This window comes from Falsiroseomonas sp. (assembly GCF_051859025.1).
Classification (GTDB): Bacteria; Pseudomonadota; Alphaproteobacteria; order Acetobacterales; family Acetobacteraceae; genus Falsiroseomonas.
Genome location: NZ_JBHYGL010000003.1, coordinates 113,473 through 167,039, shown reverse-complemented (window position 1 = coordinate 167,039; position 53,567 = coordinate 113,473). Strand labels below are relative to the sequence as shown.

Genomic DNA, 53,567 nt, shown 5'->3' with positions numbered 1-53,567 from the left:
CCGCCTTCGACGTACCGTCAAGCCGCGATCGCCGTGGGGCCCAGACGACGGTTACTAGACAACCGGCCCGGCGGCAACACGCTCATCGCGACCGAGGTGGCGTCGCGGGCTCCGGCGGACGGCTACACGCTCCTCCAGCAAACGAACAACCTTACGATCAACCCGCACCTTCACCCGCGCGCCCCGGTCCACCCGTTGCGGGACTTCATCCCGCTAAGCCTCGTCTCGCGCGCCCCTCACATCCTCATCGTCAACAACGACGTGCCCGCGCGGACGGTGAACGAGTTGGTAGGGCACCTCCAGTCGCGGCCGCGTGATCTGAACTTCGGCACCGGCGGTACCGGGACGACGAACCACATCGCCGCGGAACTCTTCATGAAAGCCACTGGTACGGCGATGGAACACATCCCCTACCGCGGCGCGTCGGAGTACATGAACGACCTCCTGGGTGGGCGGGTCCACCTGGTTTTCGCCGGCTCCGCGCAGGCGCTGCCATTGGTGCAGCAGGGCGCCGTGCGCGCCCTGGGGATCACGGGACGTAACCGTTTCCCGGACCTGCCGGACCTTCCAACCCTGCTCGAAGCCGGGCTGCCCGTCGAGATTTACTCTTGGACCGGCTACCTCGCACCCGCCGGCACGCCGGAGCCAATCGTCGCGAAGATCGCCGAGGAACTGCGGGCAGCGTCGCGGAACCCGCGTCTCCGGGCCATGCTCTCGACGCAAGAAGTCATCGGATCCAGCCGGGAGGAGTTCGCCGATTTCCTGCGCGCGAACATGGCGCAGATGGGCGAGCTGCTCCGAAGCATCGGTCCCGGCAGGCTGACCTGACGAAGCGCCGCGCCGCGGGGTGGCGTCCTCATCGCTGCTGGTCCATCCGGCGGAAGCGCTGGACGCGCTGCCCCGTGTCCACCTCGGTGATGTAGAGGCTGCCCTGGCTGTCCACGGCGATGTTATGCGGCACGTGGAACTGCCCGGCCTGCCGCCCCGCGCGGCCGAAGGTGGAGAGGATCTCCCCGTCGCTGCGCCGGATGACCCGCGCCACGGCGTTGGAGTTGTCCACCGAGTAGAGGAAGCGCTGCTCCGGGTCCGGGGAGGGAACGAGGTCGGCGACGGAGCCGTTCAGCCGCGTCCGCGGCGCGATCAGGTGCTCGGAGACGAAGGTGCCGTCGCGGCGGAACACCTGGTAGCGGTCGTTGGTGCGATCGCACACGTAGACCAGCCCGTCGCGCGTCAGCCGCACGCAGTGCACCGGGCTGGCGAACTGGCGGGACCGCGGCCGGTCCGGGTCGTAGGGGGAGGTCGGGCCGTAGGCGGGGTCGCCGCCGTCGAGCGGGCGCTCGCCGTAGGCGCCCCAGTGGCGCTTGTAAGCGCCGGTCACGCTGTCGAACACGATGATCCGCCGGTTGCCGTAGCCGTCGGCGACGAACAACTCGCGCGCCTGGGTGTCCACCTCCACGTCGGCCGGGCGGTTGAGGTTCGCGGTGTCGTCGTTGCCGCGCGACTGGCCGGCGCGGCCGATCTGCGTAACGAAGCGGCCGTCGAGGGTGAACTTGAGGATCTGGTGGTCGCGCGGGCCGTTGCCGGCGAGCCAGACGAAGTCCTCGGCGTCCACGTGGATGCCGTGCTCGGTGCCGGGCCACTCGTAGCCCTGGCCGGGCCCGCCCCAGTGGCGCAGCAGGTTGCCGGCGGCGTCGAACACCAGCACGGCGGGGGCGCGGACGCAGCAGGTAGTGGCGGGCGGGGTGCGTTCCGCCTGGAGCTGGCGCTCGGCGATGGAGGCGGGGCGGTGGACGATCCAGACGTGGTCGCGCTTGTCCACGGCCACGCCCGCGACCTGCCCGATGATCCAGTTGTTCGGCAGCGCCTTGGGCCAGAGGGGATCAACCTGAAAGTCGGGCGGGACGGTGACGGCCGGGCCGCAGGCGGCGCAGCCGGCGGCGGCGGGCGGCTGCGCCGCGACCGGCGCGCAGGCGAGGGCGGCACCGACGCCGAGCAGGGCGCGCCGCGTGAGATGGGTCCACATGCCTCGTTCCTCCCAATCCGCGAGAACCGGCCGCAGCGTGCGGAGTTCCTGCCTCCGCTGGCAAGCGCCTTCGGCGGTCAGGGCCTCATCCCGCGCACGTCGCGCGCGCGGGCGGAGGCGCCGTTCAGCAGGAAGGACAGGTCCGTGCCGGCGGAGACGAAGCGCGCGCCCATCCGCAGGTACTGCCTGATCAGCTCCGGCCGTCCCGCAAGGCCGCCGATGCCCACGTGCTTGCCCCGCGCGCGGCAGGCGGCGATGACGCGCTCGTAGGCGTCCCGCACGCGCGGGTGGTCGGCCTGTCCCGGAAGCCCCATGCTGTTCGTCAGGTCGCTGGTGCCGACGAAGAGCATGTCCAGCCCTTCCACCGCGGCGATCTCCTCGACGCGCTCCAGGGCGGCCAGGTTCTCGACCATCGCGACCACCATCGTCGCCGCGTTCAGCGCCGCGTAGGTCTCCGCGGTGGGAAAGCTGCGGTAGCGCAGGGCGTAGAGCTGCCCGCCCGGCGCGGAGCGGTTGCCCCAGGGCGGGAAGCGCGCGGCGGCGACGAGCTGGCGCACCTCCTCAGCCGTCTCCACCTCCGGCGCGATGATGCCGAGGGCGCCGCCGTCGAGGGCGCGTCCCACGTGCTCCGGCCGGATGCTGGGCACGCGCACCATGGGCGTGATGCCGATCGGCAGCGCGGCCTGGCAGATCGCGCCGACCTGCTCGTCGGTGAAGGTGCTGTGCTGCATCTCCACGTAGAAGGCGTCGAAGCCCGCCGCGGCCGCGAGCTGCGCGATCTCCATCGTGCGGACCAGCCGCACGCTCATGGACACCGTCACCTCGTCCCGCGCCAGCTTCTCCTTCAGGTGATTGCGGATCAGGTCTGCGGCCCGTGGTGCGGGTGATGGTTCCGACATGCTCTGCGCTCTCCCCGGGCGGGTTACGGCAGCGGATGACAGAGCAGCACTGGCGCTCGCCAAGATGGCGCGTCTCCACATCGTTGCCCCTCTCCCTCTCACCGAATTACGAAACCGACGCGGATTGCCGCGCCGTCCCGGCCAAGTCTCGCATGGCGTAAGGCAGGATGCCGCCGTGGCGGAGCCAGTCCGCCTCGCGTCCCGTCTCTATCCGCGCGATCAGGGGAAGCGGTTCGTTGCGGCCATCGGCCCGGTGCAGACGCGCCCCCACCACGCGCCTTGGCGCGAAACCCTCCAGCGCGTCGGGGATGTCGAAGGTCTCGCTCCCATCCAGGTTCAACGCGGCGGCCGTGATGCCCTCCGAAAGTTGCAGAGGCAGCACGCCCATGCCGACGAGGTTGGAGCGGTGGATGCGCTCGAAGCCCTCGGCGATCACGGCGCGCACGCCGAGCAGCCGCGTGCCCTTGGCCGCCCAGTCGCGGGAGGAGCCGTTGCCGTAGTTCTTCCCGGCCACCACGACGAGGGGCACGCCTTCCCCATGGTAGCGCGCGGCGGCGTCGGGGACGGTCATCCGGTCTCCACTCGGCTGGTGGGTGGTGACGCCGCCCTCCGTGCCGGATGCCATGAGGTTGCGGATGCGCGGGTTGGCGAAGGTGCCGCGGATCATGACCTCGTGGTTCGCGCGGCGGCCGATGTAGGTGCCGAACTGCTTGGGCGTTAGACCCTGTTTCGCCAAGTGGGCACCGGCCGGGGTGTTGGGCGGGATCAGGCCGCCGGGCGAGATGTGATCCGTCGTCACGTTGTCGCCCAGGATCAGCAGCGGGCGGGCGCCTTGGATCGCCCCGGCGGGGGCGGCGGCGTCGCCTTCCAGGAAGGGCGGTAGCCGGATGAAGAGGCTGGCCGGGTCCCAAGGCAGCAGCGGCCCCTCGGCGACCGGGAGCGCTGCCCATTCGGGTCCGCCGTCGGCCATTGCACCGTAGACGCGGCGGAACAGGTCGGCAACGAGGCTGGCCTCCATGGCGGCACGGATCTCCGCGTCCGCGGGCCAGAGGTCGCGCAGGAAGACGGGCTCCCCCCCGGGATCCAGGCCCAGCGGCTCGGTCGTCAGGTCGCGCAGCGTCGTGCCGGCGATCGCGTAGGCAATGACGAGGGGCGGCGAGGCAAGGTAGGTGCCGCGCACCTGCGGGTTCAGGCGCCCCTCGAAGTTGCGGTTGGTGGAGATGACGCCGAGGGTGACAAGGTCGCCCTCGGCGATCTCGCGGGAAACGGGTTCGGCCAACGGGCCGGCGCCGCTGCCGCAGGTCATGCAACCGTAGCCGATGACGTGGAAGCCGGTCTCCGCCAAGGGCGCGAGCAGCCCTGCGCGCTCCAGCATGGCGGTGACGACGCGCGAGCCGGGGGAGATGGACGCCTTCACCCAGGGCTTGGCGCGCAGGCCGCGCGCGACGGCGTTGCGCGCCAGCAGCCCGGCCGCGACCACTTGGAACGGGTTGGCGGTGTTGGTGCAGGACGCGATGGCGGCGATGACCACGTCGCCGTGGCGGAGCGGGCGCGCTACTTCCGCCACGGGGGCGGCGGGCGCCTTCCCCACGCGGTCGGCGAAGGCGAGCCGGAGGCTGGCGGGAACGCCGGAGAGGGGCACCCGATCCTCTGGCCGGCTGGGGCCGGCGAGGGAGGGTTCCACGGCATCGAGGTCGAACTCCACGACGCGCGGGTAGTCCGGCGGCCCATCGCCCGGTTCCCGCCAAAGGCCCTGGGCGCGGCAGTACGCCTCCACCAAAGAGACCTGCGCGGGGTCGCGGCCGGTCTCCGAGAGGTAGCGCACCGCCTCCGCGTCCACGGGGAAGAAGGCCATGGTGGCGCCGTACTCCGCGGCCATGTTGGCCAGCGTCGCTCGGTCCGGCAGGGACAGCGCGTCCAGCCCGGGGCCGAAGAATTCCACGACCGCGCCGACCACGCGCGCGCGGCGCAGCACCTGCGTCAAGGTCAGCACCACGTCCGTCACCAGCGCGCCCGGCCGCGGCTGCCCGGCCAGGCGGCAGCCCACCACCTCCGGCATGAGCAGGGAGACGGGCTGGCCGAGGAGAGCCGTCATCGCCTCGATGCCGCCCACCCCCCAGCCGAGCACGCCGAGGGCGTTGATCATCGGCGTGTGGCTGTCGGTGCCCACCAGGGTGTCCGGGAAGGCGAGACGCCGCCCGTCGCGTTCCGCCGTCATCACCCCGTGCGCGAGGTACTCGAGGTTGAGGTGGTGGACGATGCCGTTGCCCGGCGGCACCACGCGCAGATTGGCGACCTGCGACATGGCCCAACGCACCACGCCGTAGCGCTCCCGGTTTCGCTCCATCTCCCGCCGCAGGTTGGCGGAGAAGGCCTCGGGCGATCCCGTGAACTCCGCGGTGACGGAGTGGTCCAACACGAGGTCCACCGGGATGACGGGGTTGGCGCGGCGCGGGTCGAGCCCGCGCGCGGCGATCGCGTCCCGGATCATCGCGAGATCAATCAGCAGCGGGATGCCGGAGGAATCCGGCATCAGCACGCGGGCCGGGTGGAAGGCGACCTCCTGTGCCGCGTCGCCGCCCTTCGGCCAGCGGGCCAGCGCCTCGATCTGCTCGGCCATGACGGTCAAGCCGTCCTCGTGGCGCAGCAGGTTCTCCAGCAGCACGCGGAGCGAGAAGGGCAGGCGCGACAGGTCCGCGCCCAGCCGCGCCCCCAGCGCCGGCAGGCTGAAGAAGTCCCATTCGCCCTCGCCGACCGGGAGGCGGCGCAGCGTGCCGAAGCTGTCCCGCGACACGGCCGGCTACTCCGCGGCCGACTTGATCAGTGAGGCGGCGCCGATGAAGCGCGCCTCGAGTTCCCGGATGCGGGCGATGCCCATGAGCTGATTCAGCTCGTCGAAGGGGACCTGGAGGTCGGGGCGCTCGATCACCCGCCCCTCCGTGAGGGACTGGGTGAAGACGGCCATGGCGTTCTTCATGCCCTGGATAGCGGCGGAGGTCAGCAGACGCGGGTAGGAGGCGACTCTCACGCCCATGTCCTCCAACTGCCGGGCGGAGAGGAGCGGGGTGGTGGGGCGGCTGCGAATGCCGAAGCCCATGTTCACGGCGAGCGGGCGGATGACTTCCTTCGCGGCCGTCGCGATGTCCTCCGCGGAGAGGAGCGCGTCGGCGAAGAGCACGTCGGCGCCGGCCTCGGCGTAGAGGTTCAGGCGGCGGATTGCCTCGCCCAGGCCGTGGATGGCGGTGGAATCGGTGCGGGCGCGGATAACGAAGCCGGGGTCGCGGCGAGCCTCGGCGGCGGCGCGGATCTTCTCCACCCCCTCCTCCGCCGAGATGACGGACTTGCCGGCCATGTGGCCGCAGCGCTTCGGCCAGGCCTGGTCCTCGATCATGACGCCGGCGAGGCCGGCGCGCTCGAAGCCCTGCACGGTGAAGTACACGTTCACCGCGTTGCCGTAGCCGGTGTCGGCATCGGCGTTCAGCGCGAGGCCGCAGCAGGCGGCGATGGCAGCGGAGGAGCGGAGGTTCTCCTCGTAGCCCATGAGGCCGACGTCGGCCCAGCCAAGGTTCGTCTCGCTGAGGCCGGCACCGGAAATGCCAGCGGCCTCGAAGCCGAGGCTCTCGACCAAGCGGGCGGAGAAGCCGTCGTAGACGCCGGGCATGACGAGAATGCCGGGGCGGGCCATGAGGGCGCGCAGGCGGGCGCCGGGCGAGCGGGGGGCGGCGGGAGTGGTCATGGAAGGTTCCTCCAGCGTGTGGGAATGAGTGTTGACAGTTTCAGGGCGCGGTCAAGTGCAATTTCCGTAATTGAGGCCAAACTACCCTTAGTGACGTTCAATCAGGTGTTGACACTTTCGGATGTGGTCGGCAGCCTACGGACAAATCGGAGGAAACAATGCACGAGACGCCCCGCGTTCCCTGGGCCATCCCACGCCGGTCCCTGCTCCTCGGGACCATGGCGGCGCCGCTGCTCGGGCGTGCGGTCCGCGCGCAGGACTTCCCGGCCCGCTCGATCCGCCTCGTCGTCTCCTACCCGCCCGGCGGCTCGGGGGACGCGGTCGGGCGGCTGGCCGCCAACCTCTGGTCGCCGATGCTCGGGCAGGCCGTGGTCATCGACAACCGCGCCGGCGCGGGCGGCAACGTGGCGGGGGAGTTCACGGCGCGCGCCCCGGCAAACGGCTACACGCTGCTGGTTGCCGGGCAGGCGCTGCTTGCGATCAACCGCGCGCTCTACCGCAACCTGTCCTTCGATCCGGCAACGGACTTCACCTTCATCGGCATGATCGCGGCCTACCGCAACGTCCTCGTCGCCAGCCGCAGCGCGGCGCCGGCGGAGACGGTGGCGGCGCTGGTGGCGCTCGGCCGGCAGCGCCCGGGCGGGATCAGCTACGGCTCCAACGGCGTCGGCTCCTTGTCCCACCTGACGGCGCAGGTGATGGCAAGCGCGGCGGGGGCGGAGTTCCTGCACGTGCCCTACCGCGGCGCGTCGCCGCTGCTGACCGACCTCACCGCGGGGCGGATCGGCTTCTCCTTCACCGGGGCGCCGACGGCCGTGCCGCTGCTGTCCGACCCGCGGCTGCGGGCGCTGGCGGTCACGGGCACCACGCGCCTGCCGCAGCTCCCCGACGTGCCGACGATGGTGGAACTCGGCTTCCCGGAGCTGGACTCGCCCGTGTGGTTCGGCGTCGTCGCGCCCGCCGCGACGCCGGCGCCGGTGCTGACGCGGCTGCGCGAGACCTTCGCGGCCGCCGCGTCCTCTCCCACCTGGCGCGCGGCGCTTGACGCGCAGGGCGCGGAGGCGTTGGTGATCCCGCCGGATCAGGCCGACGCCTTCCTGGCGCGGGAGCGCGAGATCTGGGCGAAGGCCGTGCGCTCCAGCGGCGCGACGGCGGAGTGACAGCCATAGCGACCATCCCGAACCTCGGCCGGCGCGCGCTGCTCGCCGCCCTGACTGCCACCGTCGCGGAGCGCGCGCGGGCGCAGGGCACCTACCCGGTCCGGCCCATCCGGCTGATCGTCGCGGCGCCGCCGGGCGGTGGGGGCGACACGGTGGGGCGGCTCGTGGCGGGAGGGCTCTCGACGCGGCTGGGGCAGCCCGTCGTGGTGGAGAACCGGGCGGGCGCGGCGGGGAACATCGGGGCGGAGGCGCTGGTCCGTGCCGCGCCCGACGGCTACACGCTGCTGCTGCCCTTCACCGGGCACGTCATCAACCCCTCGCTGTTCCGGCGCCTGCCCTTCGACCCCGTGCGCGACTTTGCGCCGGTCGCGCTGGTGGCCAGCAACCAGACGGTGTTGGTGGTGCGGACGAACTCTCCCTACCGCTCCCTGCAGGACCTGATCGCGGCGGCGAAGGCGGCGCCGGGGAGGCTGAACGGCGGTTTCCTGCCCGCCTCCACCCAGCACCTGGCGACGGAGATGCTCTTCCATCAGGCCGGAATCGAGGCGGTGGGCGTGCCCTACCGCGGCAACGCCCAGGCCATGAACGACCTGCTCGGCGGCTCGCTGGACTTCATGTTCTACACCATGACGGCCGTGCCGCAGATCGAGGCCGGGCAGTTGCGGGCACTGGTGGTGACGGAGCCGCGCCGGTCCCGCCTTCTGCCCGACGTGCCGACCACGGCGGAGGCAGGGCTGCCGGACCTCGTCGCGCCCGGCTGGTACGGGCTGCTGGCCCCGGCCGGCACGCCGGCACCCGTGATCGCGAGGCTGAGCGAGGCGGTGCGCACCGTGCTGGCAGAAGAGGAGGTACGGACCCGGCTGGCCGCCATCGGCTGCGAGCCGCTGGCCTCCACGCCGGAGGAGTTCGTGGAGTTCATCCGGCGGGAGATCCCGCGCTGGGCCTCCGTGGTGCGCGCGGCCCGGATCGAGCCGCAATGAGGGCTAACTTGGACGCGATGAGCCGACCCCCGCTCGACCTACGAGAGTTCTATCCGCAGCTGGCCGAGATCAAGGACGATGCGCTGCGCCAAGGCGTGCGTGACGTGTTCGACGACCTCTGGGCCGCGTCGCGCTGGGAGAGCCTCGCGGACCTGCCGGTGTCCGGCGAGATCCCCTATCCCAACCTGCCGCACACCCAGTGCATCGTGACCATGGCGCTGTCGGTGGCGGACGCGCTGACGGCCCATCATGGCACGAAGATCGACCGGGACCTGCTGATTGCCGCCGCCATCCTGCAGGACGCGAGCAAGTTGGTGGAGTACGAGCCGGGGTCCGACGGCAAGGCGGTGCGGACCGAGATCGGCAAGAGCTACCCGCACGGCTTCTGGTGCGCGCACCTCGCGGCGCGGCGCGGGGTGCCGCACGCGGTGTCTCACATCACCATGACGCACGGCTCTGCCGCGCCGAAGTTCCCGGACTCCATCGAGGGAAAGATTCTTTACTTCGTGGACCAATTGGACGTGATCGCGGTGTTCGGGGATCGCTGGAAGAAGCACCTGATGATCTCGAAGTAAGGCGCGGAGCGTGGACGCGATCCCGCCGCCCTCGCCCGAGGCGCCCAATCTGGCCGAGCGGGCGCTCGAGATGATCCTGTACCTCATCCGCCAAGGCGAACTGGCGCCGGGCGCGGAGCTGAACGAACTGGACTTGGCGCGGCGCTTCGGCATGAGCCGGGGGCCGGTTCGGGAAGCGGTGCGGCGGTTGCAGGGCCGCAAACTGGTGACGCGCGAACCCTACCTTCGGGCGCGGATCGCGGCGCTAGGGCTGGAGGAACTGCGCGAGATCTTCGAATTGCGCGAGTGCCTGGAGGGCATGGCCTGCCGGCTGGCGACCGAGCGCCTGCCCGACGCGGTGCTGCGGGCGAACCGTGAGTCGATGGAAAGTCCCGCGACGCCGGCCTTCGACTTCCACGTCGCGGTCGCGCAGGGGTGCGGCAACGCGCGGATCGCGGAACTCCTCTCGGTGGACCTCTACGACCTTGTGCGCCTGTACCGCTGGCGCTCCGGCGCCGTGCCGGGGCGGCGGGAGGAGGCGCGGCAGGAGCATTGGCAAATAGCCCGCGCCATGGAAGGGCGGGACGCGCTGCTGGCCGAGTCCCTCATGCGCGCGCACATCCGGAGCGCCTGGCGGATCCTGGAAGCGGACGTGTCCACCTCCTGTCGCTAGGTGCATGCGTTTGTCGTCCGGTACGGCACTCCTCCGCAACACACTGCGTCCGGTCGGGGGTGCGTGTCAGGGCAGGTGCGTGGTGATACGCGCGGCGGCGGCCTTCAACTCATTGATGATGGTGGCCGGCTCCCCGTCGGGGAGATCGGCGATGGCAAGGGTCCAGGTAAGACTCGCCCTGACTTCCCCCTCCTCCCGCGGCAGGATCGGTACCGCGACGGCCGCCAGAAGCGGGTGGTAGCGTCCGATCGTCACGACGTGCCCGTCGCGCCGCATCCCCAACAATTCCCGCCGGAACGATTGCCAATTCTCCGCGAGACGGCTGCGCGCGATCTCGGCGCCGCGTTCCAGGTAGAGGCTCCGAATCCGATGCGGGGTGAGCATCGCGAGAATCGCAAGGGAGGCCGCGCCGTGAAAAAGGGGAAGGGGGGTGCCGCGGGTCCGGCGCAACCTGACGACCTCGCCCGCCACGTTAATCTCCTCCGGGCCCTCCCGGTGCAGGCACAGGACGCGATCGCGGTAGAGGCTAGATAGGAGGACGACGGAGTTGCCGTTTATGGCGGCGAGGCGGGGCATCTCCTGCTGCGCGGCCCCCAGCAGCGGGTCGGTCCGCACCATCAATCGCTCGAGTTCGACGATGCGCGGTCCGAGCGTGTAGAGCGACCGGCCCGCCTGCGCGACGAGTCCGACGTCGCAGAGGATCTTGAGGTAGCGGTAGGCGGTGGATTTCCTGTAGCCGAGCCGCTCCATCACGTCCTCGGCCCGGATCAGCGGCACCTCGTCCCCGAAAAGATCGAGGATGTCGAAGGCCCGGCTGATGCTGCCCTCGCCACGACCGCTGGCCCGCTCGGCCGCGGCGGGCGGTCCCTCGTCCAGCGTCGCGCTCACGGAGCTGCGAAACCCGGCGGTAGCCGCAGCACGTCCGGGGAGAGATCCCCGACCCGGCTGCTGCCGACCTGGCCCATGACCCGCCGGATCTCGTCCCGCAGGATATCCAGCACCCGCTCCACCCCCGCCGGGCCGGCGGCCGCGACCCCGTAAAGCGGCGCCCGGCCGACGAGCACCGCTGCGGCACCGAGGGCAAGCGCCTTCACCACGTCGCTCCCGCGAGTCACGCCGCTGTCCAGCAGGACCGGCACCTTGCCGTCTAGTCGCTTCAGCACGGCGGGCAGGGCCATGATGGGAGGAATGCTGGAATCCAGCACCCGGCCGCCGTGGTTGCTCACGATCACGCCGTCAGCGCCGCACGTCGCTGCCTTCGCCGCGTCCTCCGGATGCAGCACGCCCTTGACGAGCAGACGGCCAGACCAGCGGCGGCGCAGGTCGCGCAGGTCGTCCCAGGATAGGGAGTCGGCTTTCGGCATGGCGCGACCCATCGGCGCGGCCGTCATCCGGGCCTGCATGTCGGTCGGATAGTTGCGGTAACGCGGCATGCCCGTTGTGAGCATGTAGCGCGCCAGCACGCCCGCGAGCCAGCGGGGGTGCAGCGCCACGTCCAGCACGTTCCGAGGGGTGAAGCGGAAAGGGATCGTGAAGCCGCTCCGCAAGTTGTACTCGCGGTTGGACGGGACGGCGGTGTCAACGGTGACCACGAGAGCCTCGAACCCCGCCTTCGCCGCGCGGTCCACGAGGGCGTGCGACATCGCTCGGTCCGGCCACATGTAGAGCTGGAACCAGAGCGTCCCGCCCGCCCTGGCAGCGACCTCCTCCATGCTCGTCAGCGACCCGGTGGCAAGGGTGAAGGGGATGCCGGCCTTCGCGGCGGCGCGGGCGAGGGCGACCTCTCCGTCATGCCAGAGCAGCCCCGCGGCGCCGGTCGGCGCGATGACGAGGGGCATCCCCACTGGTGCGCCGAACAGCGTCGTCGCCGGGTCGCGCCGGGACACGTCCGCCAGGACACGCGGGACAAGGTGGATGGCGCGGAAGGCCGCGCGGTTGGCCTCCAGCGCGAACTCGTCCTCGGCACCTCGGTCCACGAAATCGAACAAGCCGCGCGGTGGACTTGCCCCGCTTTAATGGAGAGGCATTGGGTCAGGTAAGGCGAGCCCGCCCGTGCTGCGCTCCAACCTGCACCGGTCTGAAAACCAGCACCACGCGGTAGTCCTCCTCGCGCTCGATCTAGCGGTGCCCGTAGGCAGGATGGATGGCCACTTCCTCACCCGCTGTACGCCGCCCCCACTAACGAAGCCCGGTGCATCGGCCTGCGGGCGGTCCACGAGTTCCACTTGGTCTGGGCGGGCTCGGCATCGGTGACAGAGCAGCCGGGCAACGATGTCGCCGACCGTCCGATCGGCTCCGAGATCGCGGGCCAACATCCGGCATGGTCACCACTTCGCGTGCTCGCAGACCGGACACCGGAAGACGAGCCACCACTCGCTGGCCTCGGCAAGGGTGCTGGCGGCGAAGGGAATCGGGGCCATCCACGATGCTGCAATACGAACATAAACGGAACATGTTCCGGGTTGCCGGCCTGATTAGCGAGGCCGTCCAGCAGGGCTAACCCGCGATAAGTCCCGCTTACCGCGGGTGAGTAGGGGCTTGCCCCAATCGCGGCAGGCCAAGTCTGAACCAGGAGAATCAGACGCTTACCCTCCTGTGGATTGGCACGCTGTGGGACCCCGCGTCGGCATGGGGGTCCCACTCGCGGATATCGGCGGAACAATGCCTTTCGCGGTAGCCCCCACGCTAAAAGGGGTCTCGCTCGCGTGCTTGTCCACAACTATCCCAATGAAGGTGGCCCGCCGCTCAATCCGCCCGGATGTTGGCGCGCCTTACGACGCCAACCCATTTCTCGATTTCGGATCGCACATAGGCAGCGAAGTCGTCGCCGCCCACCGTCATCGGCTGCATGCCGAGGTCGGACAGGCGGCTCTGCATGTCCGGTGCGGCCAGGGTTTTGCGGGTCGCCGCCTCGACGCGGCTGACAATGGCAGGTGGCGTCCCGGCGGGCGCGAAGAGGCCGACCCAGGTACCGGTATCGAAGCCCGGCAGCGTCTCCGCCACCGCCGGCACGCCCGGCAGCTCTGCCACGCGCGTCGGCGAGGTCACGCCGAGCACGCGGAGCTTGCCGGCCCGGATATTGGGCAGCGAGGTCGGCAGGGTGTCGAACATGAGGTCCACCTGTCCCGCTAGCAGGGCGGAAGCCGCCGGCGCCGGGCTACGAAAGGGGACATGAAGCAGGTCGATGCCGGCCATTGACTTGAACAGCTCGCCGGCCAGGTGGCTGGTCGTGCCATTGCCGCCGGACCCGTAGGTCAGCTTGCCCGGCTGGGCCTTGGCCATGGCGATCAGCGCCGGCACGCTTTCCGCGGCGACCGAGGGATGCACGGCCAGCACGAGCTGACCGCTGGCGACCCCTGCCACGGCGACGAAGCTGCGCAGCGGATCGTAGGGCAGCGTCGCGTAGAGACCGACATTCATCGCATGGGTGCTGATGGTGCCGAGCAGCAGGGTGTTGCCGTCGGGCGCGGCCTGGGCGGCGGTTTCGGTGCCGATCAGCCCGGCGGCGCCGGCGCGGTTGTCGACCACGACGGGCTGGCCGAGCTCCTGCGACAGCGCCTGGGCGATCAACCGCCCCGCGATATCCGTGAAGCCGCCGGGCGCAAAGGCGACGATCAGGCGAATTGGCCGGTTTGGCCAGCGCGCCTCCTGCGCCACGGCCGCGGCAGGTGCCAGGGCCAGCAGTCCCAGCAATGGGCGTCGTGCAATCTTGCTCATGTTCGTTCCTCCCTGTTTCAGTCGTTGATGTCAGCGCTGTAGTGTCTGCCAGCGCGTCGCTTCGGCGGCATTCACCGCGTTCTCTGGCATCCGGCCGGCGGCGAGGGCCGCGACCTGGCGCACGGTATCCTGGATCTGATGCTCGCGGGCCTGCGCGGTCAGGCCGCCGACATGCGGCGTCGCCACGACATCCCGCCGCGCGATCAGCCGCGGCGAGGGCATCTGGTCCGGCGCCATGCCGACATCCAGCCCGGCGCCGCGCAGATGGCCGGCCTCCAGCGCTACTTCGTCCACCAGCTCGCCACGCGACAGGTTCACGAAGCCGGCGCCACGTCGCATCGCCGCGAAGGCCGCAGCGTCGAACATCTGCAGCGTCTCCGGCGTCGAGGCCGCGAGGCAGACAACGAAATCGGCGCCCGCCAGCACCTCGGTCAGGCTTGCCGCCGTGACACCCGGCGCGTCCGGCCGATTATGCGGATCGAAAGCCAGCACCTGCATCCCGACGCCCTGGGCAATGCCCGCCAGCCGCTGCGCGATGCGGCCGAAGCCGACGATCCCCACCGTCGATCCGCGCAGCTGCATGCCCTTGACCGGCACCGGCGCAAGGCCGGCGCGCCAGACATCGCGATAGCGCGAGACCCCCCGCGCCAGGTCGATCATCAGACCGAGCCCCAGCTCCGCCACGGAATCGCTGAACCCCGCGGTGGCGCGGGTCACCAGCACGCCATGGGCGGAGGCGGCGGCGACGTCGATAGTGCTGATATCCACCGCCCCGCGCAGGAAGGCGACGAGGTCGGGCGCATGGGCAAAGGTGTCGGCGGTGCCGGGGGCGGATCGATGGGCGATGATCACCGGGCAGCCCGATACGGCCTCCGCCAGTTCCCGTCCGGCCAGCACGCGTCCCGTGCGGTTGCGGACGATGTCGGCTTGCTCCCGCAGCCCCGCCAGGCCGGTCTCGCTGTAGTAGTTGGCGAGCTCGTCGTCAGTATAGGTCAGGAAGACCCGCAGCCGATTGGCGGTCATCGGTCGGTCTCCGCGAAGCCGCAGAGGGAGGCAGGGTTGTCGACCAGCAGCAGCTGACGCTCGGTCTCCGACGGCACCCAGTCCGCCAGCAGGTCGAGCAGCTGCGCGTCGTCGGGCAATGGCTTCTCGCCCGTGGTGGCGGCGGGATGCGGCCAGTCCGTGCCCCAGACCACGCGCTGCGGCGCCGCCTGCTGCCAGGCGCGTAGCACGGCGCCGGTATCGGCACAGGCCGGCGCGCCGACGCGCGTGTCGTGATAGGCGCCGGACAGCTTGACCCAGGTGTTGCCGGCATCGACCAGGCCGCGCAGAAGCGCCCAGGCGGGGTGGTCCTGCCAGCCCGGGGCGCCGAGGCGCCCGAGATGGTCGATCACCAGCGGCAGCGGCAGCCGCTTCAGCGCGTCGCCCAGTGCCACATGGCCTTCGGGCATTGTGTGCAGCTGCAGGTGCCAGCCGAGCGGCGCCACGCGCTTCGCCAGGGCTTCCAGGACCTCGACGCCGGCGCCGCCGATGCGGGTCATGTTGAAGCGCAGCCCGCGCACACCCGCCGCGTCCATCGCCCGCAGCTCCGCATCGGGGACGCGGCCGTCGACCACGGCGACGCCGCGGGCGATGCGGCCGAGCTGGCCCAGCGCATCCAGCAGGCAGGCATTGTCGGTGCCATAGGTCGAGGGTTGCACCACCACGCAGCGCGTCGGGTTCTGTTGCATCCTTTGCGGCTTGGTCCAATCGGCGCGAAGCTTTGGCATGGCAAGACGGCAGCTGGAGAAGTTTTGGGCGGATCTGACCTTCAAGGGCCGGCAGTTCACGGCTGAGGTGATCCTGTGGGCGGTCCGCTGGTACCTGATGTTCCCGATCAGCTACCGTGGCCTCGAACTCATGCTGCAGGACCGTGGCGCCGAGATCTCCCACACCACGATCTTTCGTTGGATCCAGGCCTACGCGCCGCAACTTGAGAAGCGACTGCGGCCGCACCTGTGCAGGCGCAACGGCTCGTGGCGGGTCGACGAGACCTACGTTCGTGTGAAGGGTCGCTGGACCTACCTCTATCGCGCCGTCGACAGCAGCGGGCAGACGATTGACTTCCTGCTTGCCGCGCATCGCGACGCGACCGCGGCCAAGCGGTTCTTCCGCAAGGCGCTGGGGCAGCCGCACACGGTCACGCCCCGCACCATCACGGTTGACAAGAACCCGGCCTACCCGCGCGCCGTGGCCGACATGAAAGAGAACGACGTGCTGTCGCGCTTCACCCGAACGCGACAATGCAAATATCTGAACAACATTGTCGAGCAGGACCATCGTAGCGTGAAGCGGCTGATCCGACCGGGGCTCGGCTTCGGGAGCATGCGCACAGCGCGACGAACGCTGGCGGGCTACGAGGCCATGGCGGTGATCAGGAAGGGGCAGGCTCATCAGATCGGCGGCCGCAACATGCAAGCTCAGGCCGGCTTCGTCGCCGCGCTGTTCGGCGGCGCCGCCTGACCGAGCGCGGTGAAGGCGTAGCCGCAGGCCAATCAAAACATTGCAACAGAACCGTTTCACGAAACCTGCGGTTCCGCGGCGTTACCGACGCAGCGCAGTTGTGACGTTGGGACGCCGACTGGAGAAGCGGTGGTAGCTGGAATCCACCGTTCTCTGGCGGGCCGGCGTTCCTGCAGAGCCAGCTCGCACACTATCCACTTCCGGGAACCGATGACAGCAGGCCGCCGGTCGTCCAGGGGGCCGAATATCACGCACCGAAGGTGATCCCCTCCTTCTTGTACATATCCTTCACGATGCGGAGGATCAGGCCGATCTCCGGCGAGCGGTCGCCCTTGCGTGTGCTCATGATGATCGGCGAGACCGCGCCTGGCTCGTCGAGGCGGCGATACACGACGTTGTCGCGCCGTAGTCGCTCCACCGAGGCGGGGACGATGCAGACGCCGGTGTCAGCCGCGACCAGGCCGAGCGCCGTCTGCAGTTCGCGCACCTCGTGCACGTGCTTCGGCTTGAGATCGCGTTCCCGGAACAGCGCCAGCACCTGGTCCGCGTAGCTCGGGCGCGGCGCCTTCGGGTAGACCACCAACGCGTCGCCAGCGAGTTCCTCCAGTTTCAGCAGCCCCGTACGTGACGACAGGCGGTGCGTCAGCGGCAAGGCCACGCAGAGCTTCTCGTTGCGCAGGACGGTGCGCTCGACCGCCGCGTCATTGAAGGTGATCCGTCCGAAGCTGACGTCGATGCGGCCCTCCTTCAGCGCCGCGACCTGCTCGATCGTTGTCATCTCCAGCAGGGTGAGTTCGACCTCCGGACGCGCAGCACGGTATCGCCGGATAACGTCCGGCAGGTAACCGTAGAGCGTCGACGCGACGAAGCCGATGCCCAGGCGCGTCAGCTCCGCGTCGCGCAACCGCGCGACCATGGCCTTCATCTCATCCATGCGATCAAGCACCTGCACAGCCTGCTCGAACAGAAGCCGCCCCGCATCGGTGAGCGCGAGGGGCCTGCTAGCACGGTCGAGCAGGGCCACGCCGAACTCGTCCTCGAGTTGCTGGATCGCCCGGCTCAACGGCGGCTGGGCGATGTGCAGCTTCTCGGCGGCGCGGGTGAAGTTCCGCTCCCGCGCCACAGCCACGAAGTAGCGGAGCTGGCGCGAGTCCACGCGATACCTCCCAGGTATTGTTCCGACCTTTTTAGTCTTGGAAAAGCGTTACGGAAAGAAGGCATTTGGCCGGGACGGAGGAAACACAATGTCCCAGGTAGCGCGCCAGGAGCAAAGGCCGACCCCGCCCCGCCCTACGGGCCAGGGTTGAGGGCGGCACCATGTTCCTCTGCCTGTGCAACGCCCTGACGGACACGCAGATCGCCGAAGCGATCCACCAGGGCGCCCGCCGGCCGCGCGAAGTCCATGCCCGCTGCGGCTGCCGCGCCCAGTGCGGCCGCTGCACGACGTCCATCGTCAAAGCGCTTCGGGCCAGCGTCGCCACGCCGCCCGGCCACCCAACCAAGCAAGACCGATAGGAAGCCGTCCATGCTCGACTCTGTGCAGACCACCGTGAATACCGCGCTTGAGGACGATGCCGCCAAGGGCGTCTTCCGCGTGGCGCGCGACATCTTCACCGATCCCGAGCTGTTCGAGCTCGAGATGCGGCACATCTTCGAGGGCAACTGGATCTACCTGGCGCATGAGAGCCAGATCCCGGCCAACAACGACTACTTCACCACCACGATGGGCCGCCAGCCCATCTTCATCGCGCGCAACCGCCAGGGAGAGCTGAACGCCTTCGTCAACGCCTGCAGCCACCGCGGAGCGATGCTCTGTCGCCACAAGCGTGGGAACAAGGCGACCTACACCTGCCCCTTCCACGGCTGGACCTTCAACAACAGCGGCAAGCTGCTGAAGGTGAAGGATCCCAACGATGCCGGGTATCCCGAGAGCTTCAACAAGAACGGTAGCCACGACCTGACCAAGGTCGCGCGGTTCGAGAGCTATCGTGGGTTCCTCTTCGGCAGCCTGAATGCGGATGTGAAGCCGCTGGCCGAGCACCTCGGCGAAGCGACGAAGATCATCGACCTCATCGTCGATCAGTCCCCGGATGGGCTCGAGGTACTGCGCGGCGCCTCCACCTATATCTATGACGGCAACTGGAAACTCCAGACCGAGAACGGCGCGGACGGCTACCACGTCAGCGCCGTGCATTGGAACTACGCGGCCACCACCAGCCGTCGCAAGGAAGCCGCGCAAGCAGACACCACACGCGCGATGAGTGCCGGCGGCTGGGCGAAGGGCGGCGGCGGCTTCTACTCCTTCGAGCACGGCCACCTGCTGCTCTGGACCAACTGGGCGAACCCCGAGGATCGGCCGAACTGGGAACGGCGGGAGGAACTGGCCGCGCAGTTCGGCCAGGCGCGCGCGGACTGGATGGTGGGCCGCAGCCGCAACCTCTGCCTCTACCCGAACGTCTACCTCATGGATCAGTTCTCCTCGCAGATCCGCACCTATCGCCCGATCTCGGTCGATAAGACGGAAGTCACGATCTACTGCATCGCGCCGAAGGGCGAGGCGCCGGACGCCCGCACGCACCGCATCCGCCAGTACGAGGATTTCTTCAACGCATCCGGCATGGCGACGCCGGACGACCTCGAGGAATTCCGGGCCTGCCAGATGTCCATGGGCGCACGTGCCGCGCGCTGGAACGACATGACACGCGGCGCGCAGCACTGGATCCCCGGCCCCGATGCGGCCGCGGAGGCCATCGGCCTCAAGCCGATCATGAGTGGTGCCAAGACCGAGGACGAGGGGCTCTTCGTCGTGCAGCACAAATACTGGCAGGAGGCGATGCAGCGCGCGCTGTCCGCTGAGCCTTGCAAGACCCAGGGCTGAGGAGGAACGCCATGTCCATCGCGATCGATGTTCCCGCCCGCAACGCCTTCACCGTCCAGGACGCGACGCAGTTCCTGTATCGGGAAGCACGCGCCCTCGACGACAAGGACTGGGATTCCTGGCTCGCGCATTACGCGCCGGACGCCGAATTCTGGATGCCGGCCTGGGACGATGACGACAGGCTGACCACGGACCCGCAGACCGAGATTTCGCTGATCTGGTACGGCCACAAGGGCGGGCTCGAGGATCGTGTCTTCCGCATCAGGACCGAGCGCAGCAGCGCGACAAGCCTGCCGGAGCCGCGCACCTCCCACAACATCAGCAATGTCGAGATCCTGGAGCAGGCGGGCGGGTTGACGAAGCTGCGCTTCAACTGGGTGACCTTCAGCTTCCGCTACAAGACGACCGACACCTATTTCGGCACGTCCTTCTACACCATCGACACGACGGGCGAGCGGCCGCTGATCCGCACGAAGAAGGTCGTCCTGAAGAACGACTACATCCACCACGTCGTCGACATCTACCACATCTGAGCGGGGCGAACGGTCATGACCCACAGCATCGCGCTCAACTTCGAGGACGGCGTCACACGCTTCATCGAGGCGCGTGCCGGCGAGACGGTCGCCGACGCCTCCTACCGCCTCGGCATCAACATCCCGCTCGACTGCCGCGACGGCGCCTGCGGCACCTGCAAATGCCGCGTGGAATCCGGCCGCTACGATGGCGGCAGCTATATCGAGGATGCACTGACCGAGGAGGAGGCCGCGTCGGGCCTCGCGCTCGCCTGCCAGATGCGCCCCGAGAGCGACCTGGTGCTGGCGATCCTGGCATCCTCGGCGGTCTGCAAGACGGCGGGGCAGAGCTTCGCGACGGTGCTGCGCGGCGTGGAACGGCTTTCGGAGACCAGCATCGCCTTCACGCTCGACGCACCGGCGGGCCTCACCTTCCTGCCCGGCCAGTACGTCAACCTGCGCGTGCCGGGCACCGACGAGCGGCGCTCCTACTCCTTCAGCTCGGCGCCGGGCGATGCGACGCTGTCCTTCCTGGTGCGCGACATCCCGCGCGGCCGGATGAGCACCTGGCTGCGCGAGGGCGCGGAGCCAGGCACGTCGATGGAGTTCACCGGCCCTGCCGGCAGCTTCTACCTGCGCGACGTGAAGCGGCCGCTGCTGTTCCTGGCCGGCGGCACCGGCCTCGCGCCGTTCCTGTCCATGCTCGGGAAGCTGGCCGCGGCGGGGACATCGCAGCCGGTACACCTCGTCTATGGCGTGACCAACGACCTGGACCTGGTGGGCGTGGCGGATCTTGAAGCCTTCGCGGCCCGCATCCCCGGCTTCACCTTCTCCACCTGCGTCGCGGCCGAGGACAGCGCGCACCCGCGCAAGGGCTACGTCACGGCGCATGTGCAGCCTCTCCACCTGCATGGCGGCGAGGTGGATGTCTATCTCTGCGGCCCGCCGCCGATGGTGGATGCGGTCCGCGCCTGGCTTGCCGCGCAGGGCGTGACGCCAGCCAATTTCCACTACGAGAAATTCTCGCCGAGCGCGCCGACCACGACCGGGAGGCTCGCGGCGTGAGGACCTTCACGGGACGCTTCGCCGGCAAGGCCGCCCTCGTCACCGGCGCCGCCCAGGGCATCGGCCGCGAGGTCGCGCTGCGCCTCGCGCGCGAAGGGGCCCGCGTCGCGATGGTGGACCGATCCGACCTCGTCGAGGAGGTGCGGCGGGAGGCGGGCGGCGATGCCATCGCCATCACCACGGACCTCGAAGCCTTCGCCGGCGCGACCGAAGCCGTGGCGCGTGCGCGGGCCGCCTTCGGGCGCATCGACATCCTGGTCAACAATGTCGGCGGCACGATCTGGGCGAAGCCCTTCGCCGAATACGAGGAATCGCAGATCGAGGCGGAAATCCGCCGCTCGTTGTTCCCCACGCTCTGGTGCTGCCGCGCGGTACTGCCGGCGATGCTGGAAGCGGGCGGCGGCGTGATCGTCAACGTCTCCTCGGTCGCGACGCGCGGCGTGAATCGCGTGCCCTATTCCGCGGCGAAGGGCGGGGTGAATGCGATCACCGCGAGTCTCGCGATGGAATATGCCGGGCATGGCATCCGCGTCTGCGCCACGGCGCCTGGCGGCACCGACGCGCCGCCGCGTCGCGTGCCGCGGAACGCCGCGCCGCGCAGTGCGGATGAGGACCGCTGGATGCAGCAGGTGGTGGACCAGACCAAGGCCTCCAGCCTGCTGCATCGCTACGGCAGCATCGAGGAACAGGCGGCGGCGATCCTGTTCCTGGCCTCGGACGAGGCCTCCTACATCACCGGAGTCACCCTGCCCGTCGCGGGCGGGGACCTCGGCTGACCTACCCGACCAACCAACCCCAAGCGGAGGATTCAGCGATGACCGACAGCCTGATGGAGACCAAGGAAGTCAAGGACCTGCTGATGAAGGTCAGCAACCTTGGCGACGGCAACGGCGACGTGCGCCTGAAGCGCATCGTGCACCGCGTGGTGTCCGACCTGTTCCGCACGATCGAGGATTTCGACGTGCAGCCCGACGAATTCTGGTCCGCGATGGCCTATCTGACGCGGCTCGGCCAGGCGAATGAGACCGGGCTGCTGGTGCCGGGCCTCGGGATCGAGACCTTCCTCGATCTGCGCCTCGACCAGGCGGAGCTGAAGGCGGGCATCGAGGGCGGCACGCCGCGCACCATCGAAGGCCCGCTCTGGATCGAAGGCGCGCCGCTGTCGAAGGGCGAGGCGCGGCTGGATGACGGGACCGAACAGGGCGAGGTGCTGTTCATGGACGGCCAGGTCCGTGACATGGACGGCAAGCCGGTGGCCGGCGCCATCATCGATGTCTGGCACGCGAACACGCTCGGCGGCTATTCCTTCTTCGACCCGAGCCAGGCGAAGTACAACCTGCGCCGCCGGATCGAGACCGATGCCGAGGGGCGCTACCGCTTCCGCTCCATCCTGCCCGCCGGCTATGCCTGCCCGCCGGACGGCGTGACGCAGGAACTGCTGAACCATCTCGGCCGCCACGGCCACCGCCCCGCCCATATCCACTTCTTCGTGGTGGCGCCCGGCTACCGCAAGCTGACGACGCAGATCAACATCGACGGCGACGAATACCTGCACGACGACTTCGCCTTCGCCACCCGCGACGGCCTCATCCCCGAGGTGCGCCGCGTGGACGATGCCGAGAAGGTGCGGGCCAAGGGCCTGAACGCGCCCTACGCCGAGATCACCTTCGACTTCGTGCTGCATGCCGAAAGCGACGTAGCGCCCGCCACCGTCGTGAACCGCGCCCACGCCCCGGCGGGCTGAGCGCGCACGGCCCGGCCCTTCGTCACGGCCGGGCCCTTCCTTTCCCACGATGGATGAGACCTGGCGGCGCGCAGCCTGCGCGCCGTCTCCCCCGACTGCGCCCCGAGTGGAGCCCATGATGCCCGACAGCCCGATGACCATCCCGGCCGATTTGCGGCGCGACCTCAGCATCCACACCATCCGCAGCACGATTGTCGATGTGCCGACGGTGCGCCGTCACAAGCTTTCGTCGCTGTCGGTCACCGCGCAAAGCTACGTCATCGTCGAGGTCCGGCTGGCGAACGGCGCCGAGGGCATCGGCGAGGCGGCAACCCTCGGCGGACCCCGTTGGAGCGAGGAGAGCGTCGAGGCGATCAAGGCCAATATCGACGCCCATCTGGCGCCCGCATTGATCGGCCACCGCGCCGACCGGTTCGAGGCGACGGGCGCCTTGCTCGACGCCGCCGCGAAGCGCAACAACGCCGCCAAGGCGGCAATCGACACGGCGCTGTTCGATGCCGTCGGCAGGACGCTCGGCGTTCCCGCGCATCTGCTGCTCGGCGGCCTGGTGCGGGACAGCGTGCCGGTGCTCTGGACGCTCGCTTCCGGCGATCCCGTGCAGGAGATCGAGGAGGCCGAGGCGAAGCTCGCCGCGCGGCTGCACGATACCTTCAAGGTGAAGATCGGCGCCTTGTCGCCCGAAGCGGATCTGGCGCGGATGCGCCGCCTCACCACGGCGCTGGCCGGCCGTGCGCGCTTCATCGTCGATGCCAACCAGGCCTGGGACGAGACGACCGCCAATCGCTGCCTGCCCGTGCTGGCCGATCTTGGCGTGACGCTGGTCGAGCAGCCCCTGCCGGCCTGGAACGTCGCCGGCATGGCACGCGTGCGGGCGCGCTCGGCGGTGCCGCTGATGGCCGATGAATGCGTCTTCTCGACGCATGACATGCTGGGCGTCGCGCAGGCCGCGGCTGCCGATGTCGTATCGCTGAAGCTGGTGAAGCATGCGGGGCTGCTGAACCTGCACAAGGTCGCGGCGGTCGCGGAAGCCGCCGGCATCGGCCTCTACGGCGGCTGCCTGCTGGAGAGTTCCATCGGCGCCGCGGCGCATCTGCAGGCCTTTGCCGGCCTGCGCGACCTCGCCTGGGGCTGCGAGCATTTCGGGCCGCAGATCCTGACCGACGACCTGGTCGAGGAGCCGCTGCGCTTCGAGGATTTCCGCGTCCACCTGCCGTCCGGTCCCGGCATCGGCGTGACGCTCGATCGCGCCAAGCTGCGCCATTACGCGCGCGGCTGAAGGAGGCAGTCATGCTCTATCACATCCGCATGGACGTCCATGTTCCGCGCGACATGGACCCCGCCGAGTTCGCCAGGCTGAAGGCCGCCGAGAAGACGCGCGCCGAGGCGCTGCAGCGCGAGGGCAAGTGGCGCCATTTGTGGCGGATCGCCGGCGCCTACGCGAACTACAGCGTCTTCGACGTGGCCGACCATGACGAGCTGCACGCCATCCTCGGCACGCTGCCGCTCTTCCCCTTCATGGACATCCAGGTGACGCCGCTGGCGCGCCACCCCTCGGCGATCGCCGACTGACCACGCCCAGCAAGAACCAGCTGAACCAATGAACAGAGAGGACACGGACATGAACCCGAACACGACATCCACCGTCTCGCGCCGCACGCTGCTTGCCGGCGCTGCCACCACCCTTGCCGCGGGCGCGCTGTCCCGCCCTGCGCTCGCCCAGGGCGCGGCGCTCCGCATCGGGCTGATGCTGCCTTTCTCCGGCACATTCGCCTCGCTCGGTGAGAATATCGCGGCCGCCTTCGAGATGTACCTGGCGGAGAAGGGTGGGCGCCTCGGCGGCCGCACGATCCAGGTCGTGCGGCTCGACGATGAATCCGACCCGGCGAAGTCGGTGCAGAACGTCAACCGCCTGGTCGGCCGGGAGCGCGTCGGCGCGATGGTCGGCACCGTGCATTCGGGCGTGGTGATGGCGATGGTGCAGGCCTCCCGCGAGCGTGGCATTCCGCTGATCATCCCGAACGCCGGCAACGCCGCGGCGACGCGTGAACTCTGCGCGCCGACGATCTTCCGCACCTCCTTCACCAACTGGCAGCCGGCCTTCGCCATCGGCAAGTCGCTCGCCGACCGTGGCGTGCGGCGCGCGGCCTGGGTGACCTGGGACTATGCGGCGGGCAAGGAGGCGACGGAGGGCTTCCGCGAGGGCCTGCGCTCGGGTGGCGCGGAACTGGTGCGGGAGCTGACGCTGCCCTTCCCGGAAAACAACTTCCAGCCGATCCTCGCCCAGATCGCCGGCCTGAACGTGGAGGCCGTGGGTGCCTTCTTCGCCGGTGGTGGCGCGGTGCAGTTCGTGCGCGACTATGCCTCGGCCGGCCTCAAGGATCGCATCCCCCTCGTCGGCTCGGGCTTCCTCACGGAGGGGACGCTCACCGCCCAGGGCGCGGCCGCCGAGGGCGTGCGCACGGCGCTGCACTACGGTGACGGCATCCAGACCGAGCGCAATATCGGCTTCCGCCGGGCCTTCCGGGAGCGCACCGGTCGTGAGGCCGACGTCTACGCGGTGCAGGGCTACGATGCGGGCCAGCTGCTCGCGACGGGGCTCGAGGCGACGCGCGGGGACATCGCCGCGGAGCGCGCGCTGGTCGCCGCGATGCGGAGTGCGCGCATCGACAGCCCGCGCGGCACCTTCACCCTCTCGCCGCAGCACAACCCGGTCCAGGACATCTACCTGCGAGAGGCGCGCGGCGGCCAGAACCTGGTGGTCGGTGTCGCCGCCGCCCAGCTGGCCGATCCAGGCACCGGCTGCCGCATGCCGACGGCCTGAGCCGCGGCACGCAAGGGAGGAAGAACCACAATGTCCGGCCTGGCCGCGCAGCTCCTCAACGGGCTGCAATACGGGCTGCTGCTGTTCCTGATCAGCAGCGGCCTCACCCTCATCTTCGGCGTCATGGGCGTGATCAACCTCGCCCATGGAAGCCTCTTCATGGTCGGCGCCTACATCGCCTTCGTGGTCTCCGGCGGGACGGGCTCGCTCTGGCTCGCCTTGCCCGCGGCGGTGCTGGGCGGCCTCGCCCTCGGCGCGGTGCTCGAGCGCGGTCTGTTCCGGCGCTTCTATCACCGCGAGCATCTTGACCAGGTGCTGCTGACCTTCGCGCTGATCCTGCTGTTCGAGGAAGGCCGCTCGATCCTGATCGGCAACGACTTCCACTCGGTGCCGGTGCCCGCGGCGCTCGATGTCGCCGTGCCGATGGTGGGGGATTTCTCCTACTCCGCCTACCGTCTCGCGGTTCTGGCTGCGTGCCTCGCCATCGCCGGGGCCATGTTCCTGGCGATCGAGCGCACGCGCATCGGCTCCGCGATCCGCGCGGCGGCGGAGAAGCCCGAGATGGTGGACCTGCTCGGCCTCGATGCACGGCGGATCCACATGGTCGTCTTCGCCGTGGGCACCGCGCTCGCGATGCTGGCGGGTGCGCTCGCCGCGCCGCTGCACTCGGTCTACCCGAACATGGGCCACGGCTTCCTGATCATCTGCTTCGTCGTGGTCGTGGTGGGCGGCGTCGGCTCTATCGCCGGCGCCTTCTGGGGCGCGCTGCTCATCGGCATCGTGGACACGCTCTCGAAGGCCTATCTGCCCTTCGCGTCCGGGCTTGCCGTCTATGTCCTGATGGCCCTCGTGCTGCTCTGGCGGCCGACCGGCCTCTTCGCGAGGAGCTGACGCCATGCTCACCGTCGCCGGTCGCACCGGGTCCGTCCTGCTGGGCTGCGCCGCCCTCGCTGTGGCCTCGCTCCCCCTCTTCGCCTCGCCCTACCACCTGGAGCTGGTCTCCACGGCGGTCGTCTTCGCGATGTTCGCGCTCAGCCTGCAGCTGCTGGTCGGCGTCACCGGGCTGGTGAGCCTGGGCCACGCCGCCTTCTTCGGCGTCGGTGCCTACGCCATCCACCTGATGGGCGCGCATGGCCCGAGCATCTCCGTCTTCATCACCCTGCCGGCCGCGGTGCTGCTCTCGGGGCTGGCGGCGCTCGCCGTCGGCGCGCTGGCGCTGCGCACCCGCAACTTCTTCTTCCTGATGACCACGCTCGCCTTCGGGCAGATGCTGTTCTTCGTCTTCCACGACACGCCGCTCGGCGGCGGCGCGGACGGTGTCTTCGTTGCGCGGCCCACCTTCTCGGTGTTCGGGCTGGAATGGGTGGTCTCCCGCCAGGACCGGCCGACGGTGATGCTGCTGGTCAACCTCGGCGTGCTGGTGGCGATGTATCTTGGGCTCGCCGCGCTGTTGCGGACGATGTTCGGGCGGGCGCTGCTCGGCATCCGCGCGAATGAGCACCGCATGCGCTCCATGGGCTTCGACACCTATTGGCTTCAGCTCGGCGCCTTCACGCTGGCCGGTGCGCTGGCCGGCATCGCGGGGCACATGTGGGGCATGACGCAGGCCTTCGTCAGCCCGGAACTGCTCGCCTGGCACCGCAGCGCGGAGGCACTGCTGATGATCCTGCTCGGCGGTCTCGGCGCGCTGCACGGCCCGATCCTCGGCGCCTTCGCCTGGGTCGGACTGGGCGAGGTCGCGCAGCTCATCACGGAGCGGCAGCGGCTGGTCGAGGGCCTGGTGATCCTCGCCGTCGTGCTCGGCCTGCGCCACGGCCTGGCCGGGATCAGGCTGCCCTCGCTGCGGCGCGGCATGCCGGAGGCCGAACCCGCCACCCGCCCGAAGGAGGTCTCGCCATGATCACCCCCGCGATGGAGGCCATCGGCCTGACCCGCCGCTTCGGCGGCCTGGTCGCCGTCAACGCCGTGAACCTCGTGCTGCATGTCGGTGAGCTGCATGCGGTGATCGGCCCGAACGGCGCCGGCAAGAGCACGCTGACCAACCTGCTCTCCGGCGAGTTGCGCCCAAGCGCCGGGCGGCTTCTGCTGCATGGCGCGGAGGTCGGCGACTGGCCATCCTGGCGCTTCGCGCGCGCCGGTGTCGGCCGTTCCTTCCAGCGGACCAACGTGCTGAAGCCGATGACGGTGCGGGAGAATGTCCGCCTCGCCGCGCAGGCCAGGATCACGCCGCTGCGGCGCTACCTGCAGGTCGTGACGAGCGAGCACGCGCCCACCGAGGCGGCGGAGGCTGCCCTCACCCGCGTCGGCCTCGGTGCGCTGGCCGGGCGCGTCGCGGGCACGCTCAGCCATGGCCAGCTGCGCCAGCTGGAGATCGCGATGGCGCTCGCGGCCGGTCCCACGGTGCTGCTGCTCGATGAGCCGCTGGCCGGCATGGGGCCTGAGGAGAGCGAGCGGCTCGCGGGGCTGCTGAAGGAGCTCGCGGCGGACCACGCCGTGATGCTGATCGAACACGACATGGACGTGGTCTTCGCGGTGGCGGACCGCGTGACCGTGATGGTGGACGGCCAGGTCCTGGAACAGGGCGCGCCGGCGGCCATCCGCGCCTCCGCCACCGTCCGCGACGCCTATCTGGGGCATGCAGCATGACGCCGATCATCGAGGCCAAGGGTGTCCAGGCCGGCTACGGCACCGGAATGGTGCTGCACGGCGTGGACTTCGCCGTCGCCCCCGGCCAGGCGATCGGGTTGATGGGTCGCAACGGCATGGGCAAGACCACGCTGCTGCGAACCATGCTGGGCCTGGTGCCGCTGCGCGGTGGGCAGGTGCTGATGGACGGCCAGGATGTCTCGCGCGAGGCGCCCTTCCGGCGCGTCCGCCGCGGCATCGCGGTGGTGCCGGAAGGGCGCGGTATCTTCGCCAGCCTGACCGTGCCCGAGAATCTGCGCCTGGCCGCGCGGCCCGGCGTGGACGGCCAGCGGAACTGGACGGAGGAGCGGGTGCTGGACACCTTCCCGCGCCTGAAGGAACGGCTCGGCAACCGTGGCGACCAGCTTTCGGGCGGCGAGCAGCAGATGCTCTCGATCGGCCGCGCGCTGATGACCAATCCGCGCCTGCTGATCCTGGACGAGGCGACGGAAGGGCTCGCGCCGCTGATCCGCGACGACATCTGGCGCGTCATCGCCACGATCCGCGAGACGGGCATCGCCACGGTGGTGGTGGACAAGACCGTCGCGGCGATCCTCTCGCTCGTGGACCGCAGCATCGTGCTGGTGAAGGGCGGCGTCGTCTTCGACGGCGCGCCCGCGGCGCTGCGGGCCGATGAGGAGCTGATGCACCGATGCCTGGGCGTTTGAGGAGGAAGCGGACATGAACGACCCCGTCATCATCGCGGTCGCGATCACCGGATCGGTGCCGCGCAAGAAGGACAACCCGGCGCTTCCCGTCACGGTCGCCGAGCAGATCGAGAGCACACACGCCGCCTATGAGGCCGGTGCGACCCTCGTTCACGTCCATGTCCGCAACGACGATGAGACGAGCAGCAGCGACCCCGCCAAGTTCGCCGCCTTCCAGGACGGCATCCGGCGCCACTGCCCCGACATGATCGTGCAGTTCTCCACCGGCGGCCGGGGGCGTGAGCTGGCGGCCCGCGGTGCGCCGCTGATGCACCGCCCCGACATGGCGAGCCTCGCCACCGGCAGCGTCAACTTCCCGACCATCGTCTATGAGAACCCCCCTGCCTTCGTACGCGACCTGGCGACGACGATGCGCGATCTCGGCATCAAGCCCGAGATCGAGGTCTTCGACCTGGCCATGCTGACCAATACGAAGATGCTGGTGGATGAAGGCCTCATCCTGCCGCCGCCGCATGTGCAGTTCGTCTTCGGCGTGAAGCACGCCCTGCCTACACGAGAGGACATTCTCGATTTCGAGCTGTCGCTTATGCACAAGCTGATCCCCGGCGCGACCTGGACCGCGGCCGGCATCGGGCGCGACCAGTTCACTGTGGCCCGCTGGGCGCTGGCCCGCGGCGGCCATGTCCGCACCGGTCTCGAGGACAACATCCGCATGGATCGCCACACCCTCGCGCCCTCCAACGCCGCGCTGGTGCGCCGCACGGTGGAACTCGCCGCCGAGGCCTGCCGACCGGTGGCCGACGCCGCCACCGCGCGCCGAATCCTGGGCCTACCGCCCGTGCCCATGCGGAGGGCCGCGTGATGCTTCGGCTCCGCTCTCTCCTTGGCTCCACCTCCCGCACATCGTTGCAGGCGGAGGCGGTCACGCCAGCCACCACGCGGCGCGGCTTCCTGGCCGCTTGCGCCTGCTGCGCCGCCGGCGCGCTCGCTACCCGCTTTGCCGCGGCGCAGGTCACGCCCGGCGCGGCTTCCGGCCTGCACCGCCGGCTGGACGCAGCGGCCTCGGCGATCGAGAGCCGGATGATCGGCTGGCGGCGCGACATCCACGCGAACCCGGAACTCGGCAACCAGGAGCACCGCACCGCCGCCTTGGTCGCCGCGCATCTCCGCCGCCTCGGCTTCGAGGTGCGCGAGGGGGTGGGCGCCACCGGCGTCGTCGCCGTGCTGCGGGGCGGTGCCGGTGATGGGCCTACCGTCGCGCTCCGCGCCGACATGGATGCGCTGCCGGTGCAGGAACCGGAGGGCCTGTCCTTCGCCTCGCGTCGCCGTGCGACGTGGGACGGCGCGGAGGTGCCGGTTATGCATGCCTGCGGCCATGACTGCCACGTCGCCATCCTGATGGCCGCGGCGGAGGTCCTGGTGCAGCATCGCGCTGATCTCCGCGGCACCGCCGTGCTGCTGTTCCAGCCCGCCGAGGAAGGACTGCCCGGCGGCGAGATTGGCGGCGCGCGCCGCATGCTGGCTGAGGGCGCCTTCGAAGCGCCGAAGCCCGACATGGTCTTCGGCCTGCATGTGCTGACGAGCATGACGACCGGCCAGATCGCCTATCGCCCCGGCCCGGCGCATGCGAGTTCGGACACCTTCCGCATCACCGTGCGCGGCCGCCAGGCACATGGCGCGATGCCTTGGGACGGGGTTGATCCGGTGGTCATCGCCGGGCAGATCGTAACGGCGCTGCAGACCATCCAGAGCCGGCAGGTGGACGTGAACGATCCCTCGGTGCTGACCATCGGTACCATCCATGGCGGCGCGCGGCACAACATAGTGCCCGACCGTGTCGAGATGAGCGGCACGCTCCGCACCTATGACGAAGGCCGCCGCGCCTTCATGCAGCGTCGCGTCACCACGCTCGCGGAAAGCGTTGCGCAAGGCATGGACGGCGCGGCGGAGGTGGTGTGGGAGCCGGGCGGCTATGCGGCGCTGGTGAACGATCCGGCGTTGGCCGATCGCATAGCGCCGAGCCTCGCGAGGGTCACCGGGCGCGATGGGTTGCGGATCAACCCGCGCCATACCGCGAGCGAGGATTTCGCCTTCCTCGCGCAGCAGGCGCCCGGCCTGTTCTTCTGGGTCGGCGTGACGCCGCCAGGCCAGGACCCTGCGCGCGCTGCGCCGAACCACTCCCCGCGCTTCACCGTGGACGAGGCCGGGCCGCTGGTCGGGCTGCGGGCGATGCTGCATCTGGTCGCCGACGCAACCGGCAGCGGGGTGGCGTGATGCGCCGCCGTTCGCTGCTGGCGCTCGCCGCCGGCCCGCCGTTGGTCCCCTTGTCGCTGCCCGCCCTTGCGCAGCCGCGCCCCTGGCCGGATCGCCCGCTGCGCCTCGTCGTGCCCTTCCCGCCGGGTGGGGCGATCGACGCCATGGCGCGCATCCTGGCTGGCCCGATGGCGGAAGCGCTGGGCCAGCCGGTCGTGGTGGAAAATCGCCCCGGCGCGGGCGGCACGACCGGCACCGGCGCGGCGGCGCAGGCGCCCGATGGGCACACGCTGCTGATGGTCTCGATCGCGCATGCGGTGAACCCCGCGCTCTATCCGCGCCTGCCCTATGCCGAGGCCGATTTCGTGCCGGTCGGGCCGGTCGCGGTGGTGCCGAACATCCTCGTCGTGCCGGCTGCGCGGCAGTGGCGCAGCGTGGCCGAGTTGGTCGCCGAGGCTCGTCGCCGACCCGGTGCGCTGACCTACGCCTCGGCCGGCAGCGGCACCTCGATCCACCTGGCCGGCGCCCTGTTCGCGGATCTCGCTGGGCTCACGCTGGAGCATGTGCCCTATCGCGGCTCGGCGCCGGCCGTGACGGATCTCGTGGCGGGCCGCGTGGACATGATGTTCGACAGCGTCACCTCCGCCGGTCCTCATATCGGCTCCGGCCGCCTCGTACCGCTGGCCGTGACAACGTCGCAGCGGATCGTGGCCCTCCCGGGCCTGCCGACGATGGCGCAGGCCGGGGTGCCGGGCTTCGCGGTGGACCCGTGGTTCGCCATGCTCGCGCCGCGTGCCGTGCCGGTGGCGGCGCGCCCATCGCTCTCGGCGCTGCTGTCGCGGCTGCTGGCTGATCCGGCCGTGGCCGAGCGCCTGGCGCGGATCGGCGCGGAGCCGATGACGGGCGACACCGCGTCGCTGGCGCGGCTGCTGGCGGAGGAGACGGCGCGATGGGGCGCCTTCATCCGGCGCGCCGGAATCCAGCCGGAATGACGCGCCGATCCGATGCGGGTCGTGGCGCTGTGCAATCCGCTTGACGCGCGGCCTCATTGATCGGCATGAAGTCCTTGCGGGAGAGTCCGCGCCGGTCGTGAGGCCGGCGAGGACGCCGAAGGAGCAACCGCCCCGGAAACTCTCAGGCCCACGTACCGCAACCGTTCTTGAACTCTGAAAAGTGGAGCAGCAGCTCCCGCCGACGGTGTAAGCCCCTGGCCCGCGATGGGACGGCGGTGATGCTCTCAGGCCAATGACAGAGGGGGCATTCAAACCCGCGCGAGGCGCGCGGGCGGAGAGTGCTCATGCCCCGTTCAGAATCCGAGACCATCGCCGTGATCGGCGCCGGCATCACCGGCATCACCACGGCCTACAACCTGGCGCGCCGCGGCCATGCGGTCACCGTCTTCGACCGCCACCCCTACGCCGCGATGGAGACCTCCTTCGCCAATGGCGGGCAGCTCTCGGCCTCCAACGCCGAGGTGTGGAACAGCTGGGCCACGGTGCTGAAGGGGATGAAGTGGATGCTCTCCCCCGGCGCCCCGCTGCTCGTGAACCCCCGCCCGTCCTGGCACAAGCTTTCCTGGATGGCGGAGTTCGTCGCTTCCATCCCGCGCTACGAGGAGAACACGGTCTCCACCGCTCGCCTCGCGCTCGAGGCTCGCCAGCACCTCCGCCGGCTGGCGGCGGAGGAGGGCATCAACTTCGACGCCGAGGACCGCGGCATCCTCCATTTCTACGAGACAAAGCGCGACTTCGATGCGGCCACGCGCGTCACCGAATTGCTGGCCAAGGGCGGGCTGGAGCGGCGCGCCGTGACACCCGCCGAGATCCGTTCCATCGAGCCGGCGCTGCGCGGCGATGTGTATGGCGGCTTCTACACCCCGTCCGACTTTACCGGCGACATACACAAATTCACCAACGGGCTCGCGCTGGCCTGCGAACGCCACGGCGTCGCAATGCGCTTCTCGACCGAGGTGCTCGCCACCGATGCGGGCTCCGACGGCGTCACCGTGGTCTGCCGCTCCACGGAGCCGACGCTGGACGGCGCGGCGCATCCGCAGGAGACGCAGCACTTCGACAAAGTCGTGGTCTGCGGCGGCGTCATGTCCCGCCAACTCGGCGAGAGCCTAGGCGACCGGATCAACGTCTATCCCGTGAAGGGCTACTCCATCACTGTGCAACTCGACGATCCGGCGGACCAGGCGGCCGCGCCCTGGGTCAGCCTGCTCGACGACAAGTCCAAGATCGTGACCAGCCGGCTCGGCGCGCGGCGCTTCCGCGTGGCGGGGACGGCAGAGTTCAACGGCTACAACCGCGACATCCGCGCCGAGCGCATCGCGCCGCTCGTCGCTTGGTGCCGCGCCCACTTCCCCGGCATGAGCACGCGCCACGCCGTGCCGTGGGCGGGGCTCCGCCCGATGATGCCGGACATGATGCCGCGCGTGGCCCGCGGCCGGAACCCGCGGGTGTTTTACAACACCGGCCACGGGCATCTCGGCTGGACGCTATCGGCCGCGACGGCCGATGCGGTGGCCGCACTGGTGAGTACGCGGGCGAACGCCTGAACGGGCGGCCGGAAGGACAGAGGGCACGGCGTTCTTCGATGCCGGCCCCCTTCTGGCGGGTCCGAGTTCTCACGGCAGCCGCCGCTTCGCCCCATACAACGACAAAGGCGCCGCCGCCGGACCCACCGTCGAGGCGCTGACGTTCCGCGCCGTTACGCGCACGCCGTTATTGGACAAGAAACGGCAGCCAAGCGCGGAGGCGATGCTACTGGTATCGAGCGAGGCGGCGGATCCGGACATGCAACTGGACCGCCCGCCCGTAGGCCGGAAAATCGAGAATGCGGCGCCGGAGCAGGCCCTGCACGAGGTCCGAGGACACGCCACAATATGGGCAGTTGCCGGCGCCGCCGTCCCTGCATGCACTGATGGCGATCTTATCGGCAGTGACCTCAGCAGCCTCAGGGACTAGAACCGGCGGTAGCAAGAAGCAAGGAACGAGATACGGCATCGCCGTCGGCTTTGTGTTGGGGTTCCATCCCCATAACGCCGCTTACCACGCAACGAGCGACAGAGTCCCGGTTCAGCGCTGATCTACACCCAGACATCGTGCAACGGGCCTGAACCGGGATCCTGCGGGGCTTGTGGAATCCCGGCTGCGACCGTCGGTGCGGACCGCATCCGCGCCCCACGACCGCGTCTGAGGTGGGAGCCCCGCAGGACTTGGCGGACCGCCCATCAGGAAGATGGCATCTGGCCATCTGCCGTGGCGCGCCGTCTTCCAGGGCGTTCCCGCGAGGACGCGATGCCCGCTTTGCCACCCACCGCGACATTCAGTTCTGTTGCCGCTTCCGCCAACCGCTCCTGTGCATAGGAGGCAGGTTTGCTTGCGGGTTCGTCGAGGCGCGTCACGTAGGGGACTGTCAGCGCAGCGACGGCATGGCCCTGCCTGTTCAGGATCGGGTAGCTGATCGCGTCAAGCCCGCTGAACTGCCGGCTGCGCATGCTGGCGAAACCTTGCCTGGCGACCTTGGCGATGGCCTTCTCAGCCATCCGGCGCTCCGCGTCAGCCGCCGCCCGCGTGAGCAGGCGGCGCGCCTCCTCCTCGGGGGCAAAGGCAAGCAGCACGTGCCCCGAGGCAGACTTCACCAGATCGAGCGTGGCCCCAATCTTGACGCTGAACCCCATGCCGGCTGGCGGGTCAACCTGCGCGACCACAAGCTGGCGGAGGCCGCTGAGCACCGTAAGATGGCAGGACTGATCAATCGCCTTTGCCAGCGCGTCCATCCGCGGCAGGGCCTCCTTTAGCAGCCGGTTCATCGGTGGGAATTCATGCGCCAGCTCGAAAAGCTTCATGCTGAGCGCGTAGGTGTCCTGGTTTTGGATCAGGTAGGAGCGGCGCGCCAGGCACTCGACCATGCGGAACACTTCGCCGACCGAGCGCCCGAGTCTCTCCGCGATGTCTCGGCGAGTAAGCCCCGCCTCCTGACCGGCGAGAAGCTCCAGGATGTCCAACCCCTTCTCCAGGGCGGGCGCCGCGTAGAGACGCTGCCGGTCCTCGTCCTCCGCCTCCTCGGGAGGGCGCTCAACCGCCTGTTGTTTCCTGCTGCTCACGCCTGCCCACTGCCTTTTCCCGCCTGATCACGACGGCCCATTGCGCCACGACGACGCAGCCCTGACAACATCCCGCGCAAGATCAGCCCCCCGCCATGCGTGGTCGGGGTCAGGCATCGACGGTTACATCGACCGCCAGGCGGCCGACATCGTCGAACGCCTGCAGAAGCCAGCCACCCTGCCTCTCCTCCGCCGCCAGGGTCATCGGCCGCGTGCTGAAAAGCGGCGCCAGGTAGCGCGCCTTCAAGGCGGACGGGGAGGCACAGTGCGCGGTGCGCAGGTGTTCCGTCAGCAGCAGCGTCGTCAGGCCGCCGTTCACGACGAGGTCGGGGAAGCCCTCCACCTCCCGTGCATAGGCCCTGTCCAGGTGGATGCGGTGGGAGTTGAAGCCGAGAGCTGAGTAATGGAACAACAGAGTGTCGTCCGGAACCACCCTCCGGCTGCCCGCAGGGGGGGCATGTGCGGCGGGATCAGCGGCCGGGGGCACCGTCGGCAGCGCCGCGGCGAGCAGGACATAGGTCTGCGTTTCCGCGAGCACCGGCTCGGCGGCACCTCTGAGGTAGAGGTCATGGGCGACCGTCACGAACGCCATCGGGCCCTTCGCCGTCTCCTTGCGCAAAATGGCATCGATGCGGCTGTCCCGGCGCAGGCTTGCACCGATGGGGATCTCGCCGAGGAACCAAACGTTGCGCCCGCCGATCAGCAGTCGCGGCAGCCCAAGGTCGGGGAGCGGCACGCCGAGGCCAGGAAAGCCGTCCTCACGCAGGGCGGCGCGTGGCGTGTCGGCACCGAGCAAGATGAACTGCCAGCCGCGCGGCAGGGGGTCGCCTTCCCGCCATGCGTCCGGGTTCAGGCCAAGCATGGCCGCCACACGGCGCACGACGGCAAGGCTGCAAGTCTCGGTCCGACTGACACCGGTCTTTGGAAGGTCGTGCATCTTCCTCTCGGTCATGTCGTACCTTCCGTTGCCACTGGGGCTCGGCGCCCGCCTTGAGCGCTGGCGTCAGGCTGCAGGCTCGGAGCCGGATGTCTCGACCTGGTGGACTTCGACGATGTTCCCCTCAGGGTCGTAGAAGAAGATCTGCGTCCAGCCCTTGATGGCCCAGGCGCCGTAATCGGCGTAGGGCACGCCGCGTTCCTCAAGCCGGCGCTTGATGCCGTCGATGTCGTCGGTACGGAACGCGATATGGGTGTTGGCGAGCGGATTGATCGCCTGCTTCGTCCGGAAGGCGACGTTGAGGTCCTTGGTGGAGAGATGCATCTCCACCGCGCCATCGGTCAGGAAGGCGACGCGGCCGCCGTAGCCCTGGTTCTTGATCTGCGCATTCGCCGACGCGCCGGCGTAGGCGTGTGACTCATCGAGCTGGAGCACTTCCTTGTAGAAGCCCTCCAGCTCCGGCAGAAGCTTCGACGCGAAATTCACGTGATGGAAGCGTGTCGCCATGGTTCTTCTCCTTGCTTGATCCGTAGGGGTACGCGACGGGAAACTCAATGGATGTGGAGACCGCCATTCACGTCGAGCGTGGCGCCGGTGATGTAGGAGGACAGGTCGGAGGCAAGGAACAGGCAGGCGGAGGCGACTTCCTCCGGGCGTCCCGGCCGGCCAAGCAGGATGCCGGCGCTCAACTCCTGCAGACGCTCGGCCGACATTGATTCGGTGACGAATTCCGTGGCGATGAGCGACGGGCAGACCACATTGGCCCGCACACCGGACGGACCGAGCTCGCGCGCCAGGGTTCGCGTCAGGCTGAGCACCCCGCCTTTCGACGCTGCGTAGTGGGCGCCGCCGAACAATCCGCCGCCACGCTGCGCCGCGACGGAGGCGACATTGACGAGGGACCCTGATCCCTGCGCCATCATGACAGGCGCGAAGGCGCGGGCGACGTTGAAGGCGCCGGTCAGATTCACGGCTATGACGTCGTCGAAATCCTTCTCGGAGATGTCCTGAAAGCGGCCCGAGCGAATGATCGCGGCGCTGTGGATGAGGGCGTCGATCCGGCCAAAGGATTGCACGACGCTCGAGGCGGCCCGCTCACAATCCGCGCGGGAAGAAATGTCGCAAACGAGGCTGAGCGCATCGGAGCCCGGATGCGCGCTTGCGACCTCACTGGCGGCGTCCGCAACGCCGGGGCTGATATCCAGCAGAGCGACGCGAGCGCCATGGGCCGCGAGCAGCAGGGCGGTGATGCGGCCGATCCCCCTAGAGGAAGCCGCCCCCGTGACCACGCAAACCCGGCCTTCCATGAGCATCGTGCCGCCTCCCCAGATCCAATGTCCACCGGTTCACCACATTTCATTGGTGCCGTCAAATTTCCATCGGTGAAATTGATGCCGTCTTCGCAACGGCTGGATGGCGTGCTCACGATCGGAAGGTTTTTCACCAATAAAAATTTGACACCGCCCGCGAAATCGTGTGTGAGGTCGTCCAGCCGCGGCGACGCGAAGCAAGAACCGGCGCCGGGCGTCGGGAGGGGGGACACCACATGGGAACGGGAAGCACGACCGCGATCGCCTCTCCGTCAGGATTGCGGGTGCTCGATCTCACCAGCGTCGTGGTCGGCCCGGCCTGCACCTGGCGCCTGGCGCAGTACGGCGCCGAGGTGATCAAGGTCGAGGCGCCCGAGGGTGACCTTATGCGCGGGCTCGGCGGCGCATCGCGGACCGGCCAGCACTCGGGGACTTACCTCCACCTCAACCGAGGCAAGCGGAACATCAGCCTGGATCTGAAGAAGCCTGGCGCGCGCGATGTCATGGCCCGCCTGCTGGAATGGGCCGATGTGGTAGTGGCCAACATGCGCCCGCATGCGCTGGAACGCCTGGGGCTGGATGCAGCCTCCGTGCGCGCGCGCCATCCGAACACCATCCACTGCCTCATCACGGGCTATGGTACGGATGGGCCCTATGCCGGCCGCCCCACCTACGACAGCGTGGTGCAGGGCGCGAGCGGTGTTGCTGGCCTGTTCGGCGCACGCGATGGCGAGCCGTCCTACGTTCCCATGGTGGTTTGCGACCACGTGGTCGGCGAAATCGCGGCGGGCGCCATCCTCGCCGCGGTGATCAGGCGCAATGCCGGCGCGGGCGGCAGCAGCATCGAAGTCCCGATGTTCGAGACCATGGCCGCCTTCGTGCTGCAGGAGCACCTGGCCCAGCAGAGCTTCGATCCCCCGGTCGGGCCTGCCGGCGACCAACGTCTCCTGAACCCTCGCAACAAGCCCCTGCGCACGGCTGATGGCTGGATCTCGGTCACCATCAACACCGATCCACAGGTACGGGCCTTCCTGCGCGCGGTGGCGAGGGAGGATCTCCTGGAGGACGAGCGCTTCGCGACCGTCGCCGCGCGTGCACGGAACGTACAGGAATGGTTCGAGGTCCGCGGTGCCGGGCTGTCCGGCAAGACCACGCGGGAATGGCTCGCGATCTTCGGGGCCGCCGACATCGCGGCGATGCCCTGCCATACGCTGGAGAGCCTGAGCGATGACCCCCACCTGGCCGCCGTCGGTCTCATGTCACCCGAGCGCCATCCAACAGAGGGCGCGGTCACGGCCATTCGCTCCACCATTCGCCAGGAGGGCGCCTATCCCGATCCTGGCGCCTTCGCGCAACCGCGGGGTTGGGAGACCAGGGCGATCCTGGAGGGGATAGGCATCGACGCAGACGAGATCGCAGCGCTGCTGGACAGCGGCGCCGCCATTCAGGTTCCGCGGCCATGGTGAACCGACCGCCGGGCACGCGAAGCACCGACGAGCGTGCTTTGGGAGGAAAGCGCTATCGATGAGCTTCGGAATGCCCGGCCTGAGCACCGGGACCACATGTCACCCTCAACCAGAGGAAACGATATCATGAAACTCACGCGACGCAGCTTCATGCAGGCGGCACCGGCGCTGCCGGCTACTCTGCTCTTGCCTAAGGCCGCTTCCGGCCAGACCTCCGCAAGGCCTATCCGCTGGCTGGTCGGTTTCCCGGCGGGCAGCGGTACAGACGTCAGCGTCCGCATCATCGCGGAAGTTGCCGGCAGGATCCTCGGCCAGACCTTTGTCGTCGAGAACCGTCCCGGTGCTTCGGGCACGCTCGCCGCTGCGGCGTTGCGCAGCTTTCCTGCCGATGGCAACACAATCTACAGCATGGAGATGGGGGCATATTCCCTGGCCCCGCATTTCCTGCCGTCACTCGGCTATGATTCGGTCCGGGACTTCCGGATGGTGAGCACCCTCGTCGTCATACCCATGGTCCTGATGGTGCCGACGTCGCTGAACGTGTCCACGGTCAGCGAGTTCGTAAACCTGCTCAAGGCTCACGGCCCGAACCACTTCCAGTTCGGTAGTTCCGGGGCGGGCAGCATCACACACGTCACCATGGCCGCCTTCCTTCGCGAGGCTGGCGTCAGCATGGAGCACGTGCCGTACCGAGGCACGACGTTCACCGTGACCGACCTGGCCGCGGGTCGCATCGCTGCCGGATTCACCGATGCAAACACCCCGTTCCCCTTCATGCAGACCGGGCAACTCAAGATGATTGCCGTGGCCATGCCGGATCGGCTGGCAGCACAACCCACCGTTCCCACGCTTCGTGAGGCGGGCATGGCGCTCGACCTGCCGTATTGGCAGGGGGTGGCGGTGCTGCGCGCCACGCCGGACGCGATGGTGAATCGGATCAATGATGCCTTGAACCGCGCCATCAGCGACCCCCAGGTCATCTCGAAACTGGCCGAGATTGGCATGTTGACGGCCGCGCCCAGGGCGCCGGAAGCGGCGGATGAGTTCGCGAGAAACGGGTTCACCGCCGTTCGCGACAAGCTCCGGGAACTCGGTCTGGAAACGCAGTAGGTCCGCGCGTTTCGGAAGGCCGTGGTGCACGCGCCTGGGGATGCACGACATCCGGAACCGCGGGCGCGGCACGAAAACCGTCTCGAACGACGCCGGCTGCACGGCGGATGGGTTCGGGACACGCCCGGCGCCAAGGCGTAGTCGCCGGGCTCCCCCAACGGACGCCGTCATCACGCGGTGCAGCGATCCGAAGCTCAATAGTATGGAGACGCCTGTGTCAGGCACGAGACTTGAGAACAAGGTTGCCATCATAACGGGTGGCGCCGGCGGCATAGGCTCCGCCGCCGGCCGGATCTTTTGCAATGAGGGCGCGAAGGTCGCGCTCATCGACCGGGACCCGGATGTCATCGATGCGGCGGTCGAGGGCATTCGGCGCCAGGTTGCAGGCGCGCAGGTCATGGGCGTTGTCGCCGATGTCGGCGAGGAAGGTGCGGCGCAGGTGGCCGTGGATGCCGTACTGAAGAAGTTCGGCGGCATCGATGTGCTGGTCAACAACGTCGGCATCCGACGCTACGAGGCCGTCGCCGATGCGCCATGGGATGCATGGGACGATATCCTGCGGGTCAACCTCCTCAGCTTCGTGTCCATGGCGCGTGCAGCCCTGCCGGCGTTGAGGCGCAGCGGCCGTGGCAGCATCATCAACGTGTCCTCCACCGGCGCCGTCTACGGTCGAAAGGGGATGGGCGCCTATGATGCGTCGAAGGCGGCGGTTCTCGCACTCACGCGGACCATGGCCTTCGAGGAAGGGGAACATGGCGTCAGGGTCAACACGATCTGCCCCGGCTACACCCGCACGCCGTTTCACGTGAACCGCATGGGCAACGAGGCGGTCGATGCGCTGGTTCCACCTTGCGTGTTGCAGCGCTGGGGCACCCCTGATGAGTTGGCCTATCCGATGCTCTGGCTCGCCTCGGACGAGGCCTCCTACGTAACCTCCGCTACCTTCATGATCGACGGCGGCTTCCCGGCCGAAGGAGGAGGGACGGCGGTCAGGACCAAGCTGTAAAGCCGGGGGGTGTTGGAGGAGCGAACAGGGCACGGGGCTCGAATCGAAGCCGCTGGGCGCGCTAGTAGAGCGGCCCGGGCGGCCACCGTGCTGACTCCTGGTCGGGGTGGGTTGTCGAAACCTTCAACCTGACACCGGGAGATTCCCACGATGACCGACGAAACGACGGCCCGCGCGGGCCTTTCGGGAAGTCCTCTGAAGCCGACCCACTGCGGGAGATGATCGTCGTTGCTCCGCTTTTGTCGATAGGCATTGGGTCAGGTAGTCGCCAGTCTCTCGAACTGCGCTGGGCTTGTGACGGCGAGGGCGGCTTGGAGGCGGTCAGGGCCGACGAGGACGTCGTGGCCACGAGCCGCGCCAGCTAAGTGCCCCCGCCGTAACTGGCATTTGTAAGCAAGCTAACGGCGGCGACGCGGATGCGTTTGCATCGGGTTCTTCACTGCGTAGATGTCTGTCTCAAGGGCGCGGAGTAGTTCTGTCATGGACGCCCGAGTCCGGCATCTGTCGATCGGCTTCTGGTGGGCGTCGGCAACTGGATCCAGCTTGCGCTCGCGACGCCCGTGGTGCTCTGGGCCGGCTGGCCGTTCTTCGAGCGGGGCTGGCGCAGCCTGCTCACCCGCAGCCTCAACATGTTCACGCTGATCGCCCTCGGCACCGGCGTCGCGTGGCTGTTCAGCGTGGTGGCGACGGTGGCGCCCGGCATCTTCCCGGACGCGTTCCGTGCTGCTGACGGCTCCGTTGCGGTCTACTTCGAAGCGGCGGTGGTCATCGTGATGCTCGTGCTGCTCGGCCAGGTGCTGGAGCTGCGCGCCCGCGAGCGGACCGGTGGCGCCATCCGCGCGCTGCTCGACCTCGCCCCACCCACCGCGAGGCGGATCGGCGCGGACGGGGCGGAGGAGGAGGTTGCCCTGGCGCATGTGGCCGTTGGCGACCGGCTACGCGTGCGGCCCGGCGACAAGGTGCCGTTGGACGGCGAGGTGCTGGAGGGCATCTCCAATGTGGATGAGAGCCTGGTAACGGGCGAGCCGGTTCCCGTGACGAAGGCGCCGGGAGCGCGCGTCGTCGGCGGCACGTTGAATGGCCAGGGCAGCTTCGTGATGCGCGCCGACCGGATCGGGCAGGACACCGTGCTGGCGCAGATCGTGCGGATGGTGGCAGGCGCGCAGCGATCCCGCGCGCCGATCCAGCGGCTGGCGGACCAGGTCTCCGGCTGGTTCGTGCCGCTGGTCATCGCCGTTGCGGCACTGGCCTTCGTGGCCTGGGCTGTATGGGGGCCTGAGCCGCGGCTGGGCTTCGGCATGATCGCGGCGGTGACAGTGCTGATCATTGCCTGCCCCTGCGCGCTGGGCCTGGCGACGCCGATGTCGATCATGGTCGGCGTCGGCCGTGGCGCGCAGGCCGGCGTGCTGATCAAGAACGCCGAAGCGCTGGAGCGCATCGACACCCTCGTCGTGGACAAGACCGGCACCCTGACCCAGGGCCGGCCCGAGGTGGTCGCGCTGGTGCCGGCCAGGGGCGTCACCGAGGCCGAGCTGCTGCGCCTCGCCGCCGGGCTGGAGCGCCCGAGCCAGCATCCGTTGGCGGAAGCCGTGGTGCGTGCCGCGACGGCGCGTGGGCTCGCCGTTCCATCTGTCGAGGGCTTCGACGCGCCGACCGGGCGCGGCGTGACGGGCAGCGTCGAGGGGCGACGCATCGCAGTTGGCAATGCGCGGCTCATGTCTGAGATCGGTGTCGCCACCGCGGCGCTGGACGCCGAGGCGGAGCGGCTGCGCGGCGACGGCGCGACGGTGTTCTTCGTGGCTATCGACGGCACGCCCGCGGGGCTGGTCGCTGTCGCCGACCCCGTGAAGGAGACGACGCCAGCGGCGCTGGCTGGCCTCGCCGCCGAAGGCGTGCGGGTCGTCATGCTCACCGGCGACAATCGCACGACAGCCGAGGCAGTGGCGCGCCGCCTCGGCATCGTTGAAGTCGAGGCGGAGGTACTGCCCGAGGACAAGCAGCGCATCGTCGAGCGCCTCAAGGCCGAGGGGCGCCGCGTGGCGATGGCCGGCGACGGCGTGAACGATGCGCCGGCGCTCGCCGCGGCGGAGGTCGGGATCGCGATGGGCACGGGGACCGACGTGGCGATCGAGAGCGCGGGCGTGACGCTGCTGGGCGGCGACCTCACCGGCATCGTGCGGGCGCGGCGGCTGTCGCGCGCGGTGATGCGCAACATCCGGGAGAACCTGTTTTTCGCCTTCGCCTACAACGCTGCCGGCGTGCCGATTGCGGCAGGGGTGCTGTACCCGTTGTTCGGCATCTTGCTCTCGCCGGTGATCGCGGCGGCGGCGATGGCGCTGTCCTCGGTCAGCGTGGTGGGGAACGCCTTGCGGCTGAGGAGCACGAAGCTCGATTGAGCCCCTGCCCTGCCGGCCGCTCCTCCTCGAGGCGCTGTCGTGGCTCGGGTCCCGACGCGTCAACCGCGACAGGCGTCGACGACGCGCTTCACCTGCATCGGATGCCAGGCGCGACCGCCGGCAGGTGCCGGCACGCCGCGCGCGGTGAGCGCCGCAGCGAGTTCGCGCAACGTCGTCGCGGCAGTCGTCCTAGCCTTCCCGCCGTCCATAGAATCGCGCAACGGCGCCGCGACCGGCAAGGGCTCGCTCTGCGTAGCGGGCCGGCATGGCCGGCGACTTCCAGCGGCCCGCCTGCATGATCGCGGGCAGCTCGGCGCCCGAGGCGGCGAGGTCCTGCGTCATGCCGACGCGTGCCGAATGGCCTGAGAAGGCTACCGGGTCGAGCCCGGCGATGGCGGCGAGCCCCTTGAGGATCGGCGGCACTGCGGAGGGCACGAGCCGTCCGCCGGGCCGGCCCGCCTTGCTCAGCCGGCGGAAGATCGCACCCTCGGTGATGCCGGCCAGCGCCGTCCAGCGGCGCAGCTGCGCGACCGCACGCGGCGACAGCCAGAGTGTCGCGCCGCCGCCTTCCTGGTCGGTCTTCGAGCGGCGGATGAGCGCCGTCGCGCTGCCGTCCGCCGCCGGGGCGATGTCCTCGACGTCGAGCGCCACGGCCTCGGCGCGGCGCGCGAGGAGGTCGCGCATGACGAGCAGCAGGGCGACGTCGCGCTGGAGGCGGATCGCCGGCTCGGGCCCGACGACGCGCAGCAGCAGGCGGACGTCGTCCTCGCCGATCGGCGCGGCCTGGCGCTGCCGCGTGCCGAGTGCGCGCGCCATGCGCTTCAGCGCGAGGCGCACCTCTTCGGCGCGGGCCGGGTCGTCGAGGCCGGCGGCGCGGTGCAGTGCGCCGACCGCCCAGACCGCCTGGCGGATGGAGGCGGGCTTCAGCGGACGGGTGGCGAGGGCGTCGACGTAGGCGGCGACCGACGCCGGCGGGCACGGCAGCACCGGCACGCCGGCCTCCGCTGCCCAGGCGGTGAAGGCGGCCGAGGCCTTGCGCAGCGCGCGCTCGGTCTCAGGCGCGAAGGCACCGCGGGCGGCGCGGGCATGCGCCTCGAGCCGCTCGGCGAGCGCCACGCCGGCGCCGGGTGTCAGCTCCGTTGCCCCTCCGGCCCGCGCTAAGCCCGTCCTGTCCCCGTCCACTGTCGCCAGATCCCCCCGGATCGCCCCCGGGGCACCCTGCCTCGCGTCCGCGCGCATTACCAGCGGTAATGTCAATTACCAGGGGTAATACAGATGGCTTCTATCTCCGGGCCGACTTGTGAAACTCCGCCCGCCGAACTGCCTGACCTCCAACCATGGCTGCCGTCCGCCCGCAGACCGCACCCGCGATCCCTGACCAATTTGACCGCCTCGAGTTTGAACTCGCGGCTAAATGTTCTTCGTCCCATGCAAAGGTCTCCGATCGGGTGAAAACCTTATCCCAGGTGTCCACCAAACCGGCAGCAAGCTACGTTGCCTAACTGCTTGGCCATCGCCAACAGGCCAACCTTGGCGCGGATCACCTCCCGTTCTGTTTGGGCCATGGGGCTTTCTCATCAGGTCGGCCGAGGCGCTTCGCTTCGTCCATGGTTCCGTGCCCCGGCCTCTCTCCCTACTGATTATACCAACTGTCCGATTAAGCCGAAGTTTCTACGCCTAACGCTCACCAAACGCCCTCGCGCCGGCCATCAGCGCCTCAATCTTACGCAGCTACGCTAGCGGATTGTCTTTAACATCAATCTCCAACCCGCCTTGCAGGGACAATAAGCCCGCCGTTCTGGTTGGAGGGCGAGGGCCTGAACGCGAGGTACATCAGCGGAGGCTCACCAAGAGCCGTAATGACAATTTACTGAAGCGCAATGGACTCGACAAAATACTCGAAATTGTCGGCAGTTCTAAGTGCCAAGTTCGGATCGGCGATGGCGCGCTGCCGTGCTGCTGCGACACCGTATCGGCCGCCCGCATCACCAGTACCGCCAACAAGCGTGAAATGAGTCATTTCGTGGATTAGTACACCGGGCTTACTGTCAAATCCCAATTCCGGAGCAGGAAAAAATAGATCGCCTAGCGTGATTCCAAACGGCCGCGAAGAATATACATAGGCATATACACCTTGAGAGACATTCAAACAGCGAAAGCTAACCCCATCAGTGAATACCACTGCTCGCGTTAGAATATCCTTAACGCGCGTCACCGTAGGAGGGGTGAATCTGCCAAACCATTCCTGTAGTCTGTTTACGGTATTGGTGTCCGGAGCTTCTAAGCGCGATATTGAAGTGTTCATCGCGGTTTTTGCCCTTTGCAACGCTGCGCGCGCGACGCTCATCTGATTAGGCGAGCAGGCAACCTCAGCCGCTATCACAGATGTTGGTGCGGCAAGAGCCATGCCCAAGCCGACCATCAAGTTACGGCGTCTCATGTCGATCTCATCCCGAATCGCATGCGCATAAATACGTCGAAAATCATAGAACAGGCTGCACTGCCGCGGTAGAGAAAATCGCCTTCGGTGTGCTCCTCGAAGAGTCGCGCGCTCTGACGTATGCGGACAGCACCTGGGCGCTTTTGTGCCGCGACTGCTGCTGCATCTGCAAGATGCTCGCCTAGGAGCGCGCCGGCGCGATAAGGAAGCCGGCGCGCAGGCTGTACCCGCCGAAGACGCCGACATTGTGGCTCCGCATGGAACAAGGGCTCTGTCGCTCCTCGCGTGCTGGGGGGCGTTGATGGGGCACCGCTCCATCAGGAAGGCGCTGGCGATGCCGAGCCTCGATCCGCGTTCTCTTCTGCCAGTCGGGCTCATGCTCGAGGCTGTCGAGGTGACGGCCGACACGATTACCATCAGCGCACGCCGAGCAGGCCGCATCGGCCACTGCCCGAGTTGCGGGGTGCACTCGAACCTTGTTCACAGCTTACACCGACGGCGGGTCCTCGATCTGCCGGCCCATGGCCGAGTGGTCGATCTGCATGTCCAGATCCGTCGCTTCCGCTGCGCCGAAGCGTGTTGCTCGCGTGTTTAGACTGCGTATTCCGGTGATCGTGGGCAGGTGTCATGCCGACGGCTTGGTGGATCAGGGAGGCGGATTGGCGTCAAGCGTTTCGGCTGACGCGGCTCGCCTGGCAGCAGTGCGACGCATGCTTTCTACCTTGAGCTCGATGCGATGGGCGTTGTGGATCAGGCGGTCGAGGATGGCGTTGGCGAGCGTCGGATTGCCGATCACGGCGTCCCACTGGGCGACCGGCACCCGGCTGGTGACGATGGTGGAACTGCGGCCATGGCGGTCCTCCAGGATCTCCCGCAGATCCTCGCGTTCCGCCTGGGTCAGCACCGCCAGGCCCCAGTCGTCCAGCACCAGCAACTCGACCTTCGCCAGGGCCTTCAGGGCGCGGCTGTGGCGTCCGTCGCCGCGGGCGATGGCGAGGGCCTCGAACAGCCTGGGGACCCGCTGGTAAAGCACGCGCCGGCCATCCCGGCAGGCCTTGTGAGCAAGCGCGCAGGCCAGCCAGGACTTGCCGACGCTGGTCGGCCCGGTGACCAGCAGCCCCTCGTGCCTTTCGATCCAATCGCCGGCCACCAGCTTCTGGAACAGCGCCCGGTCGAGGCCGTTCTGGAGGATCGAACGGATGGAGCCGACGGAGCGGGCGCGGATGCTGACGCCGCGGGCGCTGGCAGCCTCCAGCCGGGCGGCGCCATAGCTCCGCGCCAGGCCCAGGATGCCGAGACAGGTGCGGAAGCCTTGCTCGGGATGCGGCCGCGCCGTCATCACCGCGTCACACAGCGCCACGGCGGAGGGCCCGATCCTGGCGGCGTCCTCAGCGGCTGCAGCGCCGGGGCATCCAGGCTGGCGAAGAGTTCCGCCCGGCTGGCGCCAAAGCCGCGCATCAGGCGGGCGTTCAGTTCGGCGGTCAGGGTGCTGATCGCCGCGTTGAGGTCGGCCAGCGAGAAAAACCGGGCGTTGCGCAGCCGCGCCAGAATCCAGCGCTCCGCCAGCAGCACCGACTGCTCCACCTTGGCTTTGTCGCGCGGCTTGCCCGGCCGCGCCGGCAGGATGGCGGTGCCGTAGTATGTTGCCATCTCCAGGTAGGACCGGTTCAGCCCGGGGTCATGTCGGTCGGGGTTGGTGACCGCGGCCTTGAGGTTGTCGCAGACCACGAATTTCGGCACGCCCCCCAGCGCGGCGAACAGGTTCACATGCGCGCCAAGCCATTCCGCCAGGCCCTCGCTGGCCCGGGCCTCGGCAAACACCAGGCTGGAGGCGCCCATGCAGGCGACGAACAGCTTGGCCTGCCAGATCTCGCCGCTGTCCGGGTCGACCACGCCGATGGTGTCGCCGGCGAAGTCCACGAAGACCTTCTCGCCGCCGACATGGCTCTGCCGCATGGTCGGCGAGACCTGGGATTTCCAGGCGTCGTAAGCCTCGCAGAACCAGGAATAGCCGAAGCCGTCCGGCTGCTCGGCCCTGTACTCCTGCCACAGCAGCGCCCGGGTCACGCCGCGCCGCCGCAATTCACGCTCCACCGCTGCCCAGTCCGGCAATGGTCGCGCCGCCTCTGGCGCCGGCTGACCCGGGAACAGCCGACGCTCCAGCGCCGTGTCGTCCATCCCGGCCGGCAGCGGCCAGGCGAGCCCCGCCGCTCGCGCCCGCGACACGTAGGACGCGTCCGCGCCTTTGCTGACGCCAACCGCCGTCGCCAGGACGCGGTCACTCAGCCCAGCCTCGAACTTCAGACGCAGTACGTCGCGGATCCGGCGCATCGACAATCTCTCAGTAGGCATCGGCAGACCCCGTTCAGGACGAGGTCCCCTTAGCCGGCTCAGACTGTCGGCAATCCACCCCAGGCAACCCTCAACCGGGTGCCCACGATCCCGTGGAATCAGTGCCCATCATCCCGTGAAATCCGCATTTAGACCGGACACATCCCTTACGGGTGTTCGGAGACATGCTTGACGCTTTTGGGTGTGGTTTCTCGGGAGAGAGGCGGTGCCCTGGAAGGCGTTTTCCGTGCTCGATACACGTCGCGAGGTCATTCGCCTTGCGCAGTCTGGCGAGGTCTCGACCGCCGCCCTCTGCCGGCGCTTCTGCATCAGCCGGCAGACCGGCTTCACTCTGCTGCGCCGCCATCGCGAGCAAGGTGACGCAGGCCTGGCCGACCAGTCCCGGCGTCCGCGCACGAGCCCCCGCCAGGTTCCGCCTGGGACTGAGGCGCAGATCCTCGCCCTGCGCGCCGCCCATCCGGCCTGGGGTGGGCGCAAGCTCGCCCGCCGTCTGCGCGACCTGGGCGTCGCCGACGTCCCGGCCCCTTCCACCATCACCGAGGTCCTGCGCCGCGCGGGGCGGATCGACCCTGCCGAGGCGGCACGCCACAAGCCCTTCACCCGCTTCGAACGCGAAGCCCCCAACGATCTCTGGCAGATCGACTTCAACCGCCCGGCACCGGGCGGGCAGGTCGTGATCGGCGCCCACACCGGCAGCACGCCGCGTCGCCGAGGTCGAGACCTGGATGCGCGAACAGCGCGCCCGGATGTCGCGCCACGCCGAGGTGGCCAAGGCCATGGACTACATGCTGACCCGCTGGTACGCCTTCAGCCGGTTCCTGAATGACGGCAGGATCTGTTTGACCAACAACGCCGCCGAGCGGCAGCTGCGCGGCGTGGCTCTCCGCAGAAAGGCATGGCTGTTCGCCGGCTCCGACCGCGGCGGTGAGCGCGCCGCGGCGATGTATTGCCTCATCGCCACCGCCAAGCTGAACGACGTCGATCCCCGCGGCTGGCTCGCCGACTTGCTGACCCGCATCGTCGACCACCCGGCCTCCCGCCTGCACGAGTTGCTGCCGTGGCACTGGAAGGTGACCCAGGCCAGTCCCGCCGCCGAGGCCGCCTGACCGTGGCCGCGTCAAGCGTCGTCTTCACCATCGCCCGCGCCGCCGAGATACTTGGCGAGACCGTCGACCTCCTCGACGAGATCGCCGACCAACTCGAACCCGAGGACGGCTGCCTCTGGATCTACGACACCGACGATCACGCGACCCTTGGCTTCACCGAGCGCGGCATCGAAAGCCTCAAGGAGCTCATCGCTGATCAAAAGCGGTAAGCGTCCGCCCAGCCAACGCGCTCATCACCCGCGGCCTTGGCCGGATGGATACTGTCCATCGACCGCGCCTATGTCGATTGCGGCTATCGCGGCCACGACGCCGACAAGGCCCGCGTTTTCCTCTCTGGCCAGAAGCGTGGCGTAACGCCCGCCATTCGCCGCGGGATCAGGCGGCGCGCAGGCATCAAGCAGGCCATCGGCCACCTGAAGCAACACGGCCATCTCGGCCGCAACTTCCCCGCCGCCGCCACCGGTGACGCCATCAACCTCATCCTCGCCGCCGCAAGACACAACCTCCGTGTCCTCCTTGCCTGGGCTGATACGCCTTCTCGCGATCCTCAGCCTCCTCGCGCCCACGGCCTCGACGCCAACACCGCTGCTCGCCGCGCGCTGACATCGCGTTCTTCACGGCCGACTACCGACCCACGCGGGTCGATACGAAATTCGATGCGATGGAAGATCGTTTGTCAGAAGTGAATTATCGGTAATGAATGGCGGCGCATTTTCGAATTGAAATTGATTTATTCTTATTCCGTAATGCCCATGACATGACGCGATGATCGCTCATGAGAAGAGCATGCAGCGATGCCAAAGCCACTGCCGGGTGCCGTCCTGAATCCAGCCGGCATGCCCCTTTCGCGCCGTCTGCTGTTCAAGCTGGGCGGCCTTCTGGCCACGCCATGCGCGACCATTCAACCCGGCAGCGCGGCGGCAGCGCCATCGTCCCAGTTGCTGGTCTTCGGCGGGCTGCAAGCCGATCTGACCAGACAGCTTGGTGTCGAAGCCGCGTCGTGGGCAGGCTCTGTCTTCGACCTCTGCGCGGCGTTGCATGCCGCAGGCGTCGCGCCTGCGGCCGCGCTCGACATTGGCGATAGCCTGACCGGCACTCCGTACGCCTGGCACGGTGGCGGGCCGGTCATCGGGCGCGTCCTCGACGCGCTCGCCCCGACCCTGCATGTCCCGCACCAGGATTTACTGCGCGACGACGGGCCTGCCATCCCCTGGCGTTTCGCATCGCCGGATGTGGTCGCCATGCCGCCGGTGCCGGGGATGAACCCCGCCATCGGGGCGCTCAGCCTGGTCTCCCCGATCATCCTCGCGCTCCTGTCGCGGACGGAGGTGAGCGCCACCCCGCCGGTCGAGGCCGTGACGGAGAGCCTCCACATCGCCACGCGGCGGCTGCGCGCGGAAGGTGCCTCGCTTCTTGCCTTGGTGCTGCGACGCAATCTTCCCGACGGGCTCGGTATCGATCAGCTGGACGCCGACCTCGTCGTCATGCCTTGCGCCGACTTACCGGAGCCGGTCGCGACCCGTCTTCCGGGGCAGCGCTGGCTGCTGCGGGTCCCGGCCGGCCGGCCCTTCGCGCTTCTCCTGCCGCTCGAGGCCGGACGCCTAGCCTCCACCTGGCCGGGCCCCCGGGCGCTTCGCCTGGGCAGGGGCGACGGAGCGGTCGCGCCACCCATCGCGGCATTGCTGGCGCAGATTGCGGATTCCTGTGCGGCGGACGCGATGCTGTCGCCGGCATGCCCGGTCCCAGGCACCGGAAGCTTGGCCGAGGAGGTCCTTCGAAGGACCGGCGCCGATGTCGCGCTGTGGCTTCCGACAAGGCCGCTGCCGGAAGCGCGGACTCGACCCGCGACCTTCGCCCACCTTCCCGGAGGCCCTGCGGCGCGGGTGACGGTCCGGGACCTTTCGGGCATCGACCTCCTAGCTGCCATGGCCACGGCGACAGCGCTGTGCGCGCCCCTCGACCACCTGCTACCGGCCGCCGTGCAGCGGTACGGGCTCGCCCCTGATCCGGCCGGGGGATGGCGCCTCACCGGCCGGGGGGAGGCTGTGCAACCAACCGCCTCCTACAGGCTCGCAAGTTGGGGCTTGCCTGGCGCGCCACCCGGCGGATGCGAGCTCGCCTCGCTGCTCGCCGGCGCCACGCCGATGGCGCCAGGGGCTTGTCAGGCAGAGATGATCTTGGGGGATCGAGAGGCATGATGAACCGCTCCGGCGCACCGTGGGGCGCAGCATGGCGGCATGCGGCGCGTGCGGCCCTGGCAGTGCCGTGCCTTGCACTACTCGGCGCCTGTGCGGGCCGGGAGGCATCACCGGCGGACCTGAACGGCGCGCTCACCTACCTGCCATTGCCGGGCGCAGCCGCGCCCGCCATCCCCGTCGCACCGGGCATGCGCCTGCGCATGACGATGACCAGCCTTGCGGAGCGGAACCGGAACGTCCAGCCGCCGATGCCGGCCCGGATCGACTGGACCGTCCCGGCCGCTGACGGATGGACGGCCGCCGACATGCAGGTGGTCCTCGCGCTGCTGCAGCAGGCGGAACTGCGCGATGCGGTGCCCGGCCTGCCCGAGCCCCAGGACTTCACGCAATGGGCCTCCGACCGCGGCGAAGCGGTCCGGCGGGAACCGTGCGGGGAGGCCGCATGGCGCTGCGCCGCCAGCTTCGAACGGCGGCTCGGCGCCCAGGTCTTCGCCCCAATCGCCGCGACGATGAGCATCGTCCAGGCGCAGACCAGCGAGGAGGAGCTACCACCGCCCGGGCAGCGCCTTGAATGGACGCGGTCCGTGGTCTGCCGCCTGTTGCCGGGCCACGTCGCAGACATCGACCCCAACGCTGCCGCGCGCCGTCATCTTGAATTTCTCACCTGGGGCACGGCGGCGTCCGGCCCGCCGCCGCTGCCTGTCCGCACCTTCGGCTGGACCGGCGCGATTGGCTCCGATCAGGTCGGGCTGGCGCAGCGCGTACCCGGGGGCCGGAACGCGATGGCGGTGGCGGTGGGCGCGCTGGAGGGCCGGGGCTGGATTGAGCTGCTGATCCCGGTCCGCGTCGCCGGCGAAGCGCAGCCGCGCTTCGTCACCCCCTGCACGACGCTCCGCGACGTGGAGGACGCGATCGGCGCTCCGATCGCGGCGATCCGGCGCGACGGCCAGTACCAGCCGGCCGGCGGAAGGGGTGCGCTCTCTGCCTCCGCCTACCGCGCCGCGGATGGCGCCTTCGCCATCCTGCTGCAACCCGCCGTGCCGCGGCTGGGCGCCATGGCCGACTGGCCGGCGGACCAGCCCGTCGTGATGGTCGCGGATCGCGGAGACGCCGATACGATCCTGGTCGCGCCGGGCGACCTCCTGGTGCCCGGGGTCGCGGCGTATCCGGGCGGCGGGCGGCGCCTGACGGATCCCGTGCGGGTGCGCGGCTGGGACTGAGGCAGCCTGGGCGAGAGGAGACGGCGGATGGTCGACGCAGTGCATCTGCTGGGCCTCGATTGGCCCATCCGCGGCGACGGGACGCTAGACCCCCCGGTCGCGGCCGGCCTTGCGGTCCAGCTCAACGAGGCACGGCTGACCGAAACCGCCGGGGGGCAGCGCGCCACGGCCACGCTGCGGATCACCGCGCGGCTGTCCACCGCTCAGGCGGAGATACGGATCGCCGGCACGCTCGCCCTTCGGCGCTCCGCCGGGAGCGATCTGTGGCAACTCGCACCCAATCCGCTGCCCGCGGGCGCGCCGAGGCCCCTGCTGCACGTCAAGCCGGCGGACAACAGCACGCCGCTACAGGCGCTGGCGCTGGAGGCAGGGCCGCTATACCTGCGCGCGCCGCAGGGCGACAGCACCGGCTGGCGGATCGGTGCAACCAGCCTAGTGCCGGGGCAGCGCATGGAACTCGGCGTCGCCCTACCGGGCTACGCCCTGCTGGACGACAACGCGACCGGCCCCCTAGCCATCCTGGGCGGGCTGGTTCTGGACGGCCCGGCCCGCGCGACGGAACCGCCGCGACCCCGCCCGCCGGGTGACTCGCTGGCGGCCGAGCCGGGGCTGTTCGTCCCACTGGTGCGTATCGTCGACGGCGCGACAGTGATCGGCCTGCATGCCACGCGCGGTGCCCTCGCGGCCGAGGTCGGCAGCGCCTGGCGCCCCGCCGCCACCAGCGGCGCTCGCTTCGAGTTCCGCACCGTGCTGCCCTGCCGCCCGACCGACCTGACGGTCGCGGCCAATGCGGATGGGCGCGTGGCAACGCTGCGCTTCACGCCGCGGAGCAGCGCCGCGACAGTCGCGCTGCATGTCGATTCCGCCCGGCCGATGCGCCGGCCCGCCGATGTCGATCCCCGCAGCAATCCGGCCATCGCGCCGCTGGAGATGGAGGCCCCGCAGATCGTCGCCGTCATCCGACGCGGCACCGGGCAGCTGCGCCGCCTGTCGGATCTCTGGGCAGAGCCGCTGCGCCGGGGCGAGGCGCTGGTCATCACCTGCC

General features: G+C 69.3%; 50 protein-coding genes, 3 pseudogenes and 1 riboswitch (1 of these 54 running past the window's edge). Of the genes and pseudogenes, 35 read left to right on the top strand and 18 right to left on the bottom strand.

Annotation, left to right across the window (positions count from 1 at the left end):
• On the top strand, window positions 1-828 hold an 828-nt coding region (locus tag ACTIE5_RS06910), incomplete at its 5' end, for a tripartite tricarboxylate transporter substrate-binding protein (protein ID WP_439548959.1).
• Between the two features lie 28 nt (window positions 829-856).
• Here the strand turns inward: ACTIE5_RS06910 and ACTIE5_RS06905 are convergent.
• The 4 genes from ACTIE5_RS06905 to ACTIE5_RS06890 all read right to left on the bottom strand — a co-directional run bounded on the left by ACTIE5_RS06905 (window position 857) and on the right by ACTIE5_RS06890 (window position 6,658).
• On the bottom strand, window positions 857-2,023 hold the full coding sequence (locus ACTIE5_RS06905; RefSeq protein ID WP_439548958.1) for a hypothetical protein: 1,167 nt from the start codon (window positions 2,021-2,023) through the stop codon (window positions 857-859).
• Window positions 2,024-2,100: 77 nt separating this feature from the next.
• Window positions 2,101-2,922, bottom strand: coding sequence for an HpcH/HpaI aldolase family protein (locus ACTIE5_RS06900; RefSeq protein WP_439548957.1), 822 nt, complete (start codon window positions 2,920-2,922; stop codon window positions 2,101-2,103).
• A 106-nt stretch (window positions 2,923-3,028) separates the two neighbouring features.
• Complete coding sequence (acnA, locus tag ACTIE5_RS06895; protein WP_439548956.1) at window positions 3,029-5,716, bottom strand: aconitate hydratase AcnA; 2,688 nt, start codon at window positions 5,714-5,716, stop codon at window positions 3,029-3,031.
• A gap of 6 nt (window positions 5,717-5,722) precedes the next feature.
• Window positions 5,723-6,658, bottom strand: a complete 936-nt coding sequence (locus ACTIE5_RS06890; RefSeq protein ID WP_439548955.1) for an isocitrate lyase/PEP mutase family protein — start codon at window positions 6,656-6,658, stop codon at window positions 5,723-5,725.
• 158 nt (window positions 6,659-6,816) lie between these two features.
• Here ACTIE5_RS06890 and ACTIE5_RS06885 point away from each other — a divergent pair, with 158 nt between their 5' ends.
• Genes ACTIE5_RS06885 through ACTIE5_RS06870 form a run of 4 tightly spaced genes read left to right on the top strand, consistent with a single transcriptional unit; the run spans window position 6,817 to window position 10,025 of the window.
• Window positions 6,817-7,818 carry a Bug family tripartite tricarboxylate transporter substrate binding protein gene (locus ACTIE5_RS06885; RefSeq protein ID WP_439548954.1) on the top strand — a complete coding sequence of 334 codons (1,002 nt, stop codon included), beginning with the start codon at window positions 6,817-6,819 and terminating at the stop codon, window positions 7,816-7,818.
• Window positions 7,815-8,798: a Bug family tripartite tricarboxylate transporter substrate binding protein gene (locus ACTIE5_RS06880; protein WP_439548953.1), complete on the top strand. Its 984-nt coding sequence runs from the start codon at window positions 7,815-7,817 to the stop codon at window positions 8,796-8,798. Before ACTIE5_RS06885 ends, ACTIE5_RS06880 begins: the two co-directional genes overlap by 4 nt.
• A gap of 8 nt (window positions 8,799-8,806) precedes the next feature.
• Window positions 8,807-9,373, top strand: coding sequence for a hypothetical protein (locus ACTIE5_RS06875; RefSeq protein ID WP_439548952.1), 567 nt, complete (start codon window positions 8,807-8,809; stop codon window positions 9,371-9,373).
• Between the two features lie 10 nt (window positions 9,374-9,383).
• Complete coding sequence (locus ACTIE5_RS06870) at window positions 9,384-10,025, top strand: GntR family transcriptional regulator (protein WP_439548951.1); 642 nt, start codon at window positions 9,384-9,386, stop codon at window positions 10,023-10,025.
• Between the two features lie 66 nt (window positions 10,026-10,091).
• Here ACTIE5_RS06870 and ACTIE5_RS06865 read toward each other — a convergent pair whose 3' ends face one another.
• The 5 genes from ACTIE5_RS06865 to ACTIE5_RS06845 form a co-directional block, all read right to left on the bottom strand.
• Complete coding sequence (locus ACTIE5_RS06865; RefSeq protein ID WP_439548950.1) at window positions 10,092-10,913, bottom strand: IclR family transcriptional regulator; 822 nt, start codon at window positions 10,911-10,913, stop codon at window positions 10,092-10,094.
• Window positions 10,910-12,013 carry an alpha-hydroxy acid oxidase gene (locus tag ACTIE5_RS06860; protein WP_439548949.1) on the bottom strand — a complete coding sequence of 368 codons (1,104 nt, stop codon included), beginning with the start codon at window positions 12,011-12,013 and terminating at the stop codon, window positions 10,910-10,912. The genes ACTIE5_RS06865 and ACTIE5_RS06860 overlap by 4 nt, the downstream gene beginning before the upstream one ends.
• Before the next feature lie 757 nt (window positions 12,014-12,770).
• On the bottom strand, window positions 12,771-13,742 hold the full coding sequence (locus ACTIE5_RS06855) for a tripartite tricarboxylate transporter substrate binding protein (RefSeq protein WP_439548948.1): 972 nt from the start codon (window positions 13,740-13,742) through the stop codon (window positions 12,771-12,773).
• Window positions 13,743-13,772: 30 nt separating this feature from the next.
• On the bottom strand, window positions 13,773-14,765 hold the full coding sequence (locus ACTIE5_RS06850) for an NAD(P)-dependent oxidoreductase (RefSeq protein ID WP_439548947.1): 993 nt from the start codon (window positions 14,763-14,765) through the stop codon (window positions 13,773-13,775).
• The gene (locus ACTIE5_RS06845; protein WP_439548946.1) at window positions 14,762-15,472 is read right to left on the bottom strand and encodes an amidohydrolase family protein; all 711 of its coding nucleotides are present in this window, start codon (window positions 15,470-15,472) and stop codon (window positions 14,762-14,764) included. Before ACTIE5_RS06845 ends, ACTIE5_RS06850 begins: the two co-directional genes overlap by 4 nt.
• 37 nt (window positions 15,473-15,509) lie before the next feature.
• Here ACTIE5_RS06845 and ACTIE5_RS06840 point away from each other — a divergent pair, with 37 nt between their 5' ends.
• Window positions 15,510-16,244 (top strand): IS6 family transposase, encoded by a 735-nt coding sequence (locus ACTIE5_RS06840; protein WP_439548945.1) that lies wholly within the window; start codon window positions 15,510-15,512, stop codon window positions 16,242-16,244.
• Window positions 16,245-16,491: 247 nt separating this feature from the next.
• On the opposite strand, the gene ACTIE5_RS06835 is transcribed toward ACTIE5_RS06840, so the two are convergent.
• Entirely contained in the window at window positions 16,492-17,400 is a 909-nt protein-coding gene (locus ACTIE5_RS06835; RefSeq protein WP_439548944.1) for a LysR family transcriptional regulator, read from the bottom strand.
• Between the two features lie 161 nt (window positions 17,401-17,561).
• Here ACTIE5_RS06835 and ACTIE5_RS06830 point away from each other — a divergent pair, with 161 nt between their 5' ends.
• The 17 genes from ACTIE5_RS06830 to ACTIE5_RS06750 all read left to right on the top strand — a co-directional run bounded on the left by ACTIE5_RS06830 (window position 17,562) and on the right by ACTIE5_RS06750 (window position 33,430).
• On the top strand, window positions 17,562-17,759 hold the full coding sequence (locus tag ACTIE5_RS06830; protein ID WP_439548943.1) for a (2Fe-2S)-binding protein: 198 nt from the start codon (window positions 17,562-17,564) through the stop codon (window positions 17,757-17,759).
• A gap of 10 nt (window positions 17,760-17,769) precedes the next feature.
• On the top strand, window positions 17,770-19,122 hold the full coding sequence (benA, locus tag ACTIE5_RS06825; RefSeq protein ID WP_439548942.1) for a benzoate 1,2-dioxygenase large subunit: 1,353 nt from the start codon (window positions 17,770-17,772) through the stop codon (window positions 19,120-19,122).
• 11 nt (window positions 19,123-19,133) lie between these two features.
• Window positions 19,134-19,655: a benzoate 1,2-dioxygenase small subunit gene (gene benB, locus ACTIE5_RS06820; RefSeq protein WP_439548941.1), complete on the top strand. Its 522-nt coding sequence runs from the start codon at window positions 19,134-19,136 to the stop codon at window positions 19,653-19,655.
• A 15-nt stretch (window positions 19,656-19,670) separates the two neighbouring features.
• Window positions 19,671-20,699, top strand: a complete 1,029-nt coding sequence (gene benC, locus ACTIE5_RS06815; RefSeq protein WP_439548940.1) for a benzoate 1,2-dioxygenase electron transfer component BenC — start codon at window positions 19,671-19,673, stop codon at window positions 20,697-20,699.
• Window positions 20,696-21,475, top strand: a complete 780-nt coding sequence (locus tag ACTIE5_RS06810) for a 1,6-dihydroxycyclohexa-2,4-diene-1-carboxylate dehydrogenase (protein ID WP_439548939.1) — start codon at window positions 20,696-20,698, stop codon at window positions 21,473-21,475. The genes benC and ACTIE5_RS06810 overlap by 4 nt, the downstream gene beginning before the upstream one ends.
• A gap of 38 nt (window positions 21,476-21,513) precedes the next feature.
• Window positions 21,514-22,443 carry a catechol 1,2-dioxygenase gene (gene catA / locus ACTIE5_RS06805; protein WP_439548938.1) on the top strand — a complete coding sequence of 310 codons (930 nt, stop codon included), beginning with the start codon at window positions 21,514-21,516 and terminating at the stop codon, window positions 22,441-22,443.
• Between the two features lie 115 nt (window positions 22,444-22,558).
• Complete coding sequence (locus tag ACTIE5_RS06800; RefSeq protein WP_439548937.1) at window positions 22,559-23,719, top strand: muconate/chloromuconate family cycloisomerase; 1,161 nt, start codon at window positions 22,559-22,561, stop codon at window positions 23,717-23,719.
• A gap of 11 nt (window positions 23,720-23,730) precedes the next feature.
• A complete protein-coding gene (gene catC, locus ACTIE5_RS06795; RefSeq protein ID WP_439548936.1) occupies window positions 23,731-24,012 on the top strand; it encodes a muconolactone Delta-isomerase in 282 nt (93 codons plus the stop codon).
• A 49-nt stretch (window positions 24,013-24,061) separates the two neighbouring features.
• Window positions 24,062-25,264, top strand: a complete 1,203-nt coding sequence (locus ACTIE5_RS06790; RefSeq protein ID WP_439548935.1) for an ABC transporter substrate-binding protein — start codon at window positions 24,062-24,064, stop codon at window positions 25,262-25,264.
• Window positions 25,265-25,294: 30 nt separating this feature from the next.
• Window positions 25,295-26,155, top strand: a complete 861-nt coding sequence (locus ACTIE5_RS06785) for a branched-chain amino acid ABC transporter permease (protein ID WP_439548934.1) — start codon at window positions 25,295-25,297, stop codon at window positions 26,153-26,155.
• A 4-nt stretch (window positions 26,156-26,159) separates the two neighbouring features.
• Window positions 26,160-27,164 carry a branched-chain amino acid ABC transporter permease gene (locus ACTIE5_RS06780; protein ID WP_439548933.1) on the top strand — a complete coding sequence of 335 codons (1,005 nt, stop codon included), beginning with the start codon at window positions 26,160-26,162 and terminating at the stop codon, window positions 27,162-27,164.
• Window positions 27,161-27,910 (top strand): ABC transporter ATP-binding protein, encoded by a 750-nt coding sequence (locus ACTIE5_RS06775; RefSeq protein WP_439548932.1) that lies wholly within the window; start codon window positions 27,161-27,163, stop codon window positions 27,908-27,910. Before ACTIE5_RS06780 ends, ACTIE5_RS06775 begins: the two co-directional genes overlap by 4 nt.
• Complete coding sequence (locus ACTIE5_RS06770) at window positions 27,907-28,617, top strand: ABC transporter ATP-binding protein (RefSeq protein ID WP_439548931.1); 711 nt, start codon at window positions 27,907-27,909, stop codon at window positions 28,615-28,617. The genes ACTIE5_RS06775 and ACTIE5_RS06770 overlap by 4 nt, the downstream gene beginning before the upstream one ends.
• Before the next feature lie 13 nt (window positions 28,618-28,630).
• Entirely contained in the window at window positions 28,631-29,479 is an 849-nt protein-coding gene (locus tag ACTIE5_RS06765) for a 3-keto-5-aminohexanoate cleavage protein (RefSeq protein WP_439548930.1), read from the top strand.
• Window positions 29,479-30,891: an amidohydrolase gene (locus ACTIE5_RS06760; RefSeq protein WP_439548929.1), complete on the top strand. Its 1,413-nt coding sequence runs from the start codon at window positions 29,479-29,481 to the stop codon at window positions 30,889-30,891. Before ACTIE5_RS06765 ends, ACTIE5_RS06760 begins: the two co-directional genes overlap by 1 nt.
• Window positions 30,891-31,862, top strand: a complete 972-nt coding sequence (locus ACTIE5_RS06755; RefSeq protein ID WP_439548928.1) for a Bug family tripartite tricarboxylate transporter substrate binding protein — start codon at window positions 30,891-30,893, stop codon at window positions 31,860-31,862. Before ACTIE5_RS06760 ends, ACTIE5_RS06755 begins: the two co-directional genes overlap by 1 nt.
• A 67-nt stretch (window positions 31,863-31,929) precedes the next feature.
• A riboswitch (glycine riboswitch) is annotated at window positions 31,930-32,030 on the top strand.
• A gap of 137 nt (window positions 32,031-32,167) precedes the next feature.
• Entirely contained in the window at window positions 32,168-33,430 is a 1,263-nt protein-coding gene (locus ACTIE5_RS06750) for a D-amino acid dehydrogenase (RefSeq protein WP_439548927.1), read from the top strand.
• Between the two features lie 675 nt (window positions 33,431-34,105).
• On the opposite strand, the gene ACTIE5_RS06745 is transcribed toward ACTIE5_RS06750, so the two are convergent.
• From ACTIE5_RS06745 to ACTIE5_RS06730, 4 genes are all read right to left on the bottom strand, one after another.
• Complete coding sequence (locus tag ACTIE5_RS06745) at window positions 34,106-34,981, bottom strand: IclR family transcriptional regulator (RefSeq protein ID WP_439548926.1); 876 nt, start codon at window positions 34,979-34,981, stop codon at window positions 34,106-34,108.
• 109 nt (window positions 34,982-35,090) lie between these two features.
• Window positions 35,091-35,933 (bottom strand): hypothetical protein, encoded by an 843-nt coding sequence (locus ACTIE5_RS06740; RefSeq protein WP_439548925.1) that lies wholly within the window; start codon window positions 35,931-35,933, stop codon window positions 35,091-35,093.
• A gap of 51 nt (window positions 35,934-35,984) precedes the next feature.
• Entirely contained in the window at window positions 35,985-36,425 is a 441-nt protein-coding gene (locus ACTIE5_RS06735) for a VOC family protein (RefSeq protein ID WP_439548924.1), read from the bottom strand.
• 44 nt (window positions 36,426-36,469) lie between these two features.
• Window positions 36,470-37,231: an SDR family NAD(P)-dependent oxidoreductase gene (locus ACTIE5_RS06730; RefSeq protein WP_439548923.1), complete on the bottom strand. Its 762-nt coding sequence runs from the start codon at window positions 37,229-37,231 to the stop codon at window positions 36,470-36,472.
• Between the two features lie 281 nt (window positions 37,232-37,512).
• Between ACTIE5_RS06730 and ACTIE5_RS06725 the strand changes: the two genes are divergently transcribed.
• The 4 genes from ACTIE5_RS06725 to ACTIE5_RS06710 all read left to right on the top strand — a co-directional run bounded on the left by ACTIE5_RS06725 (window position 37,513) and on the right by ACTIE5_RS06710 (window position 43,206).
• Window positions 37,513-38,694 carry a CaiB/BaiF CoA transferase family protein gene (locus ACTIE5_RS06725; RefSeq protein WP_439548922.1) on the top strand — a complete coding sequence of 394 codons (1,182 nt, stop codon included), beginning with the start codon at window positions 37,513-37,515 and terminating at the stop codon, window positions 38,692-38,694.
• Between the two features lie 126 nt (window positions 38,695-38,820).
• Window positions 38,821-39,804 carry a Bug family tripartite tricarboxylate transporter substrate binding protein gene (locus tag ACTIE5_RS06720; protein ID WP_439548921.1) on the top strand — a complete coding sequence of 328 codons (984 nt, stop codon included), beginning with the start codon at window positions 38,821-38,823 and terminating at the stop codon, window positions 39,802-39,804.
• A 202-nt stretch (window positions 39,805-40,006) separates the two neighbouring features.
• Window positions 40,007-40,810, top strand: coding sequence for an SDR family NAD(P)-dependent oxidoreductase (locus ACTIE5_RS06715; RefSeq protein ID WP_439548920.1), 804 nt, complete (start codon window positions 40,007-40,009; stop codon window positions 40,808-40,810).
• A gap of 518 nt (window positions 40,811-41,328) precedes the next feature.
• Complete coding sequence (locus ACTIE5_RS06710) at window positions 41,329-43,206, top strand: copper-translocating P-type ATPase (protein WP_439548919.1); 1,878 nt, start codon at window positions 41,329-41,331, stop codon at window positions 43,204-43,206.
• Window positions 43,207-43,395: 189 nt separating this feature from the next.
• Here the strand turns inward: ACTIE5_RS06710 and ACTIE5_RS06705 are convergent, their stop codons facing one another.
• Window positions 43,396-44,322, bottom strand: a complete 927-nt coding sequence (locus ACTIE5_RS06705) for a tyrosine-type recombinase/integrase (RefSeq protein WP_439548918.1) — start codon at window positions 44,320-44,322, stop codon at window positions 43,396-43,398.
• Window positions 44,323-45,073: 751 nt separating this feature from the next.
• Window positions 45,074-45,646 carry a M35 family metallo-endopeptidase gene (locus tag ACTIE5_RS06700; protein ID WP_439548917.1) on the bottom strand — a complete coding sequence of 191 codons (573 nt, stop codon included), beginning with the start codon at window positions 45,644-45,646 and terminating at the stop codon, window positions 45,074-45,076.
• Between the two features lie 301 nt (window positions 45,647-45,947).
• Here ACTIE5_RS06700 and ACTIE5_RS06695 point away from each other — a divergent pair, with 301 nt between their 5' ends.
• Entirely contained in the window at window positions 45,948-46,241 is a 294-nt protein-coding gene (locus tag ACTIE5_RS06695; RefSeq protein ID WP_439548963.1) for a transposase family protein, read from the top strand.
• Between the two features lie 51 nt (window positions 46,242-46,292).
• On the opposite strand, the gene ACTIE5_RS06690 is transcribed toward ACTIE5_RS06695, so the two are convergent.
• Together ACTIE5_RS06690 and istA are read right to left on the bottom strand one after the other, a co-directional pair.
• Window positions 46,293-46,796 carry an ATP-binding protein gene (locus ACTIE5_RS06690; protein WP_439548962.1) on the bottom strand — a complete coding sequence of 168 codons (504 nt, stop codon included), beginning with the start codon at window positions 46,794-46,796 and terminating at the stop codon, window positions 46,293-46,295.
• Window positions 46,797-46,799: 3 nt separating this feature from the next.
• A pseudogene (gene istA, locus ACTIE5_RS06685) lies at window positions 46,800-47,998 on the bottom strand (IS21 family transposase); the annotation flags it as partial.
• Between the two features lie 181 nt (window positions 47,999-48,179).
• Between istA and ACTIE5_RS06680 the strand changes: the two are divergent.
• The 7 genes and pseudogenes from ACTIE5_RS06680 to ACTIE5_RS06650 all read left to right on the top strand — a co-directional run.
• A pseudogene (locus ACTIE5_RS06680) lies at window positions 48,180-48,533 on the top strand (helix-turn-helix domain-containing protein); the annotation flags it as partial.
• A 166-nt stretch (window positions 48,534-48,699) separates the two neighbouring features.
• Window positions 48,700-49,104, top strand: a pseudogene (locus tag ACTIE5_RS06675) (IS66 family transposase); the annotation flags it as partial.
• A gap of 2 nt (window positions 49,105-49,106) precedes the next feature.
• Window positions 49,107-49,313 carry a hypothetical protein gene (locus tag ACTIE5_RS06670; protein ID WP_439548916.1) on the top strand — a complete coding sequence of 69 codons (207 nt, stop codon included), beginning with the start codon at window positions 49,107-49,109 and terminating at the stop codon, window positions 49,311-49,313.
• A gap of 36 nt (window positions 49,314-49,349) precedes the next feature.
• Window positions 49,350-49,790 carry a hypothetical protein gene (locus tag ACTIE5_RS06665; protein WP_439548915.1) on the top strand — a complete coding sequence of 147 codons (441 nt, stop codon included), beginning with the start codon at window positions 49,350-49,352 and terminating at the stop codon, window positions 49,788-49,790.
• A 150-nt stretch (window positions 49,791-49,940) separates the two neighbouring features.
• A complete protein-coding gene (locus ACTIE5_RS06660; RefSeq protein ID WP_439548914.1) occupies window positions 49,941-51,302 on the top strand; it encodes a hypothetical protein in 1,362 nt (453 codons plus the stop codon).
• A gap of 200 nt (window positions 51,303-51,502) precedes the next feature.
• Window positions 51,503-52,522: a hypothetical protein gene (locus tag ACTIE5_RS06655; RefSeq protein WP_439548913.1), complete on the top strand. Its 1,020-nt coding sequence runs from the start codon at window positions 51,503-51,505 to the stop codon at window positions 52,520-52,522.
• A gap of 27 nt (window positions 52,523-52,549) precedes the next feature.
• Window positions 52,550-53,567, top strand: partial view of a hypothetical protein gene (locus tag ACTIE5_RS06650; protein WP_439548912.1) — the start only. 3,590 nt of this gene lie beyond the right edge of the window; the window shows 1,018 of its 4,608 coding nt (coding positions 1-1,018); it begins with the start codon at window positions 52,550-52,552; the stop codon falls past the right edge of the window.

Excerpts from the sequence above, each read along its gene's own strand:
- ACTIE5_RS06905 (WP_439548958.1), bottom strand. The coding sequence starts at position 2,023 with ATGTGGACCCATCTCACGCGGCGCGCCCTGCTCGGCGTCGGTGCCGCC.
- ACTIE5_RS06900 (WP_439548957.1), bottom strand. The coding sequence starts at position 2,922 with ATGTCGGAACCATCACCCGCACCACGGGCCGCAGACCTGATCCGCAAT.
- ACTIE5_RS06890 (WP_439548955.1), bottom strand. The coding sequence starts at position 6,658 with ATGACCACTCCCGCCGCCCCCCGCTCGCCCGGCGCCCGCCTGCGCGCC.
- ACTIE5_RS06885 (WP_439548954.1), top strand. The coding sequence starts at position 6,817 with ATGCACGAGACGCCCCGCGTTCCCTGGGCCATCCCACGCCGGTCCCTG.
- ACTIE5_RS06855 (WP_439548948.1), bottom strand. The coding sequence starts at position 13,742 with ATGAGCAAGATTGCACGACGCCCATTGCTGGGACTGCTGGCCCTGGCA.
- ACTIE5_RS06850 (WP_439548947.1), bottom strand. The coding sequence starts at position 14,765 with ATGACCGCCAATCGGCTGCGGGTCTTCCTGACCTATACTGACGACGAG.
- ACTIE5_RS06845 (WP_439548946.1), bottom strand. The coding sequence starts at position 15,472 with ATGCAACAGAACCCGACGCGCTGCGTGGTGGTGCAACCCTCGACCTAT.
- ACTIE5_RS06840 (WP_439548945.1), top strand. The coding sequence starts at position 15,510 with ATGGCAAGACGGCAGCTGGAGAAGTTTTGGGCGGATCTGACCTTCAAG.
- ACTIE5_RS06830 (WP_439548943.1), top strand. The coding sequence starts at position 17,562 with ATGTTCCTCTGCCTGTGCAACGCCCTGACGGACACGCAGATCGCCGAA.
- benA (WP_439548942.1), top strand. The coding sequence starts at position 17,770 with ATGCTCGACTCTGTGCAGACCACCGTGAATACCGCGCTTGAGGACGAT.
- benB (WP_439548941.1), top strand. The coding sequence starts at position 19,134 with ATGTCCATCGCGATCGATGTTCCCGCCCGCAACGCCTTCACCGTCCAG.
- benC (WP_439548940.1), top strand. The coding sequence starts at position 19,671 with ATGACCCACAGCATCGCGCTCAACTTCGAGGACGGCGTCACACGCTTC.
- catA (WP_439548938.1), top strand. The coding sequence starts at position 21,514 with ATGACCGACAGCCTGATGGAGACCAAGGAAGTCAAGGACCTGCTGATG.
- ACTIE5_RS06800 (WP_439548937.1), top strand. The coding sequence starts at position 22,559 with ATGATGCCCGACAGCCCGATGACCATCCCGGCCGATTTGCGGCGCGAC.
- catC (WP_439548936.1), top strand. The coding sequence starts at position 23,731 with ATGCTCTATCACATCCGCATGGACGTCCATGTTCCGCGCGACATGGAC.
- ACTIE5_RS06790 (WP_439548935.1), top strand. The coding sequence starts at position 24,062 with ATGAACCCGAACACGACATCCACCGTCTCGCGCCGCACGCTGCTTGCC.
- ACTIE5_RS06785 (WP_439548934.1), top strand. The coding sequence starts at position 25,295 with ATGTCCGGCCTGGCCGCGCAGCTCCTCAACGGGCTGCAATACGGGCTG.
- ACTIE5_RS06780 (WP_439548933.1), top strand. The coding sequence starts at position 26,160 with ATGCTCACCGTCGCCGGTCGCACCGGGTCCGTCCTGCTGGGCTGCGCC.
- ACTIE5_RS06775 (WP_439548932.1), top strand. The coding sequence starts at position 27,161 with ATGATCACCCCCGCGATGGAGGCCATCGGCCTGACCCGCCGCTTCGGC.
- ACTIE5_RS06770 (WP_439548931.1), top strand. The coding sequence starts at position 27,907 with ATGACGCCGATCATCGAGGCCAAGGGTGTCCAGGCCGGCTACGGCACC.
- ACTIE5_RS06765 (WP_439548930.1), top strand. The coding sequence starts at position 28,631 with ATGAACGACCCCGTCATCATCGCGGTCGCGATCACCGGATCGGTGCCG.
- ACTIE5_RS06760 (WP_439548929.1), top strand. The coding sequence starts at position 29,479 with ATGCTTCGGCTCCGCTCTCTCCTTGGCTCCACCTCCCGCACATCGTTG.
- ACTIE5_RS06755 (WP_439548928.1), top strand. The coding sequence starts at position 30,891 with ATGCGCCGCCGTTCGCTGCTGGCGCTCGCCGCCGGCCCGCCGTTGGTC.
- ACTIE5_RS06750 (WP_439548927.1), top strand. The coding sequence starts at position 32,168 with ATGCCCCGTTCAGAATCCGAGACCATCGCCGTGATCGGCGCCGGCATC.
- ACTIE5_RS06740 (WP_439548925.1), bottom strand. The coding sequence starts at position 35,933 with ATGACCGAGAGGAAGATGCACGACCTTCCAAAGACCGGTGTCAGTCGG.
- ACTIE5_RS06735 (WP_439548924.1), bottom strand. The coding sequence starts at position 36,425 with ATGGCGACACGCTTCCATCACGTGAATTTCGCGTCGAAGCTTCTGCCG.
- ACTIE5_RS06730 (WP_439548923.1), bottom strand. The coding sequence starts at position 37,231 with ATGCTCATGGAAGGCCGGGTTTGCGTGGTCACGGGGGCGGCTTCCTCT.
- ACTIE5_RS06720 (WP_439548921.1), top strand. The coding sequence starts at position 38,821 with ATGAAACTCACGCGACGCAGCTTCATGCAGGCGGCACCGGCGCTGCCG.
- ACTIE5_RS06715 (WP_439548920.1), top strand. The coding sequence starts at position 40,007 with ATGGAGACGCCTGTGTCAGGCACGAGACTTGAGAACAAGGTTGCCATC.
- ACTIE5_RS06700 (WP_439548917.1), bottom strand. The coding sequence starts at position 45,646 with ATGAGACGCCGTAACTTGATGGTCGGCTTGGGCATGGCTCTTGCCGCA.
- ACTIE5_RS06695 (WP_439548963.1), top strand. The coding sequence starts at position 45,948 with ATGGGGCACCGCTCCATCAGGAAGGCGCTGGCGATGCCGAGCCTCGAT.
- ACTIE5_RS06660 (WP_439548914.1), top strand. The coding sequence starts at position 49,941 with ATGCCCCTTTCGCGCCGTCTGCTGTTCAAGCTGGGCGGCCTTCTGGCC.
- ACTIE5_RS06655 (WP_439548913.1), top strand. The coding sequence starts at position 51,503 with ATGACGATGACCAGCCTTGCGGAGCGGAACCGGAACGTCCAGCCGCCG.